This window comes from Priestia sp. D51 (genome assembly GCF_053345675.1).
This window is the reverse complement of the sequence record NZ_JBLTIR010000002.1, coordinates 285617-343287: the sequence shown is the minus strand read 5'-3', so window position 1 is coordinate 343287 and position 57671 is coordinate 285617. Positions and strand designations below refer to the sequence as shown.

The 57671-nt window shown below is 39.1% G+C and carries 63 protein-coding genes and 1 other annotated feature (2 of these 64 running past the window's edge); of the genes, 51 read left to right on the top strand and 12 right to left on the bottom strand.

The annotated features are described in order from the left end of the window. On the bottom strand, positions 1–773 hold the 5' portion of the coding sequence (locus ACNHOZ_RS08375; protein ID WP_394556319.1) for a DMT family transporter. 139 nt of this gene lie to the left of the window's left edge; 773 of the gene's 912 nt are visible here — the first part of the coding sequence; its start codon is at positions 771–773; the stop codon falls past the left edge of the window. 167 nt (positions 774–940) lie between these two features. Continuing rightward, a complete protein-coding gene (locus ACNHOZ_RS08370) occupies positions 941–1087 on the bottom strand; it encodes a hypothetical protein (protein ID WP_013057506.1) in 147 nt (48 codons plus the stop codon). Between the two features lie 218 nt (positions 1088–1305). On the opposite strand from ACNHOZ_RS08370, the gene ACNHOZ_RS08365 reads away from it, so the two are divergent. Beyond that, positions 1306–2196, top strand: coding sequence for a LysR family transcriptional regulator (locus ACNHOZ_RS08365; protein ID WP_048019086.1), 891 nt, complete (start codon positions 1306–1308; stop codon positions 2194–2196). An 85-nt stretch (positions 2197–2281) separates the two neighbouring features. Then, on the top strand, positions 2282–3454 hold the full coding sequence (locus ACNHOZ_RS08360) for an iron-containing alcohol dehydrogenase (RefSeq protein WP_048019087.1): 1173 nt from the start codon (positions 2282–2284) through the stop codon (positions 3452–3454). A 36-nt stretch (positions 3455–3490) separates the two neighbouring features. Here the strand turns inward: ACNHOZ_RS08360 and ACNHOZ_RS08355 are convergent, their stop codons facing one another. After that, entirely contained in the window at positions 3491–3823 is a 333-nt protein-coding gene (locus ACNHOZ_RS08355) for a hypothetical protein (protein ID WP_033579345.1), read from the bottom strand. A gap of 199 nt (positions 3824–4022) precedes the next feature. On the opposite strand from ACNHOZ_RS08355, the gene ACNHOZ_RS08350 reads away from it, so the two are divergent. The 7 genes from ACNHOZ_RS08350 to ACNHOZ_RS08320 all read left to right on the top strand — a co-directional run bounded on the left by ACNHOZ_RS08350 (position 4023) and on the right by ACNHOZ_RS08320 (position 10557). Beyond that, positions 4023–5060: an EAL domain-containing protein gene (locus ACNHOZ_RS08350; RefSeq protein WP_447697094.1), complete on the top strand. Its 1038-nt coding sequence runs from the start codon at positions 4023–4025 to the stop codon at positions 5058–5060. A 172-nt stretch (positions 5061–5232) separates the two neighbouring features. Continuing rightward, positions 5233–6477 carry a YeeE/YedE family protein gene (locus tag ACNHOZ_RS08345; protein WP_063247777.1) on the top strand — a complete coding sequence of 415 codons (1245 nt, stop codon included), beginning with the start codon at positions 5233–5235 and terminating at the stop codon, positions 6475–6477. A gap of 313 nt (positions 6478–6790) precedes the next feature. Then, positions 6791–7897 carry a CapA family protein gene (locus ACNHOZ_RS08340; RefSeq protein WP_014459640.1) on the top strand — a complete coding sequence of 369 codons (1107 nt, stop codon included), beginning with the start codon at positions 6791–6793 and terminating at the stop codon, positions 7895–7897. Between the two features lie 91 nt (positions 7898–7988). Then, complete coding sequence (locus ACNHOZ_RS08335) at positions 7989–8174, top strand: DUF4083 family protein (protein ID WP_013057499.1); 186 nt, start codon at positions 7989–7991, stop codon at positions 8172–8174. Positions 8175–8274: 100 nt separating this feature from the next. Further along, positions 8275–8508 carry a hypothetical protein gene (locus tag ACNHOZ_RS08330; RefSeq protein ID WP_028412944.1) on the top strand — a complete coding sequence of 78 codons (234 nt, stop codon included), beginning with the start codon at positions 8275–8277 and terminating at the stop codon, positions 8506–8508. 104 nt (positions 8509–8612) lie between these two features. Next, positions 8613–9098 carry a GNAT family N-acetyltransferase gene (locus ACNHOZ_RS08325; protein ID WP_028412945.1) on the top strand — a complete coding sequence of 162 codons (486 nt, stop codon included), beginning with the start codon at positions 8613–8615 and terminating at the stop codon, positions 9096–9098. Positions 9099–9225: 127 nt separating this feature from the next. Beyond that, the gene (locus ACNHOZ_RS08320; RefSeq protein ID WP_014459643.1) at positions 9226–10557 is read left to right on the top strand and encodes a TIGR00366 family protein; all 1332 of its coding nucleotides are present in this window, start codon (positions 9226–9228) and stop codon (positions 10555–10557) included. 70 nt (positions 10558–10627) lie between these two features. Here ACNHOZ_RS08320 and ACNHOZ_RS08315 read toward each other — a convergent pair whose 3' ends face one another. Next, positions 10628–11467: an SDR family oxidoreductase gene (locus tag ACNHOZ_RS08315; protein WP_048019091.1), complete on the bottom strand. Its 840-nt coding sequence runs from the start codon at positions 11465–11467 to the stop codon at positions 10628–10630. Between the two features lie 230 nt (positions 11468–11697). Here ACNHOZ_RS08315 and ACNHOZ_RS08310 point away from each other — a divergent pair, with 230 nt between their 5' ends. The 3 genes from ACNHOZ_RS08310 (at position 11698) to ACNHOZ_RS08300 (ending at position 14841) form a co-directional block, all read left to right on the top strand. Beyond that, complete coding sequence (locus tag ACNHOZ_RS08310) at positions 11698–12660, top strand: carbohydrate ABC transporter permease (protein ID WP_028412947.1); 963 nt, start codon at positions 11698–11700, stop codon at positions 12658–12660. Continuing rightward, positions 12660–13487, top strand: a complete 828-nt coding sequence (locus ACNHOZ_RS08305; protein WP_013057493.1) for a carbohydrate ABC transporter permease — start codon at positions 12660–12662, stop codon at positions 13485–13487. Before ACNHOZ_RS08310 ends, ACNHOZ_RS08305 begins: the two co-directional genes overlap by 1 nt. A gap of 70 nt (positions 13488–13557) precedes the next feature. Beyond that, positions 13558–14841: an ABC transporter substrate-binding protein gene (locus tag ACNHOZ_RS08300; protein WP_447697093.1), complete on the top strand. Its 1284-nt coding sequence runs from the start codon at positions 13558–13560 to the stop codon at positions 14839–14841. An 82-nt stretch (positions 14842–14923) separates the two neighbouring features. On the opposite strand, the gene ACNHOZ_RS08295 is transcribed toward ACNHOZ_RS08300, so the two are convergent. Beyond that, positions 14924–15247 (bottom strand): YnfA family protein, encoded by a 324-nt coding sequence (locus ACNHOZ_RS08295; protein WP_014459650.1) that lies wholly within the window; start codon positions 15245–15247, stop codon positions 14924–14926. A 307-nt stretch (positions 15248–15554) separates the two neighbouring features. On the opposite strand from ACNHOZ_RS08295, the gene ACNHOZ_RS08290 reads away from it, so the two are divergent. Beyond that, positions 15555–16541, top strand: coding sequence for an MBL fold metallo-hydrolase (locus ACNHOZ_RS08290; protein WP_168760937.1), 987 nt, complete (start codon positions 15555–15557; stop codon positions 16539–16541). Positions 16542–16583: 42 nt separating this feature from the next. On the opposite strand, the gene htpX is transcribed toward ACNHOZ_RS08290, so the two are convergent. Further along, positions 16584–17456, bottom strand: a complete 873-nt coding sequence (htpX, locus tag ACNHOZ_RS08285) for a protease HtpX (RefSeq protein ID WP_014459652.1) — start codon at positions 17454–17456, stop codon at positions 16584–16586. Positions 17457–17707: 251 nt separating this feature from the next. Here htpX and ACNHOZ_RS08280 point away from each other — a divergent pair, with 251 nt between their 5' ends. Further along, positions 17708–18046: a PadR family transcriptional regulator gene (locus tag ACNHOZ_RS08280; protein WP_013083614.1), complete on the top strand. Its 339-nt coding sequence runs from the start codon at positions 17708–17710 to the stop codon at positions 18044–18046. Next, a complete protein-coding gene (locus ACNHOZ_RS08275) occupies positions 18036–18713 on the top strand; it encodes a DUF1129 family protein (RefSeq protein ID WP_028412952.1) in 678 nt (225 codons plus the stop codon). Before ACNHOZ_RS08280 ends, ACNHOZ_RS08275 begins: the two co-directional genes overlap by 11 nt. Before the next feature lie 173 nt (positions 18714–18886). On the opposite strand, the gene plsY is transcribed toward ACNHOZ_RS08275, so the two are convergent. Next, a complete protein-coding gene (plsY, locus tag ACNHOZ_RS08270; protein ID WP_048019094.1) occupies positions 18887–19474 on the bottom strand; it encodes a glycerol-3-phosphate 1-O-acyltransferase PlsY in 588 nt (195 codons plus the stop codon). Between the two features lie 464 nt (positions 19475–19938). Between plsY and ACNHOZ_RS08265 the strand changes: the two genes are divergently transcribed. The 16 genes from ACNHOZ_RS08265 to ACNHOZ_RS08190 all read left to right on the top strand — a co-directional run bounded on the left by ACNHOZ_RS08265 (position 19939) and on the right by ACNHOZ_RS08190 (position 31471). Continuing rightward, entirely contained in the window at positions 19939–20127 is a 189-nt protein-coding gene (locus ACNHOZ_RS08265) for a hypothetical protein (RefSeq protein WP_016764545.1), read from the top strand. A gap of 306 nt (positions 20128–20433) precedes the next feature. Then, positions 20434–20745: a hypothetical protein gene (locus ACNHOZ_RS08260; RefSeq protein WP_048019095.1), complete on the top strand. Its 312-nt coding sequence runs from the start codon at positions 20434–20436 to the stop codon at positions 20743–20745. 243 nt (positions 20746–20988) lie between these two features. Next, positions 20989–21615 carry a glycoside hydrolase family 25 protein gene (locus ACNHOZ_RS08255; RefSeq protein WP_230683473.1) on the top strand — a complete coding sequence of 209 codons (627 nt, stop codon included), beginning with the start codon at positions 20989–20991 and terminating at the stop codon, positions 21613–21615. Between the two features lie 33 nt (positions 21616–21648). Continuing rightward, positions 21649–21975 carry a nucleoside triphosphate pyrophosphohydrolase gene (locus tag ACNHOZ_RS08250; RefSeq protein ID WP_048019097.1) on the top strand — a complete coding sequence of 109 codons (327 nt, stop codon included), beginning with the start codon at positions 21649–21651 and terminating at the stop codon, positions 21973–21975. Between the two features lie 174 nt (positions 21976–22149). After that, positions 22150–23094 (top strand): sugar-binding transcriptional regulator, encoded by a 945-nt coding sequence (locus ACNHOZ_RS08245; protein WP_026106623.1) that lies wholly within the window; start codon positions 22150–22152, stop codon positions 23092–23094. A gap of 76 nt (positions 23095–23170) precedes the next feature. Continuing rightward, complete coding sequence (locus ACNHOZ_RS08240) at positions 23171–23422, top strand: hypothetical protein (protein WP_230683472.1); 252 nt, start codon at positions 23171–23173, stop codon at positions 23420–23422. Between the two features lie 182 nt (positions 23423–23604). After that, positions 23605–24906 (top strand): pyrimidine-nucleoside phosphorylase, encoded by a 1302-nt coding sequence (locus ACNHOZ_RS08235; RefSeq protein ID WP_013057477.1) that lies wholly within the window; start codon positions 23605–23607, stop codon positions 24904–24906. Between the two features lie 21 nt (positions 24907–24927). Then, positions 24928–25602, top strand: a complete 675-nt coding sequence (gene deoC, locus ACNHOZ_RS08230; protein WP_047750685.1) for a deoxyribose-phosphate aldolase — start codon at positions 24928–24930, stop codon at positions 25600–25602. 59 nt (positions 25603–25661) lie between these two features. After that, entirely contained in the window at positions 25662–26060 is a 399-nt protein-coding gene (locus tag ACNHOZ_RS08225; protein ID WP_013057475.1) for a cytidine deaminase, read from the top strand. A 19-nt stretch (positions 26061–26079) separates the two neighbouring features. After that, positions 26080–27261, top strand: a complete 1182-nt coding sequence (locus tag ACNHOZ_RS08220; protein ID WP_048019099.1) for a NupC/NupG family nucleoside CNT transporter — start codon at positions 26080–26082, stop codon at positions 27259–27261. 148 nt (positions 27262–27409) lie between these two features. Beyond that, positions 27410–28024 carry an AmiS/UreI family transporter gene (locus tag ACNHOZ_RS08215; protein WP_013057473.1) on the top strand — a complete coding sequence of 205 codons (615 nt, stop codon included), beginning with the start codon at positions 27410–27412 and terminating at the stop codon, positions 28022–28024. A gap of 42 nt (positions 28025–28066) precedes the next feature. Further along, positions 28067–28311, top strand: a binding site (T-box leader). A 67-nt stretch (positions 28312–28378) separates the two neighbouring features. Beyond that, positions 28379–29608, top strand: a complete 1230-nt coding sequence (locus ACNHOZ_RS08210; RefSeq protein ID WP_048019100.1) for an MFS transporter — start codon at positions 28379–28381, stop codon at positions 29606–29608. Between the two features lie 78 nt (positions 29609–29686). Beyond that, positions 29687–30109: a DUF4275 family protein gene (locus ACNHOZ_RS08205; RefSeq protein WP_048019101.1), complete on the top strand. Its 423-nt coding sequence runs from the start codon at positions 29687–29689 to the stop codon at positions 30107–30109. A 268-nt stretch (positions 30110–30377) separates the two neighbouring features. After that, positions 30378–30725, top strand: coding sequence for a DUF805 domain-containing protein (locus tag ACNHOZ_RS08200; RefSeq protein ID WP_048019102.1), 348 nt, complete (start codon positions 30378–30380; stop codon positions 30723–30725). 51 nt (positions 30726–30776) lie between these two features. Continuing rightward, on the top strand, positions 30777–31133 hold the full coding sequence (locus tag ACNHOZ_RS08195; RefSeq protein ID WP_028412963.1) for a DUF805 domain-containing protein: 357 nt from the start codon (positions 30777–30779) through the stop codon (positions 31131–31133). A 200-nt stretch (positions 31134–31333) separates the two neighbouring features. Further along, positions 31334–31471, top strand: a complete 138-nt coding sequence (locus tag ACNHOZ_RS08190; RefSeq protein ID WP_168760933.1) for a hypothetical protein — start codon at positions 31334–31336, stop codon at positions 31469–31471. 33 nt (positions 31472–31504) lie between these two features. Here the strand turns inward: ACNHOZ_RS08190 and ACNHOZ_RS08185 are convergent, their stop codons facing one another. Continuing rightward, entirely contained in the window at positions 31505–32581 is a 1077-nt protein-coding gene (locus tag ACNHOZ_RS08185) for an LLM class flavin-dependent oxidoreductase (protein ID WP_048019103.1), read from the bottom strand. Positions 32582–32901: 320 nt separating this feature from the next. Here ACNHOZ_RS08185 and ACNHOZ_RS08180 point away from each other — a divergent pair, with 320 nt between their 5' ends. The 6 genes from ACNHOZ_RS08180 to ACNHOZ_RS08155 all read left to right on the top strand — a co-directional run bounded on the left by ACNHOZ_RS08180 (position 32902) and on the right by ACNHOZ_RS08155 (position 37920). After that, on the top strand, positions 32902–33714 hold the full coding sequence (locus ACNHOZ_RS08180) for an amino acid ABC transporter substrate-binding protein (RefSeq protein ID WP_447697092.1): 813 nt from the start codon (positions 32902–32904) through the stop codon (positions 33712–33714). Between the two features lie 150 nt (positions 33715–33864). After that, positions 33865–34674 (top strand): hypothetical protein, encoded by an 810-nt coding sequence (locus tag ACNHOZ_RS08175; RefSeq protein ID WP_048019105.1) that lies wholly within the window; start codon positions 33865–33867, stop codon positions 34672–34674. Positions 34675–34855: 181 nt separating this feature from the next. Next, complete coding sequence (locus ACNHOZ_RS08170; protein WP_048019106.1) at positions 34856–35767, top strand: NAD(P)/FAD-dependent oxidoreductase; 912 nt, start codon at positions 34856–34858, stop codon at positions 35765–35767. Positions 35768–35879: 112 nt separating this feature from the next. Continuing rightward, on the top strand, positions 35880–36158 hold the full coding sequence (locus ACNHOZ_RS08165; protein WP_048019107.1) for a hypothetical protein: 279 nt from the start codon (positions 35880–35882) through the stop codon (positions 36156–36158). A gap of 252 nt (positions 36159–36410) precedes the next feature. After that, positions 36411–37412 carry a DUF3231 family protein gene (locus tag ACNHOZ_RS08160; protein ID WP_048019108.1) on the top strand — a complete coding sequence of 334 codons (1002 nt, stop codon included), beginning with the start codon at positions 36411–36413 and terminating at the stop codon, positions 37410–37412. A 160-nt stretch (positions 37413–37572) separates the two neighbouring features. Continuing rightward, positions 37573–37920, top strand: a complete 348-nt coding sequence (locus ACNHOZ_RS08155; protein ID WP_048019109.1) for a DUF805 domain-containing protein — start codon at positions 37573–37575, stop codon at positions 37918–37920. A gap of 32 nt (positions 37921–37952) precedes the next feature. On the opposite strand, the gene ACNHOZ_RS08150 is transcribed toward ACNHOZ_RS08155, so the two are convergent. Beyond that, positions 37953–39137: an iron-containing alcohol dehydrogenase gene (locus tag ACNHOZ_RS08150; RefSeq protein ID WP_048019110.1), complete on the bottom strand. Its 1185-nt coding sequence runs from the start codon at positions 39135–39137 to the stop codon at positions 37953–37955. Between the two features lie 158 nt (positions 39138–39295). Here ACNHOZ_RS08150 and ACNHOZ_RS08145 point away from each other — a divergent pair, with 158 nt between their 5' ends. The 6 genes from ACNHOZ_RS08145 to ACNHOZ_RS08120 all read left to right on the top strand — a co-directional run bounded on the left by ACNHOZ_RS08145 (position 39296) and on the right by ACNHOZ_RS08120 (position 44558). Then, entirely contained in the window at positions 39296–40396 is a 1101-nt protein-coding gene (locus tag ACNHOZ_RS08145; RefSeq protein ID WP_447697091.1) for a sugar diacid recognition domain-containing protein, read from the top strand. Positions 40397–40522: 126 nt separating this feature from the next. After that, a complete protein-coding gene (locus ACNHOZ_RS08140; protein ID WP_048019111.1) occupies positions 40523–41791 on the top strand; it encodes a GntP family permease in 1269 nt (422 codons plus the stop codon). A 20-nt stretch (positions 41792–41811) separates the two neighbouring features. After that, a complete protein-coding gene (locus tag ACNHOZ_RS08135) occupies positions 41812–42948 on the top strand; it encodes a glycerate kinase (protein WP_048019112.1) in 1137 nt (378 codons plus the stop codon). Positions 42949–43119: 171 nt separating this feature from the next. Beyond that, positions 43120–43791: an HAD family hydrolase gene (locus tag ACNHOZ_RS08130; RefSeq protein WP_048019113.1), complete on the top strand. Its 672-nt coding sequence runs from the start codon at positions 43120–43122 to the stop codon at positions 43789–43791. Positions 43792–43810: 19 nt separating this feature from the next. After that, positions 43811–44266 carry a GNAT family N-acetyltransferase gene (locus ACNHOZ_RS08125; RefSeq protein ID WP_048019114.1) on the top strand — a complete coding sequence of 152 codons (456 nt, stop codon included), beginning with the start codon at positions 43811–43813 and terminating at the stop codon, positions 44264–44266. 76 nt (positions 44267–44342) lie between these two features. Beyond that, a complete protein-coding gene (locus tag ACNHOZ_RS08120) occupies positions 44343–44558 on the top strand; it encodes a hypothetical protein (RefSeq protein ID WP_048019115.1) in 216 nt (71 codons plus the stop codon). Positions 44559–44613: 55 nt separating this feature from the next. Here ACNHOZ_RS08120 and ACNHOZ_RS08115 read toward each other — a convergent pair whose 3' ends face one another. Both ACNHOZ_RS08115 and ACNHOZ_RS08110 read right to left on the bottom strand, forming a co-directional pair. Further along, positions 44614–45393: a class I SAM-dependent methyltransferase gene (locus ACNHOZ_RS08115; protein WP_447697090.1), complete on the bottom strand. Its 780-nt coding sequence runs from the start codon at positions 45391–45393 to the stop codon at positions 44614–44616. 65 nt (positions 45394–45458) lie between these two features. Beyond that, positions 45459–46214: a hypothetical protein gene (locus ACNHOZ_RS08110; RefSeq protein ID WP_447697089.1), complete on the bottom strand. Its 756-nt coding sequence runs from the start codon at positions 46212–46214 to the stop codon at positions 45459–45461. Between the two features lie 333 nt (positions 46215–46547). Here ACNHOZ_RS08110 and ACNHOZ_RS08105 point away from each other — a divergent pair, with 333 nt between their 5' ends. From ACNHOZ_RS08105 to abc-f, 6 genes are all read left to right on the top strand, one after another. After that, positions 46548–47582, top strand: coding sequence for a LacI family DNA-binding transcriptional regulator (locus ACNHOZ_RS08105; protein ID WP_447697088.1), 1035 nt, complete (start codon positions 46548–46550; stop codon positions 47580–47582). 311 nt (positions 47583–47893) lie between these two features. Then, on the top strand, positions 47894–49153 hold the full coding sequence (locus tag ACNHOZ_RS08100; protein WP_447697087.1) for an ABC transporter substrate-binding protein: 1260 nt from the start codon (positions 47894–47896) through the stop codon (positions 49151–49153). Positions 49154–49242: 89 nt separating this feature from the next. Then, entirely contained in the window at positions 49243–50175 is a 933-nt protein-coding gene (locus ACNHOZ_RS08095; RefSeq protein ID WP_014459692.1) for a carbohydrate ABC transporter permease, read from the top strand. Next, complete coding sequence (locus tag ACNHOZ_RS08090; RefSeq protein WP_028412981.1) at positions 50175–51005, top strand: carbohydrate ABC transporter permease; 831 nt, start codon at positions 50175–50177, stop codon at positions 51003–51005. The genes ACNHOZ_RS08095 and ACNHOZ_RS08090 overlap by 1 nt, the downstream gene beginning before the upstream one ends. 26 nt (positions 51006–51031) lie before the next feature. Continuing rightward, positions 51032–52354 (top strand): alpha-galactosidase, encoded by a 1323-nt coding sequence (gene melA, locus ACNHOZ_RS08085; protein ID WP_447697086.1) that lies wholly within the window; start codon positions 51032–51034, stop codon positions 52352–52354. Between the two features lie 371 nt (positions 52355–52725). Next, positions 52726–54354 carry a ribosomal protection-like ABC-F family protein gene (abc-f, locus tag ACNHOZ_RS08080; protein WP_168760928.1) on the top strand — a complete coding sequence of 543 codons (1629 nt, stop codon included), beginning with the start codon at positions 52726–52728 and terminating at the stop codon, positions 54352–54354. Positions 54355–54575: 221 nt separating this feature from the next. On the opposite strand, the gene ACNHOZ_RS08075 is transcribed toward abc-f, so the two are convergent. Continuing rightward, complete coding sequence (locus ACNHOZ_RS08075) at positions 54576–56708, bottom strand: GDYXXLXY domain-containing protein (RefSeq protein WP_447697085.1); 2133 nt, start codon at positions 56706–56708, stop codon at positions 54576–54578. A gap of 336 nt (positions 56709–57044) precedes the next feature. Here ACNHOZ_RS08075 and ACNHOZ_RS08070 point away from each other — a divergent pair, with 336 nt between their 5' ends. Then, positions 57045–57398, top strand: a complete 354-nt coding sequence (locus tag ACNHOZ_RS08070) for a YwqH-like family protein (RefSeq protein ID WP_014459697.1) — start codon at positions 57045–57047, stop codon at positions 57396–57398. 6 nt (positions 57399–57404) lie between these two features. Further along, a protein-coding gene (locus ACNHOZ_RS08065) for a DUF5344 family protein (protein WP_028412986.1) crosses the window boundary here: on the top strand, positions 57405–57671 show its 5' portion. It continues 6 nt past the right edge of the window; the window shows 267 of its 273 coding nt (coding positions 1–267); the start codon lies at positions 57405–57407; its stop codon lies off the right edge, out of view.

Sequence of the window (57671 nt, the reverse complement as noted above, 5' to 3'; positions counted from 1 at the left end):
ACGGCGACCAAAGGAATAACATACATGTAAACCATTACTTTTGTAGACCCAATTTTTCCAATTCCTACATACCACATTACCAGCCCGTACACCGTCACGAACAAAACAGAGTATGCCAAAGAGCTCCAGCTGCCTATATCTGTTGGCCAGATAAGCGTTTGATAGGTGAAAAGACAGTAGACAGTAAGAGGAATAGCTCCGATCAAAGCAGACCAGGCAGTCACGCGCAAAGCAGAATATTTTACGACTAAAGGTTTTGCTAAAATCGGGTACCAGCCCCACGCAACGGCCGCTACAATCCCCATGATATTTCCGAACCATGCAAGCTGCGACAGCGCATGACTAGAGTGACCAAACAGCAGTACAAACGCAGCACCGAAAAAAGCAAGCACAGAGCCTAGCTGTGTTTTTAACGAAAAAGCTTCATGCTTATATAAGATAGCTAAGATTCCTGTGAAAATAGGAGACATCGAAATAAGTAAAGAAGCATTTGTAGCTGTCGTATATTTAACAGATACCATAAACAGCGTTTGATAGAGTGTAACGCCTACTATGCTGACCGCTATTAAACGTCCCCAGTCTTTCTTTTCGATCCGAATGCCTCGCTCTACGATTCCTGTAATAAGTAAAAGAATAGGAGCAACCATTATAAAACGCAGCGCGCTAAATTGGATAGAAGACATATGAGCAACTCCAAATTTTCCGATTGTATAATTGGCTCCCCAAATTAACGCAACGGATAATAATATCCATTCCAGCCAGCCTTTTTTCATGTCATCACCTCGGGTAAATATATAAATTAAATAAGTGCGGATATCCTTAGTTACAAAGTATACAGGAAGAAATTATGTAAAAGGCCAGCCAATTCAGGTATTTTTATCTCATCCACTTGTTTATAATACAAACAAAAACGCAGCTGCAATGGCTGCGTTCATGACTGTTATCCACATTGTTCTATCTCATCTAATCGCACAAGTTCGACTTTAAAAGCATGATCAATCGGTCGAATTTCACAGTATCCTGAATCATATACGTGAATCAGTACAAAGCGTTTTCCTTTATATAGCACTTCTTTGTAGGCTGTCACGAGATACACCCTTTCTTTTCATAAGTTTGTTTTTCATTCTATGAACAAAAAACGACGTAATTGCCTAATATAAAAAGAATTTTTAAGGTTGATAAAATTGCTTGGCAAAACAAGTTCGCTTATACTGTACTGTGATTCTATTTACGTATAGGTTCTGATTAAGAACAGCTTTAGCATATGGATAACGAAACAAAACAGTAGTACATAAGGAGCAGCACATGGATATTAACTATTTATATACATTTAAAGAAGTAGCGAAGTGGGGGAGCTATACACGAACGGGCGAGGAATTAGGGTATGCTCAGTCAAGCGTTACCACTCATATAAAAAAATTAGAGGATCATTACGGTCAAAAACTATTTGAACGAACAGGACAAAAAATGAAGCTGACTCAGCCTGGTGAAGAATTGCTTTATTATGTGAATCAAGTAACCGAGTTATTAAATGAAGCAAAAGAGCGCCTTACTACGAATGAAGATGCTAGAGGAACAGTTTCAATAGGAACTGTGGAGTCGCTGGCCGCTTATTTTATTACACCGTATATTCGTGAATTAAAAAAGCAGCACCCTTCTCTAAAGATTATGCTAGAAGCGGGTTTATGTCCAAATTTAACACAAGGGATTATTGACGGAAAGTATGACGTAGCCGTTTTGCTTGATTGCCTTCAAACCTCTTCAAGTTTAGAAGTGATTCCTATTCGAAAAGAAAACATGGTTATGATTGCTTCGCCTTCGCATTTTTTTAGTGAAAAAAACAACGTTGTAATGGAAGAGTTTGAAGGTGAAACCATCATTTTAACCGAGAGCGGCTGCCCTTATCGTACGCTTTTAGAAGAGATGATGCGCAGCAGGGGTATTCATATGCAATCGGTGATTTCATTTAGCAGTCTTGAAGCAATTAAACAGTGCGTAGCGGATAATTTAGGTATTGCTCTTGTGCCAGAAATAGCGGTAAAACAAGAGATTGAAAATGGAAAACTGATTAAAATCCCGTTTGACCATGAAGAATTTTATCTTTATTCACAGCTCATATTCAAAAAGAAAAAATGGCTGACGGCACCCATTCAACACTTCATTTCACTTGTACAAGAAGGTTATCAAAAATATTGATAATAGATATAGAGAATCTTCAATAATGATGAAGCTGCTTTCGTGATACACTTTTTACAAGAAAAGAAAACTAGAGGTGTAGAACATGAATATATTTTTGCAGCACAATCCTACCAAATTATACTTTGGAAAAAATCAAATTACGAAGCTATCGCAAGAGCTTGCTTCTTATCATAAACAAGTAAACGTTCTGTTAGTATACGGAGGAGGAAGCATCAAACAAAATGGCGTATACGACGAAGTGAAAGCTGAACTTCAGTCTATTAACGCAGTTGTTCACGAGCTGTCTGGTGTAGAACCGAACCCTCGTTTGACTACGGTAGCTAAAGGCGTTGACATATGTAAAAAAGAAAACATTGATTTTCTCTTAGCCGTTGGGGGAGGAAGCGTGATCGATTGTACAAAAGCTATCGCAGCTGGAGCCGTGTATGAAGGAAATACATGGGACTTAATTACACGTAAAGTAGACATTACAGGTGCTCTTCCTTTTGGAACGGTCTTAACACTTGCGGCAACAGGATCTGAAATGAATTCAACTTCTGTTATTACAAATTGGGAAACAAAAGAAAAGCTAGGTTGGACGTCTTCTCATGTATTTCCCGTCTTTTCTATCTTAGATCCGGCGTACACGTTTTCAGTGCCGCGCGACCAAACAGTCTATGGAATTGTTGATAGTATGTCCCATGCGCTTGAACACTATTTTCACCGCACAGAAAATACGCCGATGATCGACGGCTTTATTGAATCATTGCTAAGAACAGCTGTACAAGAAGGTCCTAAGCTTCTTACAAACCTGACTTCTTATCAGTATCGCGAAACGATGATGTATATCAGCACGACGGCTTTTAACGGAAGCTTAGCAAACGGAACGGACGGGGGAGACTGGGCTACTCATCGTATTGAACATGCTCTGTCGGCCGTGTATGATATTCCCCACGGAGGCGGCCTTGCTATCTTGTTCCCTAATTGGCTGGAGCATGTGCTAAAAGAAGATCCTTCTCGTGTAAAACAACTGGCTGTAAACGTATTTGGCATCAACCCAGAAGGAAAAAGCGATGAAGAAACAGCAATGGAAGGTGCAAAAGCGCTTCGCACTTTCTGGAATGACTTAGGAGCCCCGAACAGCTTGCGTGACTATGATATTGATGACTCTGAATTTGATGCGATTGTTGAAAAGACCTTTGTAAAACCAGGTGTTGGTACTTATAAAGAGCTTGATTATGCAAGCGTTCGAGATATTCTAGAAAGATCCAAATAAAAAGACGAGCTGCCTGCTCGTCTTTTTTATATGTACTTAATAATCCATTAGAAAATAAAGAAAGAGAAAAAAGCACAGCAAGATGCAGCCTGCTCCTACCGTTATTTCGGAAAAGCCTTGAATAAACGTATTTTTGGGAATGCCTCCTTCATTTTGTAGCTGAAATACGCGTTTTCTTTTGCGCTCATGAACGATTACCAACGAACCAAAAGCAACCGATAATAATGTAAAGAGCGGCACCACAATTAAAAACAGCTTAATAGAATACGCCCAGTACGATATATAGAGCGTATAATACATTGCTCCAGTACTTAAGGCAAAGAGTAGTAAAGAAAATAAAAACCACTTCGTAAAACGGTTTTTGCTCATGTATGGTTCACTTCCTTTTATCAAGTGCGTCTTATGATGTAGACAATAAAACACGTCTATCATTTTACCAAAACTTTTTGGTACATTCTATTTTAGCGGAAAAATAGGGTTTGCAAGTTTCTTAAAAGTGGTATAGTTCCTAAGAACTATCCGTGTATACATACAAAAAACTGATGATAAATGAGGGAGAAGATGAGCTATGGGATGCGACGCGTGTCTGCCAATTAGGACAGGATATACGGTTTCTTTTCAGCAATCAAGGGATGCAAAGAAATTGGAAAAATACTTTAAAGATATTTCTCAAAACCAATGGAAGACTCTTGGAGAAGATATGATCTGGATGAGGGAAGATATCTTTTGGGATTTTATGGATTATGTTCATCAGCATCTAGACCCTCGGCATGTGTGGGCTGTAGAAGCCAAGCAGCGGAGCCCGTTTGAAAACCTGCGGCGTATGGAGCCAATCACCGCTTTCCAAAAAATGAAAGATGCCTTGTGGATTGATGAGCTGATTGAAGACAAGCGAATTTGCTCGTATTATCAGCCGATTGTATCGGTTGATAATGAACGCGTGCATATCGTTGGCCACGAAATTTTATCAAGAGGATTAGAAGAAGACGGAAGTATTATACCTCCTTTTAAAATGTTTGAAGCTGCTCAAATAAGAAATAAAACCTTCGCTCTTGACCGAGCCTGCCGCTTAGAAGCTGTAAAAAATGCTAGTATTATTGATCATCAGCTGATTTTTATTAACTTTATTCCTACAGCAATATATAACCCTGAGCATTGCTTAGCATCTACATTTACATTAATTAAAGAATTGAATATAAAGCCCGAGCAAATTGTGTTTGAAGTGATTGAAACGGAGGATGTTCAAGATATTGAGCATTTGAAAAACATTTTGAATTATTATCGCCCCCACGGATTTAAATATGCTTTAGATGACGTAGGAGTTGGCTATAATACGCTGAATCGGCTTTTAGAAGTGGAGCCTGACGTCGTGAAATTGGCATTTGAATTCACAAACGGAGTCAGTAAGAATGAGAAACAGAAAAAAGTGGCCCAAGAGATGTTAGCTATCACCCATAAAATGGGGGCGCAGGCTCTTGCAGAAGGTGTAGAAACAGAAGAAGATTTAAAATGCCTGATAGAGATGGGTTATGATTTGTTTCAAGGGTATTATTTTGCAAAGCCTAATCCTAAACCTTTAAAAGAGATTCATTCTATTTACGTTTAGCAGCCAAAAGCAGAAGAACAGAAACTTCTGCTTTTTGTATGAACGAAAGTAAGAATACTCAAAAAATAAACAATTCACTTTCATTTTGCTAAATAGTTTACAGAGAAAGGGAAGTGCTATAAGATGATAAATATTAATTCTTAGTATTTCTATCAGAAAAGGAGTGGATGATTTGGCACAAACGTTGCACTCATCATATAAATCAAAGCCAACTACTGTTGTAACAGAATTAAGCCCTATGCAAAAGCCGTTATTTGCAGGAGGGGTTATAGCAGCGGTTATTTTACTTCTAGCGATTGTGCTAACGACTGATTGGAAGCAAGGTGTGTTATTTATTATCGGTCTAGCACTAGGAATGACGCTTCTGTACGCACGTTTTGGCTTTACATCAGCATTTCGCCGACTCGTATCTGTCGGCAACGTTCAAGGCTTGCAAGCGCATATGCTTATGCTAGCGATTGCGTCAACGCTGTTTGCTATTATTTTAAGTACAGGCTTTAGCTTTACAGGGGTAACGCCAAAAGGATATGTTTCACCTGTAGGAGTCAGCGTGATAGTTGGTTCGTTTATGTTTGGAATTGGCATGCAGCTAGGAAATGGATGTGCCTCAGGAACGCTGTATTCGTTAGGCGGTGGCTCTTCTTCCATGATTTTAACGCTTTTAGCCTTTATTGTAGGCTCTATGTTCGGGGCGTATCATTTGCCATTTTGGCAAAAACAACCTTCGCTTCCTCCTATTTCATTAGCTGAATCGACAGGCCTTGGTTATTTTGGTGCTTGGATTGTACAGCTTATCGCGTTTGCAGCGATTTACTGGATTACGATTCAAATTGCCAAAAAGAAAAATCCGCCTATGATGAAGCAGCTTCCTACGACAAAAGGGTGGAAAAAGATCATTCGCGGCTCTTGGCCTCTATTCACTGCAGCGATTGTACTGGCTGTATTAAATGCATTAACGCTGGCTGTGAGAGGAAATCCTTGGGGTATTACTTCTGCCTTTGCTTTATGGGGCGGAAAAGCAATGATGGCAGCTGGAATAGATGTATCAAGCTGGGGATTTTTCCAAGGTGCAAATGGAGAAGCGCTAACGCAAAGTGTGCTAGCAGACTCTACCAGCGTATTGAATTTTGGGATCATACTAGGCGCTTTCATTTCAGCGACGGCTCAAGGAACGTTCAAACCAGGAAAGATTAAACCCGGGGTTGCAGGAGCAGCTGTTGTTGGAGGCCTTTTAATGGGATATGGTGCGCGTCTTGCTTTTGGCTGTAATATTGGCGCTTACTTTGGCGGCATTGCTTCATTTAGTCTTCATGGATGGGTATGGATGGTTATGGCAATGCTTGGCACAGGCTTAGCACTATTTATCCGCCCGTTATTTGGACTCAAAAATCCTAAATCTAATGATTCGATTTGTTAAGTTTAAATAAAACCTTCTTTGCATGAGCAAAGGAGGTTTTTATTTTAGGTGACGTTTGGAATCGCTCTGCTATTTTGTGAATCACTTGAAGTTTAGTACAGCTCATCAGTTTTCTCCGCAGCGTTTGCGCTACTTTTCTCTTAGCTAAAATCTCTTGTTCTAACCCAAAAAGAATATAAAAACTTCCTTTTTTTATAAAAATTTCACTTATTTTGCCGATAAAACAGGAGAATTGTATGTATTTGGCGAAATAAGCAGTAAACACCAAGTCCAGACACAGTTATTAAAACGTAAAAAGGGGTTTTAACGTTACATGAACAAGTATTTAAAAAAAGCTGTTATTTATGGAAGTTTGTGTTTTTTACTGGGAGCGTGCGGAGGAGCAGGAGAACAAACCTCTTCTGAGCCGCAGAAAAAAGAAGAAACAGTAAAGTCTAAAGAAGAAGCGAGTAAAAAAGAGAAAAAAGACGCAATCAATACAACCATTAAAGTTAGCGCAGCAGGAGATTTTACCTTAGGAAACGATGAAAGCTTTGGGTACGATTCTACTTTTAACGACGTAGCAGCAAGAAATGGCCTGCCGTATTTTACGCAAAATGTAAAATCGATCTTTGAGCAAGATGACTTAACAACGGTTAATTTAGAAACAACGCTGACAACTGCGACGGAAAAAGCAAGTAAAACATTTCGTTTTAAAGGTGATCCTTCGTTTGTAAATATTTTAAAACAAGGAAGTATTGAAACCGTTAACTTGGCTAATAATCATACGCATGATTATTTACAGCAAGGATATGATGATACACGAGAAAACTTAAAGAAAAGCGGAATAGGCTATTTTGGCTATGAAGATACATATATTACAACGGTAAAGGGAGTCAAAGTAGGATTGCTTGGATATCCGGGCTGGGATGACACAAAAGAAGTAAGAAGTCAGATTAAAGACGGAATTAAGTCTTTAAAAGAAAAAGGCGCTAAAATTATTATTGTGCATTTCCACTGGGGATCTGAACGACACTATGTTCCTGATACAGCGCAGCAGGCACTGGCGAAGTATACAATTGATAACGGAGCAGATTTGATTTTAGGTCATCACCCTCACGTTGTTCAAGGAATTGAAGAATACAAAAATAAATTTATTGTCTATAGCTTAGGAAACTTTATGTTTGGCGGAAACAAAAATCCAAGTGATAAGGATACATTTGTATTTCAGCAGACGTTTACGATTAAAGATGGAAAGCTAACGACAAACAAAGACATCAATGTGATTCCATTCCGCATTTCTTCCACAACGGCGCGAAACGACTACCGACCTACGCCTTTAACAGGAGCAGAAAAGGATCGAGTGAAAAATAAACTGATTGATGTTTCCAATCAAATCAAACAGGAAAAGTGGACGGTCTACGATGAAGATAGTAAATGAAGCTCTCAGCACTGAGAGCTTTTTTTATAAAATAAAGCAGAAATAACTAAAAAAATGATATAATGTAAAAAAATAGATAAAAGGTGGAACTATGGTTAATATAGGTGATATTATTTTTCAAATTCTTATGCTGCTGATCCTGATAGGAATAGCAGGAGTAATAATTGCATTTATTATAGGCTTAAAAAGGTTGATTCAAAAGCAGGGGGCAAATGAAAAAAGGCTTCAGAGAATGGAACAAAAATTAGATGATATGCTGAAAAATAAAGAGTCATGACTATACAGAAGCACTGTTAACACATCAGTGCTTCTGAACTTGACATTTTATAAAAAAGCAGTAAGATATGTATACATCGTTTATATAGGGAGGAAGTTACATGGCAAAGTCAAAAGCAAAAAAAATGCGTGATAAAATGACGCGTGAAGGAAAACGAAATCCAGAATTAAACCGCAGCCTGTTTATATTTGCAGACATGGAAACGCGTAAAACCAAAACAAAGAAGGAAAAACTTCAGCATCAGCACACAAAACATAAAAAACGATTATCAGACGGAGCGTACAGTACCGGAGATGATCGTTTTTTTATTGCGCTTCATACATCTACAAAATGAAAAAAGAGCTTTTTGACTATCCATCTTCACTTTGCCTCAAACATTTTTACTGTAAACTTTCACAAAAAACCCTTATGATAGGAAAAGAAGGAGATGAACTAAGAATGCTTACGATTGAAAAAGTACCTAAAAGCCAAGCGGGCGTTTTGCAAAATTTGTATTCTCTTTATCTCCATGATTTATCTGCGTATACACCTTCTTTAGATATTCGCGAAGATGGAGCTTTTCATTTTGAAGAGCTGCCCTTGTTTTGGAAAGTAGAAGGCCTCTCGCCATACTTTATTAAAGTAGATGATAAGCTGACGGGCTTTTTTTTACTTCTTGAACAGCCCGCACTTCAGCAAGAAGCAGATTACTGCATCAATGATTTTTTTATCTTAAACAAATACCGAAAGCAGGGCATTGCTTCTGAAACGGTAAAAGACATTTTCTCTCATCGAAAAGGAACGTATATGATTATTGAGCTTGCAGGCAATAAGCGGGCTATTTCATTTTGGAAACATATTTATGAAAGCTTACATATTTCCTTTCAAGAAAAGAAAATTGAACTTGACGGAGAGCCAACTCTTATTCAAACGTTTAGTGTGTAAAACCTTTCTGGAAAACAGAAGGGTTTTTTATTTAAACTAAATATTAACAATTTTCAACAAATTATGTATAATTAAAGATGCTTGTCGACATTTATTCACAGGAGTATTCCTGTAAAGGAGGAGTAAAATGAAAGCGTTATCTAATTTCTTCACGGCGCTTGTTCAGCGCTTTTTACCTGATCCGTTTGTATTTGCTTTAATCCTGACTCTGATTTTATTTGTATCAGGTATTGTTTTTACTCCTCACGGGCCGATTGAGATGGTTCAGTTTTGGGGAAGCGGCTTTTGGAACCTTCTTGCATTTGCGATGCAAATGAGCTTAGTGCTTGTCACAGGGCATGCGCTTGCTAGCTCGCCGCTTGTAAAGAAGTGGCTTGTAAACATAGCACTGTTAGCCAAAACTCCGGCGCAAGGGGTTATTCTGGTCACGCTAGGCGCAGCCATGGCTTGTATGATTAACTGGGGGTTTGGCTTAATTGTAGGTGCCCTGTTTGCGAAAGAAGTAGCGAAACGCGTGCCGGGATCTGATTATCGGTTTTTAATTGCCTGTGCTTACATAGGGTTTTTAACATGGCACGGAGGCTTGTCAGGTTCGATTCCTCTTGTCGCTGCTACACCTGGAAACCCAATGGAAAAAACGGCTGGACTTATTCCGCTGTCAGACACGATTTTTACAGGCTACAACTTATTTATTACCCTCGGATTATTAATTGTCCTTCCTATTATGACAAGACTGATGATGCCGACGGGAAAAGAAGTGGTAGAAATCGATCCAAGACTATTGGCAGAAGATGAAATGGCGCCGGCTACAGTTGTTGAGACAACTTCTTCTAAGCCAACATTTGCTGTACGCATGGAGAACAGCAGGTTTTTAAGTCTAACAATTGCACTTCTTGGGTATTCATATTTAATTTATTATTTTGCTACAAACGGTTTTAAAATGGATATCAACACAGTGAATTTATTGTTTTTTACGACGGGTATTTTACTTCACCGCACGCCTTTATCCTATATGAATGCCGTTTCCAATGCTGCGAAAGGAACCGCTGGGATTGTGATTCAGTTTCCATTCTACGCAGGTATTCAAGGCATGATGGAGCTATCAGGCTTAGGCGGGAAGCTAACGAACGCATTTATCTCGATTTCAAATGAAACGACATTTCCGTTTCTTGCGTTTTTAAGTTCTGGCGTTGTGAACTTTTTTGTTCCGTCAGGAGGAGGACACTGGGTTGTACAAGGACCTTTTATTATGCCGGCAGCTGAACAGCTCGGCGTAGATCCGGGAGTCGCTGCGATGGCCATTGCTTACGGAGAAGCATGGATGAATATGGCGCAGCCGTTTTGGGCACTACCTGCACTAGCTATCGCAGGGCTCGGAGCACGCGATATAATGGGCTACTGCGTGACGACCTTAATTGTATCAGGCTTTATTTTTGCTATAGGACTAACGTTTTTTTAATACGAAAAGGTCAGCCGAAAAGCTGACCTTTTTTCATTACTTTTTTCTTTCCCAAGCGTATCTATCTACTTTATAAACCAACTTCGCGCGCACTCCAGTCCCAAAATTCTTCTGCAAGCCGTTCATTTTTTGCTCTTGAAGAAGGAGGAGTCACGCGTTTTTTATAAAAATAAGCGCCGCTAATATGCGTCACTTCAGGACTGTCAGCTAAATAAATAGCTGTTTCGGCACCTTGAAGAGGTGTTAAAAAGAAAGGGCGAAGCACGGCGTGAACGCTTTTTCCAAAACCTGTTTGACGATTAACGCCGATAGCGGTAGAAACGGCTCCGGGGTGAAGGCAATTTACGGTTACAGAGGTGTCTTTTAACTTTTTACTTAAATGAACCGTAAATAAGTTATTTGCTAATTTAGACTGAGAGTATCCTCGCCACATTCCGAATCCTGTTGTTAAGTGAGGGTTGTTGAGGTCTATTTTTCCCGCTTTATGAGCACCGGAGCCAACGTTTATAATGCGTCCCTGTTGAGATTTTTTCAGCGGATCTAAAAGTAAATTAGTTAATAAAAAGTGACCCAAATGATTGACACCAAGCATCATTTCAAATCCGTCTTGTGTTGTTTCCCGCTTAATTGTCACGACGCCCGCGTTATTAATCAGCACATCAAGTACACTGTAGCGAGACGTAAAGTCTTCACTGAAAGCCCGGATACTGTCAAGAGAACCTAGGTCACAGGTCATAAGAGATATGGAATCCGATCCGCTTTGGCGTTTCGCTTCTTCTAAAGCGGCATTTCCTCTTTCTTCATTTCGGCATACCATAATGACTTTGAATCCTTTTTTAGCTAGTTCAATCGTTGTGGCCAGCCCCATTCCTGAATTGGCACCTGTAATTAGCGCTCGTTTTGCTGTCATGAGTATGTTCCTCCCAACTACATCTTTTTTCTAGTGTATAAGATAAGAAGATATGTCGTCCACTTCTAGCTTTTTCTTTTATTTCTTTCATGCTTTAGAAAAGTATGTAAAATGTGCACAGGGGAGAAAATGTTGCACAAAGGTCAATATTTTACACCCTACTCGTCAATTAAAGCGGTTTCATAAATAGCGGATTTCGCTAAAATAAGACATAGGGAGGTGCTAGTAAGATGAATAGCCAAAGTAAATTACAGGAGACAGAATATGTTCCTTTAGAGCAAGAACTTAAAAGAGAACCATCAGTTAATACGAAAAAACGTAAAAATTTGAAAAATGCAGGTTTATTTGCTCTATTTGTAGGGCCCGCACTTTTAGCGTTTTGTGTGATTGTACTTATACCATTTTTTACAGGGATTTATTACTCATTTACAGACTGGAACGGAGTAAACGGCACGATTAACTGGGTGGGGCTTGATAACTTCAAGTACTTGTTCACCGAAGATAAGCAGTTTCAGCAGTCGTTTTGGATCACAACAAAATATACGGTCGTTGCGATTATCTTAACGAATGTGGTTGGGTTCGTGTTAGCAATCCTTGTTACTCAAATGTTAAAAACACGAAATATTTTACGTACGGTTTTCTTTATGCCGAATTTAATTGGCGGACTTTTACTAGGATTTGTATGGCAGTTCATTTTCGTAAAAGGATTTGCATCTATCGGACAAATCACGGGAATCTCACTTTTTGAACTTCCTTGGTTAGGAGACGCAAAAACAGCATTTTGGGGCATCGTGATTGTAAGTGTATGGCAAGGAGCAGGTTATATCATGCTTATTTACACAGCAGCACTGCAAAACGTACCGCAAGAGCTGATTGAAGCAGCAAAAATTGACGGAGCAAGCAGATGGCAAATTCTTCGTCACATTACAATTCCAATGGTAGCGCCGGCAGTAACGGTTTGTTTATTCTTAACGATTTCATGGTCATTTAAAGTATTTGATGTCAACTTATCATTAACAAACGGTGGTCCATTCAAATCAACAGAAATGTTAGCGCTTAACATTTATACAGAAGCATTTGTGAATAACAGATACGGTCTAGGTGAAGCAAAAGCCTTAATTTTCTTCATCGTCGTAGCAGCGATTACGATTATTCAAGTAACATACACGAAGAAGAAGGAGGTTGAATCGTAATGGGAAACAAATATACGAGCAAAACCTTTATTGTTGAAATTTTAGCGGTCCTGCTTGGACTGGTGTTCTTGGTTCCCTTTTATTACGTGCTTTCAAACTCACTGAAGTCATTTGCAGAAATTTTATCAAACACATCGGCACTGCCAACAACGATTCAGTTTCAAAACTTTGTTAATGCATTTAACCAAATGAACTACTTAAAAGTGCTTAGCAACTCGCTAATCATTACAGTCATCAGTAACGCAGTTCTAGTCATCTTCTGTTCAATGGCAGCTTACATGCTGGTTCGAACAAAGAAAAAAATCAGCAGCATTATCTTTATGGCATTCGTAGCGGCAATGGTTATTCCATTTCAATCCATCATGATTCCACTTGTAAAAGTAGCAGGAAACTTAAATCTGTTAAACAGCATTTGGGGTATTGTGATCATGTACTTAGGCTTCGGTTCAGGTATGACGATTTTCTTATACCACGGATTTATTAAAGGAATTCCAGTTGAGCTAGAAGAAGCTGCAATCATCGACGGATGCTCACGTCTAGGCGTATTTTGGAGAATTGTGTTCCCATTATTAAAGCCAATTACAGTAACTGTCGTCATCTTAAACAGCCTATGGATTTGGAATGACTTCTTACTTCCGTCTCTTGTTTTGCAAGATCCTGAGCTAAGAACGATTCCGCTTGCGACATTCTTCTTCTTTGGTCAGTATACAAAGCAGTGGGATTTAGCACTAGCAGCACTTGTAATCAGTATTATCCCGCTATTAATCTTCTTCTTTGCAATGCAAAAACACATTGTTAAAGGAATTACAAGCGGTTCAATTAAATAATAGAAGCGGCAACAGGGCTGGTTTTGAGGCTGAGGCATCAAAACCAGCAGCAAATAGGGAGGAACAGAAAATGGCATTCAAAATGAAAAAATGGCCTTTAGCAGTAGGTGTTTTATCGGCTACGCTTTTATTTTCAACCGCATGTTCAAACGAAAGCGCATCTGGTAATAAAAAAAGCGGCCGAGATCAAGTAGTAGTAGATGTATTTCAAGGAAAAGTAGAAATTGCAGATCAGCTAAAAGCTCTAACTGATCAATATACAAAAGAACATCCAAACGTGAAGTTCAATATCCAAACGGTTGGTGGAGGAGCTGACGGTGCAGCAGCCTTAAAAGCGCAGTTTGCGTCGGGCAATGCACCCGACCTTTTCACAAACGGCGGATATCAAGAGGCGAAAACGTGGAAAAATAAATTAGAAGATTTATCAGATCAGCCTTGGGTTGATGACGCATATGAAAACACACTTACACCAATGACGATGGACGGTAAAGTATATGGACAGCCAATCAGTCTTGAAGGCTATGGATTTACATATAACAAAAAACTGTTCAAAAAAGCAGGCATCAAAGAACTTCCAAAAACGTATTCAGAATTAGAAGCAGCGGCTAAAAAGCTAAAAGCAGCCGGCATTACGCCATTTTCTATCGGCTACGGAGAGTGGTGGGTGCTTGGAAACCACGGCTTAAACATTCCATTTGCCAGTCAAAAAGATCCGGATGCATTTATTAAAGGATTAAATGACGGCAGTACGAAAATCGCAGGAAACGAGCAGTTCAAACAGTATGTAAAGCTGCTTGATTTAACAGTGAAATATGGAAACAAAAATCCGTTAACGACGGACTACAACACGCAAGTAACGAAATTTGCGACCGGTGAAGCAGCGATGATTCAGCAAGGAAACTGGATTCAGCCAATGCTTGATAAAATTACGCCGAACATGGATGTAGGGATTCTACCTATGCCGCTAAGCGACGATGCAGCTGCATCTGACAAGCTTGCAATTGACGTACCAAGCAACTGGGTTATTCACAAACAAGCACCAGCGGCAGATAAAAAAGCAGCCAAAGACTTCTTAAACTGGATGGTTACATCTAAAGAAGGTCAAAAAGCGTTAGTAGAAGACTTTAAGTACATTCCAGCCTTTAAGTCAATTGAAGCAAAAGACATCGGACCTTTAGGTGAAGAACTTCTTAAATATTCTAAAGATCAAAAAACGATTCCTTGGGAATGGACAAAGTTCCCTGAAGGCGTAACGCAAAAATTTGGAGCAGATGTACAAGAATACATCGGCGGCCAAACATCTGAAGATGAGCTGTTAAAATCATTAGATAAAAGATGGGCTGAGTTGAAGTAATGGAAAAGACAACATAACTGTATCTATATAAAAAATAAAAGGCGGCAGAATCTATGGGTTCTGCCGCTTTCTGTGTAATTACTTAACTTCTTGGCCAAAGCATAACCGCTACGCCAATCAGACACACAAGTCCGCCAATCCAATCGTATGTATCGGGCATTTTTTTATCAACCCACCACGCCCAAAACAGGCTTAAAACAATAAAAATACCGCCGTAAGCTGCATATACACGTCCAAAGTCAGGGAACGACTGCCACGTAGCAATGACGCCGTACAGCACCAAAGCAATACCGCCCAGAAGTCCTAACCAGCTCGAAGCTCCTTCGCGCAGCCACTGCCAAATCAGATAGCCTCCGCCAATTTCAGCAAGACCCGCTAAGATAAAAAGAAAAATCGCTTTAATCATAACCTATACTCCTTATATCATCATTTCGTCTCTTTATTCTATCTTACTTTTTTCGTTTGATGAACCATTCGTTTGCTTTAAATAAGTACACTGGAAAGCATTCCTTTATCAATTTGTCTTCAAACCTGCTAAACTATTAATAGTATGAGTTTATGTGACTCTTTGTACGAGTGCAAAGAGCTATGTAATGACTGCTGCTCAGAGTACTTTTACAGGTAGACGTTAGCAGGAAATTGACTAATTAAAAGAATAAGACGTTTAACAGTATAAAAAAGTAAAAAGAATGCAGATATAGGGGTTTGGTAAAATGAGTTTAGATCATAAAGTGATACGCATTGAACTGCCTACGCCATTTCCAATTGGACCAGTGAATGTGTTTTTATTAAAAGCAGACAAGGTAACGTTAATTGATGCAGGTATGAAAACCAAAGAAGCGTGGAGCGTTTTTGAAGAGGCGCTTCGTAAAGAAGGATATAAAGTAACGGATATTGAACAAGTGATTCTGACTCATCAGCATCCGGATCACACTGGATTTTTAGAATGGCTGCCGAGTGATATACCTGTTTACGGTCATAAGCTTGTGGAGCCTTGGATTTACCAAGATGAAGAGTTTGTTCAGCAGCATAATGAGCTATATCGTAATTTCCTTATAGAGTTTGGAGTCAGTGATGATGTAATGGAAGAATGGCTTCGTAAAGCAACGGCTGCGATTCAAGTTTATTCACCTAAAGGGCAGAAGCTAACCGGGTATTTAAAAGAAGGCGATACACTTCCGTATGCGAGTGAGTGGGAAGTAATTGAAGCGCCGGGACATTCGTTAAGTCAGCTGATGTTTTACAATCGAAAAGAAAAAGTCGCGTTTGGCGGAGATCATATTTTGCCAAAAGTACCGTCAAACCCGTATTTAGAGCCAACCATTCAAAATCCCAAGCCAACGCCGCTACTGGACTACTTAGCGTCTCTAGAAAAAACGTTGAACTACGACATTGATTTGATTTATAGCGGACATGGTGAACCGCTTAGTGACATTCACTCTTTAATTATGGAACGCATTCAAAAGCAGCATAAATGGGCGCTGCGCGTGTTACAAGCGATGGGGGAAGGAAAGAAAACAACGCTTGAAGTCAGCGCTGCATTTTTCCCGGATATGTATCAAAAAGCACCTGACTTTATTTTCTCAGAAGTGTATGGCCAGCTTACGTATCTTGAAAAAGAAGGCTGCGTGGAATTAACAAAAAATAAAGACGGCGTCTTACTGTGGGAAGCTGCACGCGTACTTGCTCCTCAGTCATAACATAAAAAAACCAGCTTCCATAAAGAAGCTGGTTTCTTTTGCTTATAGTGAATGCAAGCGCTCAATGCGTTTTTCAAGCGGCGGATGAGTAGAAAATAAGCGTGAGAATTTTTCTTTACCGCTAATTTTAAAAGCGGCAATTGATTTTTGGCGATCATCTACTAATGAAGTAGTATGACGAAGCGATTCTAACGCATAAATCATTTTTTCCTTGCCGCCGAGTTTAGCTGCAAGCTCATCGGCTTTGAATTCACGTCTTCTTGAATGCCAGAAGATAATTGGGCTGCTTAAGATACTAAAGAGAATCTCAAATACAATCGATGTAAGGAAATAAACAACCATCGCAAACTCTTCTCGCACGAAGTTTGACACCGCTTTGGCTACTAAACGAGAGAAGAAAATAACGAATGTGTTTAATACTCCTTGCAGTAGCGTAGTTGTGACCATATCACCGCTTTTAATATGCGCTATTTCGTGAGCGATAACGCCGCTGATGGCATCGCGGTCCATTCGTTCAAGCATTCCGCTTGAAACAGCAACAAGCGAGCGTCTTTTACTTGGACCCGTTGCAAACGCGTTAACTTCCGCTGAATGATAAATTCCGACCTGCGGCATTTTTCTTAATCCTGCAACAGATGCAAGTCGGTGCGTTTCTTCTAGAACAAATCGTTCGTATTCACCTTGAGGGGAACGTTCATCAATAACTTGAACACCCATCATCCACTTTGCCATTAAGCGTGACATCATAAGAGAAATAATCGCTCCGCTGAAGCCGGCAATGACGCTAAATGCCAGCAGGCCGCCGTAACCGCCGCTTCCCATATAGCTTTGAACACCTAATAAAGATGTAATCGTTGTGATTGTAATTAATACTAAAATATTAACGAAAATAAACAGTGAAATTCGTTTTAGCACAAGTCTTCCTCCTTTAACTAATACGTGCATGATAGGTATACGGTTAGAGGAGAGGAAAGGTTTCATTTATTTATTCAAATTTACTAAAAAGATTACTATGTTAAGTGGTTTAATAAAAAAAGTAAATAAATGGTTGAACACTTACCATAAATAGGTTATTATGAGTGATGTAAAGCTATCTTGTCTTGCAAGGTAGCTTTACTTTAAAAATGTATCTTGTATAACAAGATAGTGAAAAGGAAGAAATCGATATGTCTTTGAGAAGTCAATTGTTAAAAGGAATTTTAGAAGGGTGTATCTTATCAATCATTCAAAAAGAAACGGTTTATGGCTATGAGCTATCCCAGAAGCTTCAACAATATGGATTAAATGATGTGAGTGAAGGTTCGATTTACCCAATTTTACTACGTCTTCAAAAGGAGGGATTAATAAAGGGAGAAATGAAAGCATCGCCTTCGGGTCCTAAACGAAAGTACTATCATCTTACGGCATCTGGTGAGAGCGCATTATGTGAAATCCAAGAGGAATGGATCAACATTCAAAACCCTGTAGATAAATTGTTGAATAGGAGTTTTTACGATGAACGCTAAGGAATTAATTAAATTAAATAATAAGAAGCGAAAAGAGCTGACCAAGGAAAATGAAGAGTACTATGATAATATGCTTGTTTACATTCGAACAAGTGTGTCAGTTTCTGAACAGCAGGCTGAAGAATTATTGATGGAGCTTTTAGATCACCTTATTGACGCACAAGCGGAAGGGAAGCGTGCTGAAGAGGTGTTTGGAGAAAACCTTAAGACGTACTGTGATGAAATGATTAAACAGTTACCTAAAGAACCCTTAAAAAGCACTGCTTTTTTTATAAGCTTTTTATTGTTACAGCTTGCAAGCTTGATGGCTATAGTAAGCGGGATAGGAAATATTGTTGTACATTATGTTAAGGATAGCAGCCAGACTGTTTATATCGGAACGGCAATCGTCACTTTTGTTATTGTTGCAGCTATTATTTCTCTTGATGTTTTTCTGCTTTTGAAATGGATACAAAAATCTGTTTACAAAATTACGAATAAGATTAAGGACTTTTTTCTACTCTTTGTCTTAATTTTTATTTCTCTTGCAGGGATGGTTTTTTTACCAAAGCTTATTCCACCTTTTGGGTATGTAATAGAATTTGGAGGCTTCTTATATTTAGCTGCTGGTGCCGTAACACTCATCGTTTTAAGGTGGTTAAATAGTAAATATCAAATTACAAAATGAGATATAGGAAGCAGTAAAGTGTATTGTTTACTCTATAATCAAGAGCATTTTTAAATAAATTTCATAATTTACGTCTATCTTGGGACAAGGCGTACTAAAATAATAAAAAAAGGTGTTCAACTCATGAACACCTTTTTGGCAACATCATTTAAAGATTACTAACTTTAGTACGCTTAAAAATTAACTTTAGGTTCTGTACCCAATTTAATTCGTTTGAAGTTTTTAATATGCTTCCACGTAATAAAAATAAAAATAATAGCTGCAAATACGATTAGTACAACATCACCTACATAAATTGATGCCAAAAAGGCAACCAATGCGCCAATAGGTGAAGATAAGGATACGTATTTAGAAATTTTGAGAGAAATTAAAAAAGCAAGAATCCCTAGAATGAAAGCTAATGGTGAAAATGCAAGGAATACACCAGCGGCAGTCGCTACAGATTTTCCTCCTTTAAACTTTGCAAAAACCGGATAGCTATGTCCAAGAATAGCAATAAATCCAGGGACAAGCATATGCAAGTTACTATTCATCATAAGCGGTAAACAGACGGCTAGCGAGCCTTTTGCTATATCGCCGATCAATACTATAATACCTGCTTTCTTTCCTAAAGTGCGAAAGGTATTAGTAGCTCCTAAGTTACCGCTTCCGTGCTTGCGAACATCGGTTTTGTAAAAGCCCTTTCCAATCACTAAAGCAAAAGGAATTGACCCAATTAAATAAGCTAATAAGATAATTATAGCGTTTGTTAGTACGTTCATTGTTGGCACCTCAAATTGTGTTGTTAGTATTCATTAAAATATAAATGCGGTAAAAGCAGTCTTTTGTATGGCTAAAGGCCTCTAGTTTTTTGGGTGGAGTTTTTGTAAAGTCGATTGGATTTCTAGTGGAACAACCCAATAATTTTTGATATGTTAAGATATTTTTGAACTTTTAAGCCTTGATACGTATTAGTATAGTTGAGATGTCTATTGTGAATACGTAAAAAGAAGAAAAGAGGAGAAACGAAAAGGAAAAAACAAAAAACTTGTAATACAATTTTAAAAATATAACATAAATATTTAAAGGTTAAAAGATATTTTGGGTATATTGTAGTAGAAAAAAGCGTTTTGATCATTTTTTATGAAAAACAAGACAAAAAAATTAACAAATCCAAAAAAATATAATAAAATGTAAAACAGTGTTTCGAAATATTAACTTCTTAAAATTGAAAGGGGTTCTGCACTTGTTGTGGACAGATATCAAAGAACGAGAAGTAGTTATGTACAAAAACTGCCAGGCGAAAATTTTAGAAAAAAAAGGGCCGAATAAAATAGTCGTTCGAAATCTAGAATTCCCGGAAAAAGGCGATTGGATATCAGCCGAGCTTGATTTTGAGGCTGTTGAAAAATTTGAGAAGAGTCGAGAACACTAATACAAAAAACATTTTATAATACTTCTATTTATCATATAAGAAAAAGCCGAGCTTACATTTTGAGTTCGGCTTCTTTGTTGATGTTTACTTAGTTCTCTTGACGAAGAGCTCCTCGTTATTACATGTAAAACAACGCCTTTTCCTCTCGTTCATTTTCCACTATTACACTAGTCCCGTATAAAAACGTATCTTTATATGGGACTATCGATTTATTTTTAGTACACGTATTTTTGCCACTTTTTTCATATACAACCGTTCAGAAACAAAACCTCTGTGCATACATTGAAGACAAAGGGGGAGGATACATTGGGAAAAACAAGTCGTATATTGAAATGGGTCAGCGGAGGATTAGAGGCTCTTTGGGGGATTCCCCTCCTAGGAGGCACCTTGGTTATAAGTCTAGCCTACACGCCGCTTATTCTAATGCTCGCATTGCACGTCGTAGGTTTAGTATTTGCGATTAAAACAAACAAAGTTCGGACAGGGCATATCATGGGAATTGTCTGTTCCGCTATTGCGTGGATTCCTGTGGTCGGTATGATCATGCATATTTTAACGGCTATTTTCTTGCTTATAGAAGCAGCCAAAGATAATGAACCATCTGAAGACGCAGCATAAAAGAAAAGCCGCCTGATTTTTAGGTGGTTTTTTGTATCTATTAACAAAGACATGTAGGCTCTCTTGTTTTGGAAAATCCTTTTTATGTTAGAATATTAGAAGTATTTTCTAAAAAAGGGGGTAAACACAATAGACAAAGCAAATCAAAAGAACAAAAGATTTCTTGCCGCAGGAGTTATATTAGTCGCTCTTGTAAGCTTTATATTTTTACTATGGAGTAAAGGCTGGGTAATTCCAAATGCAATGAGTGCCAACCGCTATGAAGTAAAAGGTGTGGACGTATCTTCTTATCAAGGGGAGATTGATTGGAATGTGTTGAGTAAACAAGATATTCAGTTTGCTTTTATTAAAGCAACGGAAGGAAGTTCATTTCAAGATCCTTTATTTAAACAAAATTGGGAACAAGCAAATCGCAAAAGCATGCGGATCGGAGCTTATCACTTTTTTAGCTACGATAGTAAAGGTTCCACACAAGCGGCTAATTTTATCAAAACGGTTTCTCTTAAAGATAACGATCTGCCTCCCGTGATTGATGTTGAATTTTACGGAGACAAAAAACAAAACCTTCCGTCTCAGAAACATGTATACAAGGAGCTTTCTAGTATGATTACACGTCTTGAATCTCATTATGACAAGCGCGTTATTCTTTATACGACTCCTAAAGCGTATGACTTGTACATTAAAAATAGATATCCCGGATGTGATATTTGGATTCGCGACGTTGTAAAAAAGCCAACTCTCGAAGAACAGCAGGAATGGACGTTTTGGCAGTATACGGACAAAGGGAGGTTAAGCGGCTATAAAGGTGAAGAAACGTTTGTTGATTTAAATGTGTTTAACGGAAACCAAGCAGAATTTGAAAAATACTAGTTTACTAGAAAGATAAGAGAGGGAGGTAAAACGATGCCTACTTATAACAAGCTAGTGCGAGATAAAATTCCCACAATTATTGAACAAAGTGGAAACACCTTCAAATCACGCGTACTGCAGCGAGATGAGTATCAAAATGAGCTGAAGAAAAAGGCAAAAGAAGAGCTTCAAGAATACATAGAAGCCCAAACGCATCAAGATGCCATTGAAGAACTCGCAGATTTACTGGAAGTTATGCACGCGCTAGCAGCTGTACACGGGGCAACACCCAAACAGCTGGAGAAAGTGCGTGAGGGGAAGGCCAAGAAGCGCGGGAAGTTTGATGATCGGATTTATTTAGTGGAAACGGAAGAAGTGTAGACCCGTGTTTTGTTATCTTAAATTGGTCACCGTCATTCCTTAGTATTTCTCTTTTCATCTCAGTTACAAAATCCCCTCTTGAAATTTTGTTCACCAAACAAGTAAACTAAAGACATAAGTTTGGTAAAATTGGGATAAGAAATTCATGAGGTAAGGGAGAACAAGTCGATGGAGATGGATCAAGAGAAATTTAATAAAGTGATTGAAGCGGCAAGGATGTATTATATTCTTGATTATAATCAAAGTGAAATTGCAAAAAAGCTTGGTGTATCAAGGCCTACGGTTTCTCGATTGCTGCAGACAGCAAAAGAAGAAGGCATTGTTCAAATTAAAATTGTAGATTCATCTATCAATAGTGAAAAATTGTCTTCTCAACTTGAACAAAAATTCAATCTAAAAAAAGCAATCGTCACACCGGTGCCTCAATATGAAAATCACATTATTAAAAGTCATCTAGGCGTAGCAGCAGCTGACTATCTCTATGACATCGTAAAAGATGGAGACATTATTGGGGTGACGTGGGGAACAACTCTTTATCAAGTGGCCATCGATTTAAAACAAAAGTATGTGAATGACGTGCAGGTTGTGCAGTTAAAAGGCGGAGTAAGCCATTCGGAAACGAGCACATATGCTTCTGAAATTATGTACTTATTTGGAAAGGCATACAATACGCCTCCTATGCATCTTCCTCTGCCTGTGATTGTCGATCACGTGGTAGTTAAAAAAGCAATGGAAACGGATCGTCATATTAAGCGCATTTTAGATTTAGGCAAACAAGCCAACATTGCTGTGTTTACTACGGGCCCCATCAAAACGGATTCGCTGCTTTTTCAGCTTGGCTACTTTTCTGAACAAGATGTAGAGATGATTTCTTCGCGAGCCGTAGGAGACATTTGTTCACGCTTTTTTGATAAAGATGGACAAATTTGCAATGAAAGCTTGGATGAACGGACGCTTGGACTTGATTTGGAGGAACTGAAGAAGAAAGAGTACGCCATTTTAGTAGCTGGAGGGGATCAGAAAATCGATAGCATTTACGGAGCGCTGCAAGGGAAATTTGCAAATGTACTCGTTACTGATCAGTTCACGGCGCGCTTTTTATTAGATAAACAAGAGTAAAGGAGATGAAGCGCTGTTTTTTCAAGAGCAAAAGCTTCATCGAATTGAAATAGTAGAAGATATTGTATCTTATTCTGTGTCGTCTCTGCAGGCACAGCGAAACCGGTATCCTTTTCAAACAGACGTTTCAAAAGACGGAGTGATTGCCAAGGGAACCACGGGCTATATCATTAAACGGTGGGGAAGAATGTACTTTTCTCCTGATGCTAATCAAAAAGGAATTGAACGATTTACGCCGCCTGATCAGCCATACGTATTAATTCCTTATAAAAAGGTAAAGAATAAGTACAGAATCGTATTGTCATTTGTGATAAAAGCTGAAAAATAAGGGAAGACTTCCGAGTGCGGAAGTCTTTTTTTATTCACTAAAACAGCAGCTATAAATATTTTTGAACAAATGTAAATATATCTGTTTACAATTGTTCAAAGCTATTATATAGTAAGGGTGTAAGTTGTTGAAAACGTTTTAGTGGATGCACAATATGCAGATACTTTTAGGGGGAAAACGTCATGAGAATGGTTGACTTAATTGAAAAAAAACGTAATGGACATGAATTAAATAAAGCTGAAATCGATTTTATTATCGAAGGTTATACAAAAGGGGATTTACCTGATTATCAGCTATCGGCATTTGCGATGGCGATTTACTTTCAAGGAATGACGCAGGAAGAACGCGTAAATTTAACGCAAGCAATGGTTGAATCAGGCGATCAAATCGACTTATCAAAAATTGAAGGTATTAAAGTAGACAAACACAGCACAGGCGGCGTAGGTGATACAACAACACTTGTATTAGGACCTTTAGTAGCTGCGGTTGATGTACCGGTTGCCAAAATGTCTGGCCGCGGCTTAGGACACACTGGCGGTACGATTGATAAACTAGAAGCAGTGCCTGGCTTCCACGTTGAAATTACAAACGAAGAATTCATTCGTTTAGTAAATACAAATAAAATTGCCGTTATCGGTCAAAGCGGAGACTTAACGCCAGCGGATAAAAAACTTTATGCGCTTCGTGATGTAACAGCAACAGTTGATTCGATTCCGTTAATTGCAAGCTCAATTATGAGTAAGAAAATTGCAGCTGGAGCAGATGCTATTTGCTTGGATGTAAAAACGGGGAACGGCGCATTTATGAAAAAGCTTGAAGACGCTGAAGAATTAGCAAAAGCAATGGTTGAAATCGGAAAAGGCGTAGGCCGAAACACAAAAGCAATCATCTCAGATATGAGCCAGCCTCTAGGATTTGCGGTTGGTAATGCGCTTGAAGTGAAAGAAGCTATCGACACGTTAAAAGGCGAAGGGCCTGAAGATTTAACAGAGCTTTGCTTAACATTAGGAAGTCACATGGTTGTACTTGCTGAAAAAGCAAGCAGCTTAGATGAAGCGCGTGCAATGCTTCAAGAAGTAATTAAAAACGGAAAAGCATTAGAATCGTTCAAAACGTTCTTAAGCGCACAAGGCGGAGACGCTTCTGTTGCAGACGATCCGTCTAAATTACCGGATGCAGCGCACAAAATTGAAGTGCCAGCAAAAGAAGATGGTTATATTTCAGAAATCGTTGCAGAAAAAATCGGCGTAGCAGCAATGAAGCTAGGTGCAGGACGTGCAACAAAAGAATCTGAAATCGACTTAGCAGTTGGTATTATGCTAAATAAAAAAGTTGGAGATTCAGTGAAAAAAGGCGACTCTCTTGTTACAATCCACAGCAATAGCGAAGATGTACAGGAAGTAATGGATATCGTTTATGATTCTTACAGCACGGTCGCTGAAAAAGTAGAAGCTCCAACGTTAATTTATAAAGAAATTCATTAAGAAAGAGAGAGGAAGAACAAAATGAGTCAAAACATTACGGGTATTATTGATCATACATTATTAAAAGCAGATGCAACAGAAGAGCAAGTTACGGTTTTAGCACAAGAAGCAAAAGAATATTCATTCGCTTCGGTTTGTGTAAATCCAACGTGGGTAAAAAAAGCAGCTGAGTTATTAAACGATGCTCCAGAAGTGAAAGTATGTACGGTAATCGGCTTCCCTCTTGGAGCTACTACTTCAGCAGTAAAAGCATTCGAAACAACAAATGCAATCGAAAACGGTGCAGATGAAGTAGATATGGTAATCAACATCGGCGCGTTAAAAGATAAAAACTATGACTTAGTGCAAAGCGACATTCAAGCAGTAGTGGATGCTGCAAAAGGAAAAGCGCTAGTAAAAGTAATTATTGAAACAGCTCTTTTAACAGACGAAGAAAAAGCAAAAGTTTCTGAGCTAGCTGTAAAAGCTGGAGCTGATTTTGTTAAAACGTCAACAGGCTTCTCTACAGGAGGCGCAACGGTAGAAGACGTAGCGCTTATGAGAAAAACGGTTGGACCAGATGTAGGTGTAAAAGCTTCTGGCGGCGTTCGAGGCTTAGAAGATGCAAAAGCAATGATTGAAGCTGGTGCAACACGTATTGGTGCAAGCTCTGGCGTATCAATTGCAAAAGGTCAATTAAGCAACTCTGATTATTAATAAATGACAGCAGGTTAGTACTAACTAACCTGCTGTAAACTAAGCAAAGGATGATGACGGTGGAGCCAAAACAATTAATAGATGAAGCAATCGCAGCAAGCAAACAAGCACATGTACCGTATTCTCACTTCCATGTTGGTGCAGCTCTTTTAACAACCGATGGGAAGATTTATCGTGGATGCAATATTGAAAACGCTTCCTATGGATTGACGAACTGTGCTGAGCGAACGGCTATTTTTAAAGCTGTTTCAGAAGGGGACAAGCAGTTTTCAGCTATTGCAGTTGTAGGAGATACGGACGGCCCAATTTCTCCTTGCGGCGCATGCAGACAAGTATTAGCTGAGTTCTGTGATGATCACACACAAATTATCTTAGCAAACCTAAAAGGAGATTTTGTGATTACAAACATTAACGAAATCTTACCGGGCTATTTTTCATCAAAAGACTTACAAAAATAAGTAAGCAGTGGAGGATACTATGAAATATTTAATTGGCATCTTAGGATTACTCGTTGTCTTTGGATTAGCGTATCTTGCAAGTAATAACCGTAAAGAAATCAAATATAGACCAATCGTTATTATGGTTGTGATTCAGCTTCTTTTATCAGCTTTACTTCTAAACACGAAGTTTGGCTTGATTATTATTAATGCGATTGCCAGCGTTTTTGGAAAGCTGCTTTCATACGCAAACCAAGGAGTAGAGTTCGTATTTGGGGGCATTGCGAACAAAGGATCAATGCCGTTTTTCTTAAACGTGCTGCTTCCAATCGTTTTTATCTCTGTCTTAATCGGGATTTTACAGCACTTTAAAATTCTTCCTTTCATTATGAAATGGATTGGGTTAGTTCTCAGCAAGATTAACGGAATGGGAAAATTAGAGTCTTATAACGCAGTAGCTTCAGCCATTGTAGGTCAATCAGAAGTATTTATTACCGTTAAAAAGCAATTAGACAAACTGCCGCCAAACCGTTTATATACGCTTTGTGCATCAGCTATGTCGACGGTTTCAATGTCCATTGTCGGTGCTTATATGACAATGATTGAACCAAAATACGTAGTAACAGCAATTGTGATTAACTTATTTGGCGGATTTATTATTTCTTCTATCATTAACCCTTACACAGTAACGGATCAAGAAGATATTTTAGAGGTACAAACAGGTCATAAGCAAACGTTCTTCGAAATGCTTGGCGAATATATTATGGATGGATTTAAAGTAGCAATTATCGTAGGTGCGATGCTAATTGGTTTCGTTGCGCTGATGGCTGCGATTGATAACGTGTTTGAAATGCTGTTTGGTCTGTCGTTCCAGCACCTGCTTGGCTATGTGTTTGCACCGTTTGCATTCATCATGGGTGTTCCTGCTTCAGAAGTAGTAGCAGCGGGCGGAATTATGGCAACAAAACTTGTAACAAATGAATTTGTGGCAATGATGAGTCTTTCAGATATGGCTTCAACATTCAGTGCTAAAACACTTGGAATTGTATCCGTATTCTTAGTATCATTTGCTAACTTCTCATCAATTGGAATCGTGTCAGGAGCGGTTAAAGGCTTAAGTGAAAAGCAAGGAAATACAGTAGCGCGCTTTGGTCTTCGTTTACTTTATGGAGCTACGCTTGTAAGCGTACTGTCAGCGATTGTTGTCAGCTTCATTTTATAAGTGTAATAGAAACAGAAAGAAAAGCAGTTTCCTTTTCAAAAGGAATTGCTTTTTCTTTTTTACATGTAAACCATAGCTCCGCGCATCCTAAAGAAAAACATCGACACAGAGGAGGACAAGAAAAGCTGGGGGCTTTTCTTACTGAAAAATGGATCAAATTGGACTGTTGCTGTCAGGTGCAGCTTTATTTTTAAACGGACTCATGCTGCTTGGAAAAGCGGATGAAAAAAACGTAGGCGTATTTAACTTATTTGTTGGAGCTTTTCAAGTTATTGTTCCGTTTTATTTAATTATTACGTCAGACCAAAGCAACTGGATTTTATATGAAAGAACGGCAATCTTTTTATTTGGCCTTACGTATTTATATGTAGGCGTGACGGTATTAAAAGGAATGCAGGGAACGGGGCTGGGCTATTATTCACTTTGGGTATCGATTATCGCTTTAGTGTACGTGACGGTTTCTCTTGTTCACTATCATGACGTCGTAAACGCCATTACATGGATTCTTTGGTCGTTTTTATGGTTTTTATTTTATGTGCTTAATACGAGCAAAAAAGATGTATCTGCATATGTAGGGAAAGTGGCGATTGTACAGTCGTGGGTTACCTTAACAATTCCAGCGCTGTTTTCGCTAACGGGCGTATGGGGAAATAAAGATATGTACAATATGTGGGGAATCGTGCTAGTAGCTTCCATCATTTATTTCGTATACGTAGGATACCGACTATTCTTTTCTCAGCCGAAAAAAATGATTTTGAAATAAAGTATTTACAAAAAATAGATAATAATGGTAAGATGTTAGAAATTAAATGCCGTGAAGAGAAAAGTAGACAGCGCGTATTCTTAGCAGAGAGCTCCGGAAGCTGAAAAGGAGCAAGAAAAACGCTGTTGAAACAAGCCTCTGAGCAGCGCATTGGATCTAACGTGATAGTGCGACGGCTGCTTCCGTTACAAAGCTAGAGTATAAGCGAAAGCCGTACTCGATAAGGTTTATATGGCGACATATGAACAAACTAGGGTGGCACCGCGATTTATAATCTCGCCCCTAAGACAGATGTCTTGGGGGTGGGATTTTTTTATTGGCAAAAATCAATAATGAAGCGGAGGCCTTTCTTTTATGAAAAATAAGCTGTTGTCTTGGAAATACCCGTGTTTATTGCTGTTTGGAATTGGCACTAGCAATATCGGCGACTGGATTTATTTAATTGCTTTAAATGTCATGATGCTTGATATGACGAATTCGCCGATTGCGGTTTCAGGACTATACATGATAAAGCCGCTTGCTGCGCTCTGTACAAATATATGGTCTGGAAGCTTAATTGACCGCATGAACAAACGGAAGCTGATGATGTTTTTAGATTGGATGCGCGCCGGAATTATTGTTTGCCTTCCGTTTTTCTCATCCATCCTTATCATTTATGTGCTGGTATTTATCATCAGTATGGCAAGTTCGATGTTTCGTCCGACATCGATGGTCTATATCACAAAGCTTATTCCAATTGAAAAGCGAAAAAGATTTAATTCACTGCGCAGTTTGATTGACTCAGGAGGCTTTCTTCTTGGTCCGGCTGCAGCCGGTGCGTTATTTATGATTGGAACGCCTGCGTTTGCTATCTATGCCAATGCTGCAGCGCTCGTGGTGTCAGGAATGGTTACTTTATTAATGCCGAACTTAGATATAAAAACAGAAGCTAAAGAAAATAAACTCTCTGTAAACACGATTGGAGAAGATTGGAAAGTGGTGTTTCGTTTCAGTAGAGCTAACAGATATATTATGACCATTTATGTATTATTCAGTTTCTTAATGGTCATGGCCACGGCAATTGATTCACTTGAAGTTTCATTTGCAACAAAAGTCATTCATTTGTCCGAAAGTGAATACGGATTTTTATTAAGCGTAGCAGGCGCTGGTATTATGATTGGCGCAGTTGTGAATACACTGTTGGCTCAGAAGCTGTCGACGAACTTTCTCATAGGCGCCGGCAGTGTAGGAGTATCGCTTGGCTATTTGCTGTACGCGTGTTCGTCTTCTTTTCAAACCATGGGAACAGGATTTTTTAGCTTATCTTTTGCGTTAGCTTTTGCAAGTGCTGGTTTTCAAACCTTTTATCAAAACAGCATTCCCGTTGACATGATGGGAAGAGTAGGAAGTATCTATGGACTGCTTGAGTCACTCCTGATTATTATGATGACCTTTCTATGCGGAATGGCTGCACACATTGTTTCAATTCAAGGAGCTGTAATTGGTGGAAGCCTGATCATGCTTTTAAGTACGGTTGTATTGTTTTTGTGCACGTTAAAGCCGGCGTTTTATAAAATAAGTTTAGTCAAAAAACAAGGAATCTAACGCATAGGTACTAATGTACAAATAAGCTAAGAAGCCGATAAAAAGAAATGAATACAGAATAAAGGGTGAGAAAGCACAGTGAAAATGAAAGATGCGTTAAAGAAAAAAGGAATGTTTGTTAAAAAATTATCGAATCAAGGTGAATTCTTCCGGAAGCGGTGGGAAAATGAATTTACAGATGCTTTAAGCGCATCGCAAAAAAAGAAAATTTATATGGACCAATTTTTATGGCATGCGTTTAGCTATGAAAAGCTACCTTGTTTACAAGGAGAACAAGCGGTTCAAGCGTTTGAGCACCAAGTTAAGAACGACTGTTATTTGTTGTTTGAGCATGATGAACGAGTGCTGCAGCTATCTAAATGTAAGCATTTAACAACTGATGATTTAAGTGAAAATACAAATATGTATTTAGAAGATTTATACGTGGTGGATAAAGATTTTACGTGGACTTATGTGATCACGCATGAAAGTTCATGTGGACCTTACTTTTACCGCACATAAGTAAAGATAGAGCCTGCCGATTAATACGGCAGGATTTTTGTTATAAAAAAACATTTTATAAATTAAAAGTAATTATAGTAATTAAATGGTTTTTTAACTGGATTTATTGGGTATTTATTACTAACTATTATCCATCTCTCTCCTATATCTATATTACCATTTGGGATTTTTTCAAAAAATAGGATATGAAATTAATTTTTTGTATGCTAAGGTAATTACTGCTAGTAAGCTTGTCTTACAAAATTAGGTTTAAAAAGGAGGTTTTTGTATGAAATGGTATTTACATGTGCTAAAAAATTATGCAACGTTTCAAGGAAGAGCAACACGTACAGAGTATTGGATGTTTGTCTTATTTAATTTTATTATATGGTGTGTGCTTTCAGCTATTGAACTTATAACAGATATGCCTCCGTTTTTGCGTATAGTTTATCTTGTTGCAGTCTTCATTCCATCCCTTGCTGTGACGGCACGTCGACTGCATGACATAGGAAGAAGCGGGTGGTGGCAGCTCATTACTATTATTCCGATTGCGGGAAGTATTTGTCTATTAATTCTTCTTTGTCTACGAAGTGAGTCGCAGTTAAACCGGTTTGATGTACCTAATAAAGTTGCGTAGGACTTAAACGGTTAGGTAGTTTAATTTAATAAACAAAGAGAGGGTTTAAAAATGTACTGGTATATAAAAGCGTTAAAAAATTATGCGACGTTTCGAGGAAGGGCAACGCGTACGGAGTATTGGATGTTTACATTATTTGCTTATATCTTTATGATCATTCCGTATATCTTGGTTTTTATCGATTCACTTGCAGTATTTGGAGTTATTTTAGTATTACTTTACGGAGCAGCAATGATTCTGCCTTCACTTGCCGTTACTGTTCGCCGACTGCATGATACAGGAAGGAGCGGCTGGTGGTATTTAATTAACTTTGTTCCAGTTATTGGAGGCATTTGGCTGCTCATCTTACTTTGTCAAAGAAGCGAAGTAACAGCCAATATTTACGATACAGACACGCAGGCTTCTTAACCAGAGTAGTTTATTAGTTTAAAAGTTAGTAAACTAAACGTGCGAATTGTATCTAAATTAAAAAGAGGTTGGGACAAAAGTAATTTAGTTGAAGGGAAATCCGAACTAATTAAGATTCTTGATGGAGAATCCAATTAGTTCGGATTTTTTCATAGCGTGATGGTGAACGTGAATTTTATGTATGTAGATTCTTCTAGCCGTTGATTGGAGGGCAGGGCGAAGACTCCTGCGGGAAAAGCGGGAGAGGTGAGAACCCGCAGGAGCACAAGCGACGAGGAGGCTCAGCGCCCGCCCGCGGAAAGCGAAGCCTTGCACGGAAATCAACGGCGGTGTCATAAGCGGTTCAGCTCATGTATCTGATTTGTTCGTCTTTAGATTGGATTGATTTCATTATGTCTCAATCTCTTTTTTTCATTTTCCCATACGCTGCTAGGAATTTCTTTTCGAAGAACAGGTGCAATATCACTTGCGAAGCGCTCTAGCTGTTCGCGCTGTTCTGCGTCGCTTAGACCGTCTACGCTGATGCTCAGCACTTCGTTTCCATAAGCATGGTGATAGTCTATTATTTTTTCAATGATTTGCTCTGGGCTTCCTACTAAAGCAGGGCCGTGTTGAACGATGTCTTCTAGTGACGTGAATGGCGATTGATTATGCTTCGCTGCTTCTGTATTGCTAAATGCGTTATAGTATGGACGATAGCGGCGAATCGCTTCTTCCGTTGTATCAGAAATATATAGGCTGCTCGCCCCCGAACCGACGATGGCTTTGCGTGGGTCATGGCCATAATAAGTAAAACGTTCCCGGTAATGGTCAATCAGCGCTTTATATTTAGCCTGAGGGTGAAAAGAATTGGATGAAAATAGCGGCTCTCCATATTTAGCTGCAAGTTCTGTAGACAGCGGGCTTGACGCGCTTCCATGCCAAACGGGAATAGAAGGCTGAAACGGCCGAGGCTGAGTCGTAACGTTAGTTAAAGGCGGACGATAACGGCCGCTCCACGTGACATTTTCTTCTGTCCAAAGCTGTTTTAAAAGAGCGTATCTTTCAGCAAGAGACTCCCATTGTTCTTCTTCTGTAATGCCAAAAAGCGGATAATGACGGGGATCATTGCCTTTTCCAATAATCAGTTCAAGGCGTCCACCCGACAGGTGATCAAGCGTTGCGTAATCTTCAGCTACTCGTACAGGATCTAAAATGCTTAGAACGGTAACGGTAGTAAGAAGACGAATGTGCGACGTTTTAGCAGCGATTGCACTTAAAACAACGGGAGGAGAAGAAGACAAAAAAGGAGCTCCGTGTCTTTCGCCGACTCCGTAAGCATCAAAACCTAATTTTTCTGCCAGCACTGCTTGATTTAACACATGCTGAAACTTTTCTTGAGCAGTTAATGTTTCTCCAGTAACCGGGTTCTGGATATTTTGAATAAGACTAAATAAAGCAAATTTCATACGTTTTACCTCCAAAAGATAAAATGCTGGACGACAATAAAAAAAGCAAACGTACACGTATTGTCGTGTCCATTTGCCTCCAGTTGACTGGTAGATATGTAGTTTTATTGTTTTATTAGTTGTATCTTAAGCGGTAGACACTGAGCTGTCAAGATAATCTTTTTTCTAAAACCTACTTGATTTATCGGTTAACTAGTATTATGATGTGAATAATCTTACACGAAGTAAGCCCACTGGTTAACCAGAGGCTCTTGATGAAGCAGATGCTTTATCAAGAGCCTCTTTTTATTACATAATAGAGGGATTCAGGGGAGGAACGTATGAAAAAATATTGGCTGTTTTTACTTTCAATTGTAGTAGCTGTGAGCGTGGCAGGATGCGGAAAAAACGTATCTTCAAGTGCAGGAGAAAAGAAAGAAAAAGATGTTCAAACGATTGTGGTTGGAACGGGCACTCAGTTTCCTAACATTTGCTTTATTGATGATAAAGGCAAACTGACCGGCTATGATGTAGAAGTAGTAAGAGCGATCGACAAAGAGTTAAAGGATTATAAATTTGAATTTAAAACAATGGAATTTTCAAATCTGCTTCTTAGCTTAGAAAGTAATAAAATTGATATGATTGCTCATAACATGGCTCAAAACGCTGAGCGGAAGAAAAAGTTTTTATTTAATGATGAAACATATAATTATTCTCCGCTTTATGTAACAGTTTCTAAAACTCGAAATGATATTCATTCATTAAAAGATTTAGAAGGTGAAAAAATGATTGTAGGAGCTACAAGCAATGCGGCTGTCTATCTAGACAAATACAATAAAAAACACGGCAATAAAATCGATGTAGTTTACGCCGGTCAAGGTGCGGATGATGCCACAACTCAATTAAAAACAGGCCGGGCAGATGCTACGCTTGCGACACCATTTTCCATCGACTTTAGTAATCAAGCACTGAAATTTCAGCAAAAAACAGTTGGAGATATTGTGATTAATTCAAAAGTGTATTTTATGTTTAACAAAAAAGACGAAAAGTTAAAGTCGGAAGTCGACCAATCGATTAAAAAGCTGAAAAAAGACGGGACGTTAAAAAAACTCAGCACAAAATGGCTAGGAGAAGACTATACCGTGCAAAATTGACTATAGCAAAAAAGCAGCTGCCCATACAGCTGCTTTTTTGTATGATATAAATCCAATAGATAGAAGGAACGATCTGCAAAGAAAACAAAAATTAGTGTATAGTAGAGCTATAAGTACTATAAAAGCAGGACCGCAGTAGGAGGCCATTCATTGATTACGGATTTACAGCGCGGAGATTTCTTTCAAAAAGGACATCGTTATCGCAGAAAACAAATTCATAAGCTTTATAAAGGACAGGAACAAAGCGAAATATCAACGCCAAAAGCGCATCCATATATTTTTATTTTCACAAAAGAAAGCGGAAGTGAATACGGAACAGGACACGGGTGGAACAGAGATAAAACCGCTTTTTTCTATACAGGAGAAGGCCAAAGAGGATCGATGCAGCTCATTAAAGGCAATAAAGCGCTTCGTGAACATTTCTTATCAGGAAAAGCCGTTTACTTGTTTCACTACGTGGAGCCTGGAGTAGTAGAGTTCATTGATGAAGTGACGTATATTAATCATCAATTAGAAATTATGTGGGACTCAGACGGAGAGCTTCGTGAAGCTATTATTTTTGAACTTGAACGAAATCCTGTGATCGAGGAAAAAGCAGCAAAGCTGGATGTTTCACCTTATTCAACTGAACAGCTTCGCCAGCTCTCATTAGGAGAAGAAAAAAAGACAAGTGTTTACAAACAAACGGCAGCTCTTAAACAATATGTTCACAAACGCGCAGCAGGTATTTGTGAAGCCTGCGGAGGAAGCGCGCCGTTTATCGCAAAAGATGGAAGCTCCTTTGTGCAAATGTACTATCTTTCAAAGCTTTCAGAGAGCGGACTCGCTAAGCCAAAGGACGCTGCGGCACTATGTCCCAACTGTTATAGTCGTCTACGCTACGGGAAAGATAGTGAAGTATATAAAGAAGAGCTGATTACTAAAATTAATGGAAAAGAAGCAGGAAAGAAAAATGAGTAATATCGTCTTTTTTATTTTATAAAAAACCGTCTCTAGGCAGGGCAGCTGCCGAGGCGGTTTTTTTGTATGAAGAATGACTTTAAAAAATAAAGGCAATAAAGCGTATAAAATTAATGGAAAAACAGATAATGAAAAACTGAAGCTTTCGTTTAGAAAATAGTAAAAGCTGGGGTGATGTGCTGTGGCAGACAAGTATGACTGTGTCATTATAGGTGGAGGAATTGCAGGACTTCAAGCCGCTATTCAGCTTGGAAGATATAAGCGCAGTGTATTGGTTATTGATTCAAACGATGGCCGTTCCAATCTTTGCAAAAATTATCAAAATATATTGGGATGGCCTGAGGGAATAAGCGGGCAAACTCTAAGAGAAACGGGAAGGCAGCAAGCAAAAAGCTACGGCATTCAATTTGCAGAAGAGCGTGTCCTTCAGTGTGAAAAAGAAATAGAGGGGTTTAACGTCATTACAAACTCTGCGAACTACGAAGCAGCTACTTTACTGTTTGCGACCGGAGTCGTAGACCGGATTCCTTCTGAACTTCAGCAAGAGCTATATCCTTGTATGGGAAAAACCGTATATGTATGTCCCGACTGCGATGGGTATGAAGTAAATAATAGAAGGGTATTAGTACTAGGGTCAGGAAAAGTAGGAGCGAGTTTATCTCTTACGCTAACATATTGGACAAATGACATTACGTACATTAATCATGACAAAAAAGAGATTGGACCCTTAGCAGATACCTTGATGCAAAAGGGAATTACCTATAAAGAAGCGGAAATAAAAAAAATCATAGCTGAAGCAGAAATGTTAAAAGGAGTCATCCTCGAAAACAATGAATTTATCTATGGAGAAAGAGGTTTTTTAGCGTTCGGAGGAAATAAAGTTCGAACAGAATTAGCGTATGAGCTCGGAGCAGAACTTCTGGAAAATCAGCACATTATCGTAAATCCGCGTACAAAAGAAACCAACGTTTCAAACGTGTGGGCAGCAGGAGACATTGTGGCTCATTCTGAACAAGTGACGGTAGCGATGGGAGAAGGTTTACAAGCAGCTATCTGGATACACAAACGTCTGTTAGAACTATATGAAAAATAATTATTTTTATAAAAAAAGTAAAATTGCATGTTTTGTTTCCTTTCTGTTAGGGAACTGGAAATAAAAGAGAGATAAAACATGATTAAAAATGAGGAGAAGGAGTGGCAAAAAAGTGGTATATAGTCAAGTAGTAAGAAAACCTGAGTTTCAACAAGCAGAATCGGAAGGGTTAAATGAAGCCATTCACGAGTACATAACTCGTCGTACACGTCACAATGCACCGGTTGTGGATGCGCTTCGATATATTATGACCATTGAACATAAACACGAACGTATGCAGGTAGCAGCAGAACTGTTCGGAACAGCTATCCAGCGTGTAAAAGATCAAGATATTATTCAATATCTAAAAAAGTGCGGAAGTTACAAAAGAATTTCTGATACGACGGAATAAAACCGTTTTCTTTGAAAAAGCGCCTTGAATGGAAAGGGGCTTTTTTTGTTTCCTCCATTTAAAAGCAAGGGGAAATACATAGAATTCTTCCAGTTTGCGCATAGTAAATAAAGCAGAATTAATTGAGGAAGAGACAGAGTTTTGTATCTGATTACGTGAATGAACGTTAAAGTAGAATACAATCTTCACTTGTACAGATGCCGACTTTTGAATAAATAGAGCTCTATGTATCCCTAGCAGGAGGTTTAGTGTATGAGTCAAGAAATACCCTTAAGTTCAAGTGAAATTGCTACTCTTTGGATGACCTATCAGCAAAAGACAATGGTCCGAAGAATCTTAGAATATTTTATTGCACACGCAGAAGATGACCGAGCAAAAGAAATTATGCAAGATACGCATATGCAAGTGGTGAACTACATTGAAGATATCAAAAAAATTTTACAGAATGAAGGGGCAGCCATACCGGTAGGATACACAGAAAAAGACGTAAATGTCTGTGTTCCTAAGCTTTATGATAAGATGTTTGATATTATGTTTCTTCGCCTTTTAAAAGAAATTAGCATGGGGCTACATACGCTTCATTTAACCATGTCCTACAGAAAAGACATGATTTCACTATATAAAGAGCTTACCGCTTTCACGCAAAGTGGCTATGACAAATGTGTAGATTATCTTCAGGAAAAAAACGTGCTTCCAAGACCTCCAGCTGTTTCAGTACCTAAAACAGTGAAGTTTGCCGAAGGCACAGATTACATGAATGGAATCCATTTGTTTTCGAGTAAACGTGCATTAAATACTGTAGAGGTAGCACATATTTATTATGCAATTGAAAGCAACGTTCTTGGCATGCAAATGATTACAGGGTTTGCTCAAGTAGCAAATGAACCTGAAGTGAAGAAGTATTTTGTAAAAGGAAAAGAGCTGGCTAAGAAAGTTGTAAGTGATTATAGCAAAATTCTTCTGGAGAGTGATATTCAGACGCCTGCGACGTGGGGTGCGAAAGCGACAGAATCAAAAGTAGCACCTTTTTCAGATAAACTGATGATGTACTGCGTGAGTTTATTCTGCAGTTTCGGGCTGGGGAGCAACGCTTTAGGCACCGCGTTTAGTTTGCGTGGAGATCTTCCCCTTACACTTGTCAGTACGGCCAAAGACATTTTAACATACGGGCAAGACGGAGGAAAAATTATGGCCAAAAACGGATGGCTTGAGGAACCGCCAAGTATGGAAGACCGAAATGATTTGATTAAATAGAAAAAGCATAATACATCAAGAAAACTTCTTTTTTTAAAGAAGTTTTTTCTTTTGGATAAAAAATGTCGTTATTTGTTTATTTAACGGTTTGTTTTTTGAATAAAAAGGATATATAAACTATAAATTTACAATTATATGATAAAAAAGGAGGATTTTGCAGATGAAATGGTACATAAAGGTGTTAAAAAATTACGGGGTATTTTCTGGTCGAGCAAGCCGAACTGAATACTGGATGTTTGTGTTAGTTAACTTTGTTATTTCATTTATTCTTTCGTTCCTTCAGTTCGTTATTGATAAGCCTCTTTTTCTTCCGGTTATCTATTCGTTATTGATTGCAGTCCCTTCGTTAGCGGTAGGAGCAAGAAGACTCCACGATACGGGAAAAAGCGGATGGTGGCAGCTCATTACATTGGTTCCACTCATTGGAGGTATTTGGCTAATTGTTTTATTCTGCCAGCCTAGCGATCCAAAAGAGAATCGTTTTGGTACAACGGCCAAAGCAGCATAAATAGAACTCCCCCTTATATAAGGGGGAGTTTTTTAGTGCATAGGTTCCACTATAGCTCCATCATAAGCCGACTGGTAAATAGCTCGTATGTCTTTTTCATGAAGAGGCAAAGGACTGCGAGCAAGAATTCGTTTTTGCTGGACGCCATCTTCTGTCAGCTTTTGAAGGGCACTTTCTGAAATATTAAAGCCGCGAAGGGTTTGAGGAATGCCGACGTCTTCAACAAGTGTCTGCAGTTGTTTTACACACTGATAAGAAGCTTTCTCTTCTGATAAAGAAGTAGCGTTTCCGCCTAGTGCTTCAAAAATATCCCGCATCTTTGTCACGCAGCTGCTGCGGATATAGCCCATAACGTATGGAAGTAGTACGGCGTTTGATTCACCGTGAGAAATGTGAAACTGTCCGCCTAACGGATATGCAAGTGCATGAACCCCGGCCACACCAGCGTTAAAAAAAGCAAGACCTGCTAAATAGCTTCCGTAGCTCATCTGAGTTCGCGCTTCTTTATCTTCGCCGTTTTCTACAGCTGTTCTTAAAGAAGAGCTGATCATGCGTATAGCCTGTAGGGCTAAGGCGTCTGTTGCTGGATTTGCATTTACCGATACATAAGCCTCAACGGCATGAGTTAATGCATCAATCCCTGTAGCCGCCGTTACTTTAGAAGGAACGCTCAGCGTAAGCTCGGGATCTACAATCGCGGCGTCCGCAAGCAAATGATCATGGGTCACGACGTCTTTGCTGCTTTCAAGAGATAATACAGAAATATTCGTTACTTCTGAGCCCGTGCCGGAGGTCGTGGGAATTAAAATTTTTGGAAGCCCTTTTTCCGTAATTTGTTTCGTGCCAGTTAAGTTCAAATATTCTTCTACAGCTCCGTCATGAACGGCTAAAACGGCCGTAAGTTTTGCTAAATCTAATGCGCTTCCGCCGCCCACTCCAATGACTAAATCAAATTTTCGGCTTTTTGCGTAAGATACGAGTTTTTCACCAAGCGCTAAAGGCGGCTCTGGTGCCGTATCTGCGTATACATCTACTTCGTATCCATTTTGGATAAGAGGAGCACTCACTTTATCTACAAGTCCAATGTCTTTTAACACGGGATCTGTGACAATTAAAATATGAGCAGGGTGATATTTTTTTACTTCCGGAAGCAGTTGCTGAAGTGATCCCCATCCTGTATAGCTAAGAGGGGTAAAAACTAGTTTTGACACAGTCATTCTTTTATCCTCCTATAGGCACTGTATTGTTGGCGGTTTCAAAGATGTGGTTTTGCTTCTACGTATATTATAATGAAGTATCGTAAATTTTTCATTGAATGCAAATTAGCTGTCACGAAAAAAATGAGCTTTACTTCATAGAGACAAAGGATGGGGAAATGTTGAGATACGTAACAAAAGAATTAGCTCAGAAAATTGTCGGTAGAACAATGGAGATTATTGATTGCAACATTAACGTGATGAACGAAAAAGGAGTCATTATTGGTTCTGGTGACAAAAAGCGAATGGACCAAATTCACGAAGGAGCGCTAATGGTATTAAAAAGCGGCAGTTCTTACGAAATTACTCAGCAGCAGGCTGACTCGCTGCGCGGAGCCAAACCGGGCGTGAATTTGCCTATTTTCTTTAACGGAGAAATTGTTGGAGTCGTGGGATTAACAGGACTGCCAGAACAGATTCGTAATTACGGAGAGCTTGTGCGTATGGCTGCTGAAATGATTTTTCAAGAAATGATTTTAATAGAGGAAATTCAGTGGGATGAACGATTAAAAGAAGAGGGGGTTCATCAGCTTCTTCAACAAGAAGAGCCGCTGGATTCCTTATTTTTTGAACGAGCGAATCGGTTTAATATTAACTTATACCTTCCAAGAATGGCACTAATTATTAAAGCTGAAAATCGCCATGAAGTTATGAAGGTTGTAAAGAAATACATAGCTAATAATGATCTATACGCTATGCTTCCAGACGGAGTGGTTTTATTGAAATCTATAGAAGCGGGCAGCGCTAGCAGCTATGCTGAACAGCTGGAAAAACAGCTTCGTGCGTCTGGTATGGTGTGTAAGTTATCTGCAGGATCTGTTCAAGCTGACTTTAAAGGCCTTCATGTATCGTATCAGCAGGCGAAAGATACGCTTGCTGTTGGTTCAAAGCTTCATCCAGAAGCTGATTTCTACAGCTATTCGGATTATCAAATTCCCGTACTGTTACGTCAACGCGCCGGTTTTCAAGAAAATCATGATCTGTTGCAATACTATGAAAAGCTTAAGGAATATGATAAGAAAAAAGAGCTTATCGAAACGTTAACGATCTACATAGAAGAAAATGGCGAAGGAAGCACGGCAGCTAAAAAGCTTTTTATTCATCGGAATACGCTAAGCTACCGTCTAGATAAAATTCAAGATATCACGGGAAAAGATCCAAGGAAAGTAAAAGACCTTCTCGAACTGTATGTAGCGCTACTGCTATCTAAAATTTCATAATTGTGCACGTGCATAAAAGATCTTGTGATAGCAAGGTCTTTTTTTGTTGAAATGACTAATGAAAGAATTAAAGGTAGCGCTTACAATTAGCATTGGGGATAGAGGAAACAAGAAAGGGGATGCTTTATGGACGTTCAAGTAAGCGCATTAGGCGCGATTTGTGCATTAGTAATTGCCATTATATTAATCTTAAAGAAAGTGGCTCCTGCATACGGAATGATAGCCGGAGCTTTAATAGGAGGACTGATAGGCGGAGTTAATATTGCTGATACCGTTACTTTAATGATTGAAGGAGCGCAAGGCATCATTCCTGCAGTGCTGCGGATTCTTGCAGCTGGGGTATTAGCCGGCGTATTAATAGAATCAGGTGCTGCAGCGGTTATAGCAGAAACCATTGTAAAAAAACTCGGGGAAACAAAAGCACTTTTAGCGCTAGCGCTAGCCACACTTATTCTTACGACAGTAGGCGTGTTTGTTGATGTTGCTGTGATCACAGTAGCCCCTATTGCTTTAGCTATTGCGAAACGTACGGGTATGTCAAAGCCTGCTATTTTACTAGCAATGATCGGAGGAGGAAAGGCAGGGAATTTAATGTCTCCTAATCCTAACGCCATTGCTGCTTCAGATGCATTTAATATTCCGCTTACATCCGTAATGGCCGCAGGGATTATTCCCGCTATATTCGGCGTAGCAGCTACTTATGTAGTAGCCAAACGATTAGTGAAAAAAGGAACAATGGTTCGAGCTGAAGAAATAGATACAGTGGATGCAAGCAGCTTGCCGCTGTTTTTAACAGCCATCATAGCGCCAATCGTTACCATCGTCCTGCTGGCGCTGCGTCCGCTTTTTGATATTAATGTTGATCCGATGGTTGCTCTTCCCGCAGGAGGGATTGTTGGTGCCATTGTGATGAAAAAAGGAAAGCAGCTTAATACATACGCTATTTCAGGGTTAGGGAAAATGTCAGGTGTAGCCATTATGTTGCTTGGAACGGGGACATTAGCAGGAATCATTGCTAACTCTCAGCTAAAAGACGTGATCATTCAAGGCTTGTCTGCCATTGGGTTGCCTGCTTATGTTTTAGCACCGGTTTCAGGTATTTTTATGTCAGCCGCAACGGCTTCGACAACGGCAGGAACAGCAGTCGCAAGCCAAGTTTTTGGATCGACGATTTTAGAGCTAGGCGTTTCTGCTTTAGCCGGAGCTGCTATGGTTCATGCCGGAGCAACCGTACTTGATCACCTCCCCCACGGAAGCTTTTTCCACGCAACGGGCGGAAGTGTAAATATGAAAATAAAAGAACGTTTAAAATTAATCCCTTATGAATCGCTGATTGGACTCATTATGGCAATTGTATCCACGCTTATATTTGGTGTATTAAAGCTATACGGGTAAAAACAAAAAGGAGTGTTTCTATGAAAATTGTGATTGCACCGGATTCATTTAAAGAAAGCTTAACGGCTCTGCATGTTTGTGAAGCGGTTGAAAAAGGAATAAAAGCTCATTTTCCAGACGCGGAGATTAGTAAAGTACCTATGGCAGACGGAGGAGAAGGAACTGTTCAGTCGCTTGTAGACGCAACGGGTGGAGAGATTATACAAGCGCGAGTAACCGGACCATTAGGTAAAGAGGTGGAAGCTTTTTACGGAATTCTTGGAGACGGCAACACGGCTGTTATTGAAATGGCAGCCGCTTCAGGCCTTCATCATGTTCCTGTCGATAAACGAAACCCGCTTATCACAACAACGCGAGGAACGGGCGAGCTCATTCTTAAAGCGTTAGATCATAAAGTAAAGCATATCATCATTGGCATCGGAGGAAGTGCTACAAATGATGGAGGAGCCGGTATGGCAAAAGCTTTAGGGGCAAAGCTTCTTGATGCTAACGGTGCAGAAATAAAAGAAGGAGGAGGCAGTTTAGCTCAGTTAGCCTCTATCGATCTGACAAACTTGGATTCTCGGCTTGCTGAAGTCAAAGTAGAAGTGGCGTGCGACGTAGACAATCCGTTAACGGGTGAAACCGGAGCATCCGCTGTGTTTGGTCCTCAAAAAGGTGCGACTCCTGATATGGTTAAACAGCTTGACCGTAATTTAGCTCATTACGCAGCGATTGTTGGAAAAGAAATGGGTATTCATATTCAAAGTATTCCTGGTGCCGGAGCGGCAGGAGGACTAGGAGGCGGCCTGCTGGCATTTTTATCTGCGGAGTTAAAGCCAGGTGTAGACATCGTCATTAAAGCAACTCAGCTAGAAAGCTATATTAAAAATGCCGATCTTGTCATTACCGGTGAAGGAAGAATAGATGGACAAACCATTTACGGAAAAACACCCATTGGCGTAGCCAAAACAGCAAAAAAGCATAGCGTTCCGGTGATAGCGATAGCAGGGAGCATTGGAGCGGGAAGTGAAGCTGTGTATGAACACGGTATTTCGTCCTTATTCAGCGTCGTGCCCGGGGCAGTGACTCTTCAGGAAGCGCTAGAAAAAGCTGATGAAAATATTGAAAGAACGGCTAAAAATGTAGCGTCAGTTATAAGTTTAGCAATAAAATAAAGGACTTAAAGTTTTTATTATTTTTTTCAGTCAATGTTAGAAGGTCTCTTTCATCACAAGAGACCTTTTTTCTTGTACAGGGAAGAATTCAATATAGTTTATTAGTTTTATAGTTAAAAATGTTATAATTAACCAATCGTTGAATCAACTTACACATAAAGGAGGCAAATCATGATTAAAGCCGTTATTTTTGATTTAGACGGGACACTATTAGATCGAGACAGTTCGTTAAAATGTTTTATTCAAGATCAATACGAGCGTTATAGTGAAGAGCTAGCACACATACCGAAGCAGGAATACATATCTAGATTTATCGAGTTAGATCACAAAGGCTATGTATGGAAAGACAAAGTATATCAGCAGCTTTTGAACGAATATGATCTTTCGAATCTAACGTGGGAAGGGATGCTAGATGATTACCTTCACCATTTTCCAGCTCACTGCGTTCCGTTTTTACATATGGAGGATGTACTAAAAGAGCTAAAGAAAAAAGGGTTGTTACTAGGCATGATCACAAATGGTTTTACGGACTTTCAGTGGATGAATATTAGAGCGCTTGGAATTGATCACTATTTTGATACCATACTTGTTTCCGAACAAGAAGGCATTAAAAAGCCGCATAAAGATATCTTTTTGCGAGCATTAAAAGCGCTTGATGTGTCGGCTGAAGAAAGTGTATATATCGGGGATCATCCAGAAAATGATGTGCTTGGTGCAAGAGGGGCAGGCATGCATGCTGTATGGAAAAAAGACGCTTTCTTTGACGGGAATTTTACAGATTCATATGTAATAGAGGATTTAAAAGAGCTGTTGAATGTCATTAATGAGTTTCAAGAGAACTGATGTGAAAAGGAGAAACACGATGAAAATCGAAGTTCGTCTATTGACTGATGAAGATCTTAAAGAAGCAGCAATCATCTATACAAACGTTTTTAGCGCCCGGCCTTGGAATGAACCTTGGAGTATAAACACTGCTTATGCCCGTTTATACGATATCAGTAAAACTCCAGGTTACATAGGGATAGGTTACTTTCATAGTGAAAACAATAAACTCACAGGATTTATAGTAGGAAATGAAGAACAGTGGGCGAACTATAAGGCGTTTTATGTAAATGAAATTTGTGTGTTAAGCAGCACTCAGCAAACTGGCATAGGAACGAGCCTTTTATCTTTCCTTAACGAGTTACTTATACAAAAAGAAGTGAAAGAAGTCTACGTGTCTACAGAAAGAGGTCAAGGAAAACCAGAACGTTTCTTTGAAAAGAACGGTTTTGTCACTCATGAATCTCGTATACTGATGGCGGTAAATATAGATTGAATATAAGTAAATGAATGTAGGGTATCCGTTTTTTTGTTCCAGGAGGAACGGTTTATAAAGCAGGAGGAAATAATTTATGATTTTTTCACTACTAGTTTTAGTTGCTGTTTTAATGGTTAGTATTCCGCTGCTGATCATTATTGTTAAAACAGTTTGGCACCGAAAGCTTCCTCGTAATTACTATACGCTGTTTGACTATCTTGCTGCACAAACAGAAGAAGAGTTTCATGAAGAACAGCATGAACGAGAACTAGAAGAAAAAGAAGGAGATTCCAAAAGAAGAAAAAGCTAAAGTGATGTGTGCATCCTTCTTTTTAATACTAGAAATAAACAGGCTATAAACCGTGTCAAAGAGTGGAATTGACTCTTTGTTTTTTACAAACGTAAATCATTTGAGTGCTTTGGTTGGTCAGAGCGCTCTTTTTCCAATCTCCGTAGACGTTCGTAATCATAAATCCGATACGTGCTAAAAGATGTTCCATTTCTTGCGGGAACGTATAGCGTAAATCTATTTTCGATGTTATTTCTTTTATGATTTTTTCGTGATCTCTTATCTTTCTAGTTGTGAGGTTATACTGAATTTGTTTGATGGCATCATAGTGGCTGCTTATGTAGACGTCTGTTGTATATCGAGTGTCAGGATCTTGGTAGCTTTTCCAATATTCTTCTGCTTCTGTTGATGTTAGCTCTTCTATAGAAGGAAAACGTATTCCAACAATAAAGGTTCCACCTTCGTTCAAATGCGTATGAACGCCGCTTAAAAAAACATGCTGCTCCTCATTTGTTAGAAAATGCTGAAATGAATTTCCTACGATATAAATAAAGTCGCTTTTTACTTTTAAGTCGAGTTTAGTACAGTCTTGTTCCACCCATTTAACAGATAGCTTCAAAGCCTCGGCTTTCTTCTGCGCTTCTTGCAGCATAGGTGGATGAATATCTACTCCAATCAGGGAATGTCCCGCTTGTGCTAATGGAATAGTTGCGCGCCCTGTACCACAGGCTAAGTCAAGGATCATTCCGCGTTTGTTAGCTGCTTCTGTTAGTAAAAAAGCAACGTCTTCTTTATACTGCTCATTTTCATCATCGTATAAAATAGGGTTATTATATTCTTCTAAATTTGTTAACATAAAAGCGGACCTCCGTGTAGGCGTATTTTTACATAATTATAGCAAAAAAAGAGCTGAAACTAGTTTCAGCTCTTTCTTTTTACAGCCCAATCCTCCACAATTTCCGTAAATTCACTTAAGTATTCTTCAAATATTCGTTTTCGATGTCCGTTTGCTCCGGATGGATGAGGAAAGCCAAATAAATAAGTATGCCTAGAAAACGAAGGTTCACGCGAAAGTTTTCTTAAAACATTTTCAACTGCTTTTCCTAGCGGAATGATTAAGCATGGATTCTTTATTTCGTTCAATTCCTGTGGAAACACTTCAAAAGCATAGTGTGAAAGAAGCGCTGATCGTTCAATTGGCGGCTGATGGCCCGTATAGTTTTTTCCTTTATAAAACACGGGATATTTCAGTACAGAAGTTGTATGCAGTAAATCTCGCTGTGAAGCAAATAACTCAGCGGCACTGTCCATACCGATCGCTTTTTGAACGCCGCACCTGTCTAACATGTCTATTAAATTGACTCTCATCGTTCCGCTAAAGCTAGCGGATTTTTTTGTTTCGTACAGTATTTGTTCAAGCGGATGATGATGGGGCAGGCTGGAAACGCATTGTTTAAAAGCGGTTTTCATTTGAAACCAGCCCGGTGTGATGCCCGCAATAACAATATGAGCGTCTGGATTTATGTAGTCGTTATGAGGTGAGTAGTACATGCTTAATCCATTTTCTTGTCCTATTAAAAAGTCTTTTTGCAACAGCTGTACTTTCGTGAAATTCATATTATGCAATTGTTTAATGGCAGGCAGACATTGTTGAAAATAAGAATATTGGCTAATCATATGCTCTCTCTTTCCTTATCAGTATTTCTCCTTTTATTTTCCCCAACAAACCGTTTTATATCAAATATGAACAAATTCTTATAAAAATTGTTATTTACTAAAAGTTTACTTGAGTTTTAGTGCAGTGTGATAAAAATAAAGTAGTAATAGCAGTGATTTTGTCATTTTAACGGCGGAACTAACAAAAGAAATGAAGAATTTTGGAGAATATTTCAATGAATTTACTGAAATTTTAAAATTATTTATTGAAAGCGTTTTATTAATGTGCTATTCTTCCAATATAAGAGATAAATATTTAGTAAAAATAGAAGATTATAATAGAGAGGTAAAAAGATGGCAACTTTAAAAGATATAGCGGCGTACGCTAATGTTTCCAGTTCAACCGTATCCAGAGTACTAAATAATGATCATACGCTTTCTGTATCTGAGGTTACTCGTGAGCGCATTCTTCATGCAGCCAAGGAGCTGCAATATACGCCTGTGAAGATACGAAAAGGAACGGCAAACGGAAAAGACATAGAAGCTCCAAGGATAGGTATTATTTTTGCTCAATCGCTTGAAGAAGAGTTAGTAGACCCTTTTTTCTCTTCTATTCGCCATGGAATAGAGAGTGAATGCGCAGAAAAAGAAATTTTTACAGTAAAGTCATTTAGACTAAAAGGCATGAAGAAAGAAGAGTTGCTGCAGGATCTTGATGGAGTAATTGTAGTGGGAAGAGTTAGTCCAGAAACGGTTCAAGAAGTGAGCAATCATTTAGATACTATTGTTTTTATCAATCACAAAGCGGATGAGGATTTGTACGATTCGGTCATGATTGATTTTGAGAAAGCTACTAAACATGCATTAAATCATTTATTTGACCTCGGTTATAAAAGAATTGGCTATATCGGAGGGACAGAAAGAGAACACTATATAAATGGAAGTTCTATTATTGAAGATCAGCGTCAAACAGTTTTTGAAAGCGTTATGCATGAAAAAGGCCTGCTTGATTCCGAGAAAGTTTATATAGGGGAGTACTCAATGACTGAAGGGTATGAGCTGATGGCACAAGCGATTAAGCAAGGAAATCTTCCTCAGGCATTTTTTATCGCAAGTGATGCAATGGCGATAGGGGCGATGCGTGCCCTGCAGCAATCAACTATAAAGGTTCCTGAAGACGTAGCGATTGTAAGCTTTGATGATGTGGATGTCGCAGCATTTGCGAGCACGCCGCTCACAACGGTTAAAGTATATACCGAAGAAATGGGAAGGCAGGCTGTTAAAATGCTAGTAGATCGGCTAAGCGGCAGGTCTATTCCTTTAAAAGTCATGGTGCCGACTAAATTAATTTACCGTGAAAGCTGTGGAGCTTTACTCAAGAAGCAGTAACCTAAAAGCTATAACTCGAAAGGGGGTGATAAAAAAGCAGAATTCATACATAAAGAGTGATAAGGGGGAAGAAAAATAGAAAAAATCATAAAAAAGGCAGGTTAAAAAGCCCTAGAAACTACATACTTATTGGCAGATAAGTATGTAAATGAAAAAGCTTTTTCATCTCTAGGACTCTTTGAACCTTTGTAAAAGTATAGGACTAAATTATAAGTGACTTTATTTCGTTGTGCAATGAATTTGTCTATGGTTAAAATACTGAATATTCAGTTATTTATAACTTGATAGAGTATAAGGAGGAAAGAAGATAAATGAAAAAGCTTACGTATCTTTTCGTTCTATTACTAGTCTTTTCTGTTGTGGCAGCGGGCTGCGGAAATAAAGAAGCATCAACAGGCGGAAATGGGAAAACAACGTTAACGCTTTTTTCTACGATGAGTAATAAAGGCGAGAGAAAAGCGCTTCAAAACGCAATTGCAGAATTTGAAAAACAAAATCCAGATATTAAAATTGATGCGAATTTTCCGGGTAACGGCTATGAAGATATGCTTCGTGTGAAAATGGGTGCAAATGATATGCCTGATTTATTTGATACGCACGGCTGGTCTCAGCTTCGCTACGGTGAGTATGTAGCAGATTTAAAAGATATGAATTGGGTTCAGCATTTGGATCCGGCGCTAAATCAAATTTTAAAAGATAAAAGCGGCAAAGTGTATGCGTATCCTTTAAATCAAGCAAAAGACGGAATTAGCTATAATGCGACGCTGTTAGAAAAATACGGAATAAAGCCTCCTAACACAATGGATGAATTTATAACAGCATTAGAAGCAGTAAAAAAGAAGAGCAAAGGAGAAGTAGCTCCTTTATGGATCCCAGGAGGGGAAAATGGGAATATTGCTCAAGTGTTTGATCAGCTGGCTACACCTCAGCTTATTACAGCAAAAAATAAGAACTATGCTAAGCAGTTTGAAAAAGGGACATTCAATTGGTCAAACTATACGCCTCTAGCGGAAACAATGGCAGAAATGAAGAAAAAAGGGCTGCTGAATGAAGATGTATTAACCGCAAAAGTATCTCAAGCAACGGAATTAATGGCTCAAAATAAAATTGCTTTTACATTTGTGGGCGGATCTCTTGGACCGGATGCAACAGAATTAAATCCCGAAGTAAAAGTAGGAACGGTACCGGTGCCTGCTATTCATAAAGGGGGCACGCAAAGCTGGATTGGGGGAGAGCGCTTTACCCTTGCTGCGTGGAAGGATTCTAAGCACCTTAAAGAAGCTAAGAAATTTATTGAATTTGTGTCACGGCCGGAAGTTGCCAAAAAGATTGCCGAAGGAACGTCTTCAGCATCGGCTCTGACAAACAATAAAACACAAAACTACTACTCTGAATACTACGATAAGTATAGCGATATTAAAGTTGAGCCATACTTCGACCGAAAGTATTTACCGAGCGGTATGTGGGCAGTGATGTCTTCTACAGGTCAAGAATTGCTAGCGGGAAGTTTAACGCCAAAGCAATTATCAAAAGAGATGGAAAAAGAGTACAAGCGTCTGAGTAAACAATAAAATAGTGTGCAAAAGTTCCTTGTTCGCTAAGAAGCAGGGAGATAGGCTTCTGCTTCTTTTCAACACAAGCTGAAATAGGAGTGAACACGATGAATGAAATAGTCAGGAAAGAGCCGGTTTCCGTAGTAAGAGATACGGAAAAACGAAAGAAAAAATTAAAAACAGAGTCTTCTTTATGGTGGATGTACCTTCCCGGCTTAGTAATTATCACCGTTTTTATTATCTATCCTTTTATTAACGGAATTAGACTTTCCTTTACTAATTGGAATGGATTTTCACAAACATACGATTGGATTGGGCTCCAGCAGTATAAACGTTTGCTTGCAGACCCAACGACTTGGCTTGTGATAAAAAATACGCTGCTCTACGGAATAGGCAGTACAATTTTCCAAAACATTATTGGCTTATTGTATGCTTTGCTTCTCAATCAAAGCATTAAAATGAAAGCTGTAACAAGAACAATTGTCTACCTTCCGGTTATTATCAGCCCAATTATTATGGGGTATATTTGGTACTTCTTTTTTGCCTACCAAGGAGGCGCTTTAAATGACCTTCTTGTATTTTTAGGCTTTGAGAAGATTAATGCTTTGGGGACTCCGGAGCTTAACTCTTGGATTATTGTGTTCGTCAATACGTATCAATTCGTTGGAATTGCGATGATTATTTATTTAGCGGGGCTGCAAAGTATTTCAAAAGATTATTACGAGGCGGCACAGCTTGACGGAGCATCGGCTCTTCAACAGTTTAAAAACATCACGCTTCCACTGCTCATGCCTTCGATTACAATTAACGTCGTTTTAAATATTATCGGAGGTTTAAAACTGTTTGACGTCATTGTTGCGCTGACAGGAGGAGGACCTGGAGATGCATCGCAGTCAATGTCTACTTTTATGTATGATTTATATTTTAGAAGACAGGACGCCGGCTATGCTGCAACTCAAGGTGTGTGCATGGCGCTCATTATCTTAGTCATTAGCTTATCAGCACTTGTGTACTTTAAGCGAAAGGAGACAGAAGCGTGATGGACTATACAAATAAACGGAAAAAACGGTTTTTTACCTTTCTAGCGCTTTGTATAACGCTCGTTCATATTGTCCCTTTTTATATTCTAGTTACGACTTCTTTAAAGGCAACCGGGGATTTTAGTTCAAAATGGGTATTTCCAAAAAGTATACACCTTGAAAATTTCACAGCGGCTTGGGAGCAAGCCAACTTAGGAAATTCTTTTGTTAATACATTTATCATTACGTTCGTTTCGGCGATTCTGCTTATTTTTTTAGGATCAATGGCTGCGTATCCTTTAGCGCGACGCCAAACGAAACTAAATAAGTACGTCTATTTTATCTTTATCGCCGTGATGGTAATACCGCCTTTAACAGCGCTAGTTCCGCTGTACAAAATGGTTGTGAATATGGGGATGATGAACACGTATCAAATTGCTATTTTAAATAATGTCGCAGCATTTTTGCCGCTAACGATCTTTTTATATGCGAGCTTCATTCGCTCCACTATTTCTAAAGAGCTCGAGGAAGCAGCAAGAATCGACGGGGCCGGCACGTTAACGATTTTCTTTAAAATCGTATTTCCGCTGCTAAAGCCTGTCACTGCGTCTATTTTAATTATTGCAAGCGTCTATATTTGGAACGACTATCAGTTTGCAATTTTCTTCCTTCAAGATAAGGAAATGCATACATTAACCGTTACGTTAGCGAGCTTTTTTGCCGAAAATCAAAATAATCTTAGCTTAGTAGGAGCAGCTGCAATCATTGCGATGCTTCCAATGACCATTTTATTTTTAGTGCTACAAAAATACTTTATTGCAGGGCTTTCATCAGGATCTGTAAAAGGATAAAACCAATACGAGGAAGGAAGATGACAATGTCTAAAATCACATTTATCGGAGCGGGAAGTACAGTTTTTGCAAAAAATATTTTAGGAGATTGCATGTTTGTGCCTGCTTTAGCTGGCTTTGAATTTGCGCTATACGATATAGATGCTGAGCGTTTAAAAGATTCGGAAAATATGCTAAACAATCTAAAAGAAAACTATAAAGTGAATATTACGGTCAAAGCCTATTTGAACCGCAGAGAAGCTTTAACAGGAGCAAAGTATGTGATTAACGCCATTCAAGTAGGGGGTTATAAACCGAGCACCGTCATTGATTTTGAAATTCCTAAAAAATACGGCTTGCGTCAGACGATTGGAGATACAGTAGGAATTGGAGGAATCTTCAGATCACTGCGCACGATTCCAGTGCTGTTTGATTTTGCAAAAGATATTGAAGAAGTATGTCCAGATGCGCTGTTTTTAAATTACACGAATCCAATGGCAACACTAACGGGTGCAATGCTGCGCTATACCAATGTAAAGACGGTAGGCCTTTGTCACAGTGTTCAAGTATGTACAAAAGATTTATTTGATTCTCTCGGAATGGATCATGAAGGAATACAAGAGAAAATCGCAGGCATTAACCATATGGCATGGCTGCTAGAAGTAAAAAGAGATGGACAAGATTTATATCCAGAAATTAAGCGTCTGGCAAAAGAAAAGCAAAGAACAAAGCATCACGATATGGTGCGTTTTGAGCTAATGGATAAGTTCGGTTATTATATTACCGAATCGTCTGAGCATAACGCAGAGTATCATCCATACTTTATTAAACATAAATATCCAAATCTTGTTGATCAGTTTAACATCCCTCTTGATGAATATCCGCGCCGATGCGAAGAGCAAATCAGCAATTGGGAATCCATGAGAGAAGAAATGGTTAACAACAGTCAGTTAACTCATACACGTTCACATGAGTACGGCTCTGGAATTATTGAAGCAATGGAGACAAACGTGCCGTTTAAATTTGCGGGTAACGTATTAAATACCGGAGGCTTAATTAGTAACCTGCCGACAAAAGCGTGCGTAGAAGTGCCATGTGTTGTAGACCGAAGCGGTATTATGCCGACTTATATAGGAGATTTACCAGAGCAGCTTGCGGCGTTAAATCGTACGAATATTAATACGCAATTATTAACTATTGAAGCAGTTGTCACTAGAAAAAGAGAGCACATCTATCAAGCAGCGATGCTAGATCCTCATACAAATGCGGAATTATCCATGGATGACATCATTCGTATGTGCGATGATTTAATTGAAGCACACGGCGAGTGGCTGCCTGATTTTACAGGGAAAGTGAATCAATACGTGTAAGAAAAGAATCCTCGGCTGAAATCAGCTGAGGATCTTTTGTACTTAGGAAAAGAAGGGAATATCATCCAAATGGATATTGACATTTAAAAATGTTCATCATACACTGTAAGAAGCAAGTCATTTTATACTAAGAAAGGAAAGGTACCGTAGACAATGGATAAGTAATCCTATTTTTTTAGACATTCTTTTAAAACTTTATTTTAAATGAACATTTGTCTAGATAGGATTAGTCTGTACATTTTTAGGTGCCATTTCTATATGTCTTATATGAAGTGATTTCTCCCTTTTTTTACTCTATAAAAAGGGTGCATATTTGCGTATGCCTAATTATGACCTCTAATCCTCTCTAGAAATCCTAGGGAGGTTTTTTTATGTTATTGTTAGAAGCTATAAATATTGAAAAAAGCTATGGAGACCGCCTGCTGTTTCAAGCAGAGAAACTTCAAGTACATCGCGGAGAGCGAATTGGAATTGTGGGAAAAAACGGAGAAGGCAAATCGACGTTGCTTCATATTTTAATGAAAAAAATGAGTCCAGATCAAGGGATTGTGCAAACATATGGCCGTTCCTCACTGATTCCGCAGCTTGATGTTCAACCTACATCTGCCGTTTCTCCTGAGATGAAAAGTCAGTGGAGTGTGCCAACTGAAGCGGACTTTCTTAGCGGAGGGGAAGAAACAAGAAAAAAAATTGCAGCTGCTCTTTCATCCGGGGCGGAACTGCTTGCAGCCGATGAGCCAACGAGCCACTTAGATGTAAAAGGCGTAGAGAAATTTGAAGAAGAAATGAATTCTTTTACAGGCAGTCTGCTGCTGATTTCACATGACCGAGAATTATTAAACCGCCTTTGTACGTCTATTTGGGAAGTAGAAGGCGGCAAAATTCACTGTTATGAAGGCAATTATCAAGAATATGTGACGCAAAAAAAACACGCGGTTGAAAGACAGCAGTTTGAATATGAACAGTATGTAAAAGAAAAGCAGCGGCTTGAACTGGCGTCTGAAGAAAAAAGCCAAAAATCAAAGTCGCTTAAAAAAGCGCCGAGCCGCATGGGCAACTCTGAAGCGAGGCTTCATAAGCGAGCGGTCGGAAAACAAAAAGCGAAGCTAGATAGAAGCGCAAAAGCGATTGAAACAAGAATTGAAAAGCTGGAGAAAAAAGAAAAGCCAAAAGAAATGGAAGAAATTCATTTTGACCTATCGCAGTTTCACCAAGTGCACAGCAAGCAGGTACTGAGCTTTGACAAAGTATCAGCATTAGCTGGTAATCATATGTTGTTTCAAAATCTAAAAGGCGGTGTGAAGCCAGGAGCGAAAGTAGCGATTGTCGGCAAAAACGGCGCCGGAAAATCTACGCTGCTGAATATGATTGAGCAGCGAGCAGAAGGCATCACGGTTGCGAAGCCTGTAAAACTTGGCTTTTTCCATCAGCGTCTTGAAAATCTAGATCCCGCTAAAAGCATTTTAGAAAACATTAAAGAAGACAGTCCGTACACCGAGCAGTTTATTCGTACGGTGCTATCGCGCTTACTTTTTAAACGTGAAGACGTGTATAAAAAAGTAGAGATGCTAAGCGGAGGAGAACGAGTGAAAACGGCATTAGCAAAAGTCTTTTTAGGAAATTATAACGTTCTTCTTTTAGATGAACCGACCAACTATCTTGATCTTCATACAAAAGAAGCGTTGCAAGAAGTGTTAAAAGCTTATCCAGGGACGATTTTATTTGTGACGCACGACCGCTATTTTGTTAAAAAGCTTGCGACGCATGTTTTGACGTTAAAACAGTCCAAAGCGGAGCTCGCGGCGATTGAAGACACGGGTAAAAGCAAAAAAGCGTCACAGCAGCAAAATGAAGCCGAGAAACTTGCGCTTCAACTAGAATTAACAAAAGTGATTAGCGAGCTTTCTATCACGCCAGAAGGAAAAGACAAGCAGCGTCTTGAAAAAAGATACGAAGAGCTTTTAGAAGAAAGAAAACGATTAAATAGAAAGGAAGGGTAATATCACTTCACCTAACAATGAATACAATGATGTTACTGAACATCAAAAGCGTATTGAAGGAAAATTAACGGATATGAATGTAAAAGGAACGCCCAAAAGAATAAAATGGATTGGCTATGGAATCATTATTTTCTTTGTGATTCTTATTCTAACGATGACCATCGGCGTATTTATCAATTAAAACAAAAAGCAGCCGCTTCAATGTTGAAGCGGCTGCTTTTTTATTTTCCTACTTTTGTAACGATCGCATCTCCATTTTTTCCAACGCGTACAGTAGCAAAACGAGCTTCGCTTTCCACTTTGCTGTCGGTTCCTTCTGGAATAAAATAATGTTCAATTCCGTACTGAATTCCCCAGTCGTGATAGCTGCCCGTAAGGACAACGTCTTTCTTTTTAGAAGTATACGGCTTATTCCAGTCATCATCCGCTTGGTAGATTTTCGCGTATTTATACACGCCTTGTTTGTCAGGACGAAGAACGAGCTTCACTTTTTCTCCGTCTTTTACATGAGGTAAGGTAACGTGCGCAATGTCGTAATTCAGCTCAACGTAATCGCCTTGCAGCAGCGAGCGCGGATCGATCGGCTGTAAAGCGAGCTTAATTTCTTTTCCGTTTTGAAGAAGCACTTCGTTTTTAGTGAAAATGCCGCCCAGCATAATAAGCTGAACAAGAATGATGACCCATACAGCGGTTCGGCTGCGGTCAAGAAACGACGGCTGCGGCTGATCAGGCGTTGACAGGTCCCATTTCCTGCTTAGGAAAAGAAAGATCAGACCTAAAATAACGAGCACAAGTGATTTATTAAATAAATCCCACACAAAGTCGTAATATTTCATCGCTAAAAAAACAAACCAGAAAATCATGCCGACCATAAAATCGTATTTTGGCTTTTTTCGTACCGTCACAAATAAAAAGACGGTCGAAATTACAAAAAATATCGTACAGTAAATAATATTTAAAAAAGACGGTTCGCTTAATTCAGTCAGCGACAGTAAAAAGATAAAAGCAAGAAGAAGCGCCGCTTTTTTAAACGCGTGGTGTACGTTTATCGCGTACACAGCGGCATTTAATAGAAACAAAGCGAGCAGCACATAATCTATTTTGATAGTGTCATAGTAAGCAGTCGGAACCTTTATTAACAGAAGCCCTTGCACTAGCACAAAAAGCAGCAGGCGAACGGGCATATGCTTTGTGAATACTAAAAGCGCTACAAGTGCGATGACGTAGATAAAAAACAGAATGTCGTTCACAAAAAAAGAAGCGCCGCCGCTAATTAATACGCCCATCATTAAAAGCGTATATTTCACGGTTGGAATATCTGCTTTAATTAAATAACATGCCACAATCAGCAAAACGCCAGTCACAAGCATTCCGTTTGTTGGGTACGTTCCTGTAATAAGTGTGACAAGTCCTCCTAAAGAGCTGCTGCCGATGACCGATGCAATGGCCGTAATCCCAATCACCGCTATTCGTTTGATTACGCGGAGCGAGGTTTTTTGTGCTGACGTGTTAGCAGTGAGCCATTTGACAAACCATACGCTTGCACCAATAAATAAAATCACGAATCCTAAAGCTAAGAACAATGACCATTCAGCGTAGTGTTTAAAAATAAAAGAGAAAAACTGTTCAATAACAAATAAAGCAAATGCCACAATGGAAATCCCTAAAAACGACCTTTGCGGCTCCACTTTTGAAAAATAAAAAAAGGAGCTTAGTAAAAACAGCAAATAAAAAATAATAAGACCAATCCGTAAGCTAGAGCTCCCTGTGAAATCCGGCAGGGAAACAGTTAAAAAAATGTAGTGAAACAAACAAAACGCCGCATACATGATCACAGGAGACGAGCGCCGTTTCTTTTTTATGATCCAAAAAATAATCAAGTTCACAAACGCCATTCCTGCGTAAAGTAAAAGCGTCTCGTGTTCGCCTCGCTGTGAAACTGCGCCTGTTGGTGAAATGAAAAAAGCCATGGTGAATTGAAATAAAACAAACGATAACACGTAAAACGGCTGATACTTTGTAAAAAAGCTAAACAAAATAACCGGCACAAGCCAAATTAAAAACAGCCAGTACGATTCAGCGTGCGTGTTGTAAATTTGAGAAAGAAGCGCGATGCTTAATCCAAATGAAAGAGCGCCGGCCAAAAGAGTCCAGTGACTTAAAAACGCCTGCTGAGGAAGCAGCTTTCGCACTACAAACGCACTTCCGTAAAACAGCAGCATCAGCCCCACGCTCAGCGCAATTTTAATGTAGCGGTCAAAGCCTTGCCAGTTCGATGCAAAGAAATATAAAATGCCGGACAAAACAAGAGCCAACCCCAGTAAATAACCGAGTCTTACGAGCTTTTCTCTCATACTCAACCTCCTCTTTATATTATGTATATACTAGCGCATGTTTAAATATTTGGAAATAGAAAGAATGAATGCGTTTTAACAAAAAAATTGTGTAAAAAGGCCTTTTAGTGGCGTGGAAATAACAAGCAAAGTAGTCCGAAAATCTTGATAAATTGTCAATGGTAAGATAGTTTTGGTTATTTTATCCTGAAGAGTGGGTATTGAACTAAAAACCTACATTATTCCCAAAAAATATAAGAAAACATGCCGATGTGCTCTCTTTCTTTATTTGATAAGCTATAAAAGGGAATTACTGTTAGAGAAACCAAGAGATAGATATAAAGGAAGTGTCATCATATGAATGAGATGTTTGTTGCTCATCTGTATACCCAAGTGAAGCAGGCACATGAAGATATCCAGCAGCTTACGGCTAGTAAAAACACGTTAACGGAAGTCAAAGGCGAGCTTGAACGTGCAAAGGAAAAGGTAAAAGAACCAGAGCTCACTTCCGCCACTTGGTCAGGCAGCCTTGCTGTTGGGTTTGAAGACATCCGCACCGCTATGTTAGACGAATACGATGATTTGCTGACCCGTCAGCTGACGGATGCCATCACGACAATTGATGCAAAAATTACGGCGCTTCAATCAGATATACAAGGGATGGAACGCGCCATTAAAATGCAAGAAGACGAAGCAAAAGATAAGGTGTGATGCAATATGGCAGACGAAATTAAAGTAATAGATGGTGAAATTAATAGAACGCTTAGTGACCTAAGCGCTGCTGCGCAGCAGTTCCAGCCGCTTTTTCCGTTTCACGTCGGAAGCGGACAAGAACTAGAGGTGCTCGATGAATTAAACCAGCTGAACCAGCAGCTGCAAACGTTAATTGTGGACTACAAGCAAACGCTCCTCGATGATTTGAACGCCACCAAAAAATCCGTGCAGTCCATAAAAGAAGCAGATGAAAAAGCTGCAAACGCCGCT

Coding starts and splice junctions, on each gene's coding strand:
- ACNHOZ_RS08365 (WP_048019086.1), top strand. CDS start 1,306: ATGGATATTAACTATTTATATACATTTAAAGAAGTAGCGAAGTGGGGG.
- ACNHOZ_RS08360 (WP_048019087.1), top strand. CDS start 2,282: ATGAATATATTTTTGCAGCACAATCCTACCAAATTATACTTTGGAAAA.
- ACNHOZ_RS08355 (WP_033579345.1), bottom strand. CDS start 3,823: ATGAGCAAAAACCGTTTTACGAAGTGGTTTTTATTTTCTTTACTACTC.
- ACNHOZ_RS08350 (WP_447697094.1), top strand. CDS start 4,023: ATGGGATGCGACGCGTGTCTGCCAATTAGGACAGGATATACGGTTTCT.
- ACNHOZ_RS08340 (WP_014459640.1), top strand. CDS start 6,791: ATGAACAAGTATTTAAAAAAAGCTGTTATTTATGGAAGTTTGTGTTTT.
- ACNHOZ_RS08335 (WP_013057499.1), top strand. CDS start 7,989: ATGGTTAATATAGGTGATATTATTTTTCAAATTCTTATGCTGCTGATC.
- ACNHOZ_RS08330 (WP_028412944.1), top strand. CDS start 8,275: ATGGCAAAGTCAAAAGCAAAAAAAATGCGTGATAAAATGACGCGTGAA.
- ACNHOZ_RS08325 (WP_028412945.1), top strand. CDS start 8,613: ATGCTTACGATTGAAAAAGTACCTAAAAGCCAAGCGGGCGTTTTGCAA.
- ACNHOZ_RS08320 (WP_014459643.1), top strand. CDS start 9,226: ATGAAAGCGTTATCTAATTTCTTCACGGCGCTTGTTCAGCGCTTTTTA.
- ACNHOZ_RS08315 (WP_048019091.1), bottom strand. CDS start 11,467: ATGACAGCAAAACGAGCGCTAATTACAGGTGCCAATTCAGGAATGGGG.
- ACNHOZ_RS08310 (WP_028412947.1), top strand. CDS start 11,698: ATGAATAGCCAAAGTAAATTACAGGAGACAGAATATGTTCCTTTAGAG.
- ACNHOZ_RS08305 (WP_013057493.1), top strand. CDS start 12,660: ATGGGAAACAAATATACGAGCAAAACCTTTATTGTTGAAATTTTAGCG.
- ACNHOZ_RS08300 (WP_447697093.1), top strand. CDS start 13,558: ATGGCATTCAAAATGAAAAAATGGCCTTTAGCAGTAGGTGTTTTATCG.
- ACNHOZ_RS08295 (WP_014459650.1), bottom strand. CDS start 15,247: ATGATTAAAGCGATTTTTCTTTTTATCTTAGCGGGTCTTGCTGAAATT.
- ACNHOZ_RS08290 (WP_168760937.1), top strand. CDS start 15,555: ATGAGTTTAGATCATAAAGTGATACGCATTGAACTGCCTACGCCATTT.
- ACNHOZ_RS08280 (WP_013083614.1), top strand. CDS start 17,708: ATGTCTTTGAGAAGTCAATTGTTAAAAGGAATTTTAGAAGGGTGTATC.
- ACNHOZ_RS08275 (WP_028412952.1), top strand. CDS start 18,036: ATGAACGCTAAGGAATTAATTAAATTAAATAATAAGAAGCGAAAAGAG.
- plsY (WP_048019094.1), bottom strand. CDS start 19,474: ATGAACGTACTAACAAACGCTATAATTATCTTATTAGCTTATTTAATT.
- ACNHOZ_RS08255 (WP_230683473.1), top strand. CDS start 20,989: ATGAGTGCCAACCGCTATGAAGTAAAAGGTGTGGACGTATCTTCTTAT.
- ACNHOZ_RS08250 (WP_048019097.1), top strand. CDS start 21,649: ATGCCTACTTATAACAAGCTAGTGCGAGATAAAATTCCCACAATTATT.
- ACNHOZ_RS08245 (WP_026106623.1), top strand. CDS start 22,150: ATGGATCAAGAGAAATTTAATAAAGTGATTGAAGCGGCAAGGATGTAT.
- ACNHOZ_RS08235 (WP_013057477.1), top strand. CDS start 23,605: ATGAGAATGGTTGACTTAATTGAAAAAAAACGTAATGGACATGAATTA.
- deoC (WP_047750685.1), top strand. CDS start 24,928: ATGAGTCAAAACATTACGGGTATTATTGATCATACATTATTAAAAGCA.
- ACNHOZ_RS08220 (WP_048019099.1), top strand. CDS start 26,080: ATGAAATATTTAATTGGCATCTTAGGATTACTCGTTGTCTTTGGATTA.
- ACNHOZ_RS08215 (WP_013057473.1), top strand. CDS start 27,410: ATGGATCAAATTGGACTGTTGCTGTCAGGTGCAGCTTTATTTTTAAAC.
- ACNHOZ_RS08210 (WP_048019100.1), top strand. CDS start 28,379: ATGAAAAATAAGCTGTTGTCTTGGAAATACCCGTGTTTATTGCTGTTT.
- ACNHOZ_RS08200 (WP_048019102.1), top strand. CDS start 30,378: ATGAAATGGTATTTACATGTGCTAAAAAATTATGCAACGTTTCAAGGA.
- ACNHOZ_RS08195 (WP_028412963.1), top strand. CDS start 30,777: ATGTACTGGTATATAAAAGCGTTAAAAAATTATGCGACGTTTCGAGGA.
- ACNHOZ_RS08185 (WP_048019103.1), bottom strand. CDS start 32,581: ATGAAATTTGCTTTATTTAGTCTTATTCAAAATATCCAGAACCCGGTT.
- ACNHOZ_RS08180 (WP_447697092.1), top strand. CDS start 32,902: ATGAAAAAATATTGGCTGTTTTTACTTTCAATTGTAGTAGCTGTGAGC.
- ACNHOZ_RS08160 (WP_048019108.1), top strand. CDS start 36,411: ATGAGTCAAGAAATACCCTTAAGTTCAAGTGAAATTGCTACTCTTTGG.
- ACNHOZ_RS08155 (WP_048019109.1), top strand. CDS start 37,573: ATGAAATGGTACATAAAGGTGTTAAAAAATTACGGGGTATTTTCTGGT.
- ACNHOZ_RS08150 (WP_048019110.1), bottom strand. CDS start 39,137: ATGACTGTGTCAAAACTAGTTTTTACCCCTCTTAGCTATACAGGATGG.
- ACNHOZ_RS08145 (WP_447697091.1), top strand. CDS start 39,296: ATGTTGAGATACGTAACAAAAGAATTAGCTCAGAAAATTGTCGGTAGA.
- ACNHOZ_RS08140 (WP_048019111.1), top strand. CDS start 40,523: ATGGACGTTCAAGTAAGCGCATTAGGCGCGATTTGTGCATTAGTAATT.
- ACNHOZ_RS08135 (WP_048019112.1), top strand. CDS start 41,812: ATGAAAATTGTGATTGCACCGGATTCATTTAAAGAAAGCTTAACGGCT.
- ACNHOZ_RS08130 (WP_048019113.1), top strand. CDS start 43,120: ATGATTAAAGCCGTTATTTTTGATTTAGACGGGACACTATTAGATCGA.
- ACNHOZ_RS08125 (WP_048019114.1), top strand. CDS start 43,811: ATGAAAATCGAAGTTCGTCTATTGACTGATGAAGATCTTAAAGAAGCA.
- ACNHOZ_RS08120 (WP_048019115.1), top strand. CDS start 44,343: ATGATTTTTTCACTACTAGTTTTAGTTGCTGTTTTAATGGTTAGTATT.
- ACNHOZ_RS08115 (WP_447697090.1), bottom strand. CDS start 45,393: ATGTTAACAAATTTAGAAGAATATAATAACCCTATTTTATACGATGAT.
- ACNHOZ_RS08110 (WP_447697089.1), bottom strand. CDS start 46,214: ATGATTAGCCAATATTCTTATTTTCAACAATGTCTGCCTGCCATTAAA.
- ACNHOZ_RS08105 (WP_447697088.1), top strand. CDS start 46,548: ATGGCAACTTTAAAAGATATAGCGGCGTACGCTAATGTTTCCAGTTCA.
- ACNHOZ_RS08100 (WP_447697087.1), top strand. CDS start 47,894: ATGAAAAAGCTTACGTATCTTTTCGTTCTATTACTAGTCTTTTCTGTT.
- ACNHOZ_RS08095 (WP_014459692.1), top strand. CDS start 49,243: ATGAATGAAATAGTCAGGAAAGAGCCGGTTTCCGTAGTAAGAGATACG.
- ACNHOZ_RS08090 (WP_028412981.1), top strand. CDS start 50,175: ATGGACTATACAAATAAACGGAAAAAACGGTTTTTTACCTTTCTAGCG.
- melA (WP_447697086.1), top strand. CDS start 51,032: ATGTCTAAAATCACATTTATCGGAGCGGGAAGTACAGTTTTTGCAAAA.
- abc-f (WP_168760928.1), top strand. CDS start 52,726: ATGTTATTGTTAGAAGCTATAAATATTGAAAAAAGCTATGGAGACCGC.
- ACNHOZ_RS08075 (WP_447697085.1), bottom strand. CDS start 56,708: ATGAGAGAAAAGCTCGTAAGACTCGGTTATTTACTGGGGTTGGCTCTT.
- ACNHOZ_RS08070 (WP_014459697.1), top strand. CDS start 57,045: ATGAATGAGATGTTTGTTGCTCATCTGTATACCCAAGTGAAGCAGGCA.